The organism is Henriciella sp., from assembly GCF_029937755.1.
In the GTDB taxonomy this organism is placed as follows: domain Bacteria; phylum Pseudomonadota; class Alphaproteobacteria; order Caulobacterales; family Hyphomonadaceae; genus Henriciella.
The window spans coordinates 341,850-394,985 of record NZ_JAPYPG010000004.1; the positions used below are offsets into that span (position 1 = coordinate 341,850).

Annotated in this window: 60 protein-coding genes, 1 other RNA gene and 1 riboswitch (2 of these 62 running past the window's edge); of the genes, 27 read left to right on the forward strand and 34 right to left on the reverse strand. The window is 61.8% G+C overall.

Annotated elements, in window-relative coordinates:
• The 3 genes in view from ccmC to Q1K29_RS11425 are tightly spaced (at most 5 nt apart) and all read left to right on the forward strand, a layout consistent with a single transcriptional unit that may run on beyond the window.
• Window positions 1-61, forward strand: partial view of a heme ABC transporter permease CcmC gene (ccmC, locus tag Q1K29_RS11415; RefSeq protein ID WP_300394857.1) — the end only. Its footprint begins 671 nt before the window's first position; the window shows 61 of its 732 coding nt (coding positions 672-732); the start codon falls outside the window, past its left edge; the stop codon is at window positions 59-61.
• A 5-nt stretch (window positions 62-66) separates the two neighbouring features.
• A complete protein-coding gene (locus tag Q1K29_RS11420) occupies window positions 67-219 on the forward strand; it encodes a hypothetical protein (RefSeq protein ID WP_300394859.1) in 153 nt (50 codons plus the stop codon).
• Window positions 216-737, forward strand: coding sequence for a redoxin family protein (locus Q1K29_RS11425; protein WP_300394861.1), 522 nt, complete (start codon window positions 216-218; stop codon window positions 735-737). The genes Q1K29_RS11420 and Q1K29_RS11425 overlap by 4 nt, the downstream gene beginning before the upstream one ends.
• 3 nt (window positions 738-740) lie before the next feature.
• On the opposite strand, the gene Q1K29_RS11430 is transcribed toward Q1K29_RS11425, so the two are convergent.
• Entirely contained in the window at window positions 741-1,340 is a 600-nt protein-coding gene (locus Q1K29_RS11430) for a MarR family transcriptional regulator (protein WP_300394863.1), read from the reverse strand.
• A 114-nt stretch (window positions 1,341-1,454) separates the two neighbouring features.
• Here Q1K29_RS11430 and Q1K29_RS11435 point away from each other — a divergent pair, with 114 nt between their 5' ends.
• Window positions 1,455-2,018, forward strand: coding sequence for an NUDIX hydrolase (locus tag Q1K29_RS11435; RefSeq protein ID WP_366524200.1), 564 nt, complete (start codon window positions 1,455-1,457; stop codon window positions 2,016-2,018).
• Here the strand turns inward: Q1K29_RS11435 and Q1K29_RS11440 are convergent.
• From Q1K29_RS11440 to ssrS, 4 genes are all read right to left on the reverse strand, one after another.
• Complete coding sequence (locus Q1K29_RS11440; RefSeq protein WP_300394865.1) at window positions 1,981-2,703, reverse strand: septation protein IspZ; 723 nt, start codon at window positions 2,701-2,703, stop codon at window positions 1,981-1,983. The genes Q1K29_RS11435 and Q1K29_RS11440 overlap by 38 nt on opposite strands.
• 18 nt (window positions 2,704-2,721) lie before the next feature.
• Window positions 2,722-4,167 (reverse strand): polysaccharide biosynthesis C-terminal domain-containing protein, encoded by a 1,446-nt coding sequence (locus tag Q1K29_RS11445; RefSeq protein WP_300394867.1) that lies wholly within the window; start codon window positions 4,165-4,167, stop codon window positions 2,722-2,724.
• 39 nt (window positions 4,168-4,206) lie between these two features.
• Window positions 4,207-5,067: a DMT family transporter gene (locus Q1K29_RS11450; protein ID WP_300394869.1), complete on the reverse strand. Its 861-nt coding sequence runs from the start codon at window positions 5,065-5,067 to the stop codon at window positions 4,207-4,209.
• A gap of 61 nt (window positions 5,068-5,128) precedes the next feature.
• A non-coding RNA gene (gene ssrS, locus Q1K29_RS11455) (6S RNA) lies at window positions 5,129-5,285 on the reverse strand.
• Between the two features lie 186 nt (window positions 5,286-5,471).
• Between ssrS and Q1K29_RS11460 the strand changes: the two genes are divergently transcribed.
• Together Q1K29_RS11460 and Q1K29_RS11465 are read left to right on the forward strand one after the other, a co-directional pair.
• Window positions 5,472-5,876: a DUF4168 domain-containing protein gene (locus tag Q1K29_RS11460; RefSeq protein WP_300394871.1), complete on the forward strand. Its 405-nt coding sequence runs from the start codon at window positions 5,472-5,474 to the stop codon at window positions 5,874-5,876.
• A gap of 167 nt (window positions 5,877-6,043) precedes the next feature.
• Window positions 6,044-6,571 (forward strand): hypothetical protein, encoded by a 528-nt coding sequence (locus Q1K29_RS11465; RefSeq protein WP_300394873.1) that lies wholly within the window; start codon window positions 6,044-6,046, stop codon window positions 6,569-6,571.
• A gap of 65 nt (window positions 6,572-6,636) precedes the next feature.
• On the opposite strand, the gene Q1K29_RS11470 is transcribed toward Q1K29_RS11465, so the two are convergent.
• A complete protein-coding gene (locus tag Q1K29_RS11470; RefSeq protein ID WP_300394874.1) occupies window positions 6,637-7,029 on the reverse strand; it encodes an RcnB family protein in 393 nt (130 codons plus the stop codon).
• Window positions 7,030-7,212: 183 nt separating this feature from the next.
• Between Q1K29_RS11470 and Q1K29_RS11475 the strand changes: the two genes are divergently transcribed.
• Window positions 7,213-7,455 (forward strand): DUF465 domain-containing protein, encoded by a 243-nt coding sequence (locus Q1K29_RS11475; protein WP_300394876.1) that lies wholly within the window; start codon window positions 7,213-7,215, stop codon window positions 7,453-7,455.
• An 8-nt stretch (window positions 7,456-7,463) separates the two neighbouring features.
• Here Q1K29_RS11475 and Q1K29_RS11480 read toward each other — a convergent pair whose 3' ends face one another.
• Window positions 7,464-7,886, reverse strand: coding sequence for a VOC family protein (locus Q1K29_RS11480; protein ID WP_300394878.1), 423 nt, complete (start codon window positions 7,884-7,886; stop codon window positions 7,464-7,466).
• A 272-nt stretch (window positions 7,887-8,158) separates the two neighbouring features.
• Here Q1K29_RS11480 and Q1K29_RS11485 point away from each other — a divergent pair, with 272 nt between their 5' ends.
• Window positions 8,159-8,743, forward strand: a complete 585-nt coding sequence (locus Q1K29_RS11485; RefSeq protein ID WP_300394880.1) for a hypothetical protein — start codon at window positions 8,159-8,161, stop codon at window positions 8,741-8,743.
• Window positions 8,744-8,751: 8 nt separating this feature from the next.
• Here Q1K29_RS11485 and Q1K29_RS11490 read toward each other — a convergent pair whose 3' ends face one another.
• The gene (locus tag Q1K29_RS11490) at window positions 8,752-9,177 is read right to left on the reverse strand and encodes a hypothetical protein (RefSeq protein ID WP_300394881.1); all 426 of its coding nucleotides are present in this window, start codon (window positions 9,175-9,177) and stop codon (window positions 8,752-8,754) included.
• A gap of 109 nt (window positions 9,178-9,286) precedes the next feature.
• Window positions 9,287-9,508 carry a SlyX family protein gene (locus Q1K29_RS11495; RefSeq protein ID WP_300394883.1) on the reverse strand — a complete coding sequence of 74 codons (222 nt, stop codon included), beginning with the start codon at window positions 9,506-9,508 and terminating at the stop codon, window positions 9,287-9,289.
• Between the two features lie 241 nt (window positions 9,509-9,749).
• Here Q1K29_RS11495 and Q1K29_RS11500 point away from each other — a divergent pair, with 241 nt between their 5' ends.
• Window positions 9,750-10,256 (forward strand): hypothetical protein, encoded by a 507-nt coding sequence (locus Q1K29_RS11500; protein WP_300394885.1) that lies wholly within the window; start codon window positions 9,750-9,752, stop codon window positions 10,254-10,256.
• Window positions 10,249-10,803, forward strand: coding sequence for a hypothetical protein (locus Q1K29_RS11505; RefSeq protein ID WP_300394887.1), 555 nt, complete (start codon window positions 10,249-10,251; stop codon window positions 10,801-10,803). The genes Q1K29_RS11500 and Q1K29_RS11505 overlap by 8 nt, the downstream gene beginning before the upstream one ends.
• 177 nt (window positions 10,804-10,980) lie before the next feature.
• On the opposite strand, the gene Q1K29_RS11510 is transcribed toward Q1K29_RS11505, so the two are convergent.
• From Q1K29_RS11510 to Q1K29_RS11535, 6 genes are all read right to left on the reverse strand, one after another.
• Entirely contained in the window at window positions 10,981-11,310 is a 330-nt protein-coding gene (locus Q1K29_RS11510) for a hypothetical protein (RefSeq protein WP_300394889.1), read from the reverse strand.
• 125 nt (window positions 11,311-11,435) lie between these two features.
• Window positions 11,436-13,376 (reverse strand): phosphomethylpyrimidine synthase ThiC, encoded by a 1,941-nt coding sequence (thiC, locus tag Q1K29_RS11515; protein WP_300394891.1) that lies wholly within the window; start codon window positions 13,374-13,376, stop codon window positions 11,436-11,438.
• A gap of 35 nt (window positions 13,377-13,411) precedes the next feature.
• A riboswitch (TPP riboswitch) is annotated at window positions 13,412-13,524 on the reverse strand.
• Window positions 13,525-13,566: 42 nt separating this feature from the next.
• The gene (locus Q1K29_RS11520) at window positions 13,567-14,289 is read right to left on the reverse strand and encodes a hypothetical protein (protein ID WP_300394893.1); all 723 of its coding nucleotides are present in this window, start codon (window positions 14,287-14,289) and stop codon (window positions 13,567-13,569) included.
• A gap of 67 nt (window positions 14,290-14,356) precedes the next feature.
• Window positions 14,357-14,875, reverse strand: coding sequence for a pyridoxamine 5'-phosphate oxidase family protein (locus Q1K29_RS11525; RefSeq protein ID WP_300394895.1), 519 nt, complete (start codon window positions 14,873-14,875; stop codon window positions 14,357-14,359).
• Between the two features lie 98 nt (window positions 14,876-14,973).
• The gene (locus Q1K29_RS11530; RefSeq protein ID WP_300394897.1) at window positions 14,974-15,672 is read right to left on the reverse strand and encodes an amino acid racemase; all 699 of its coding nucleotides are present in this window, start codon (window positions 15,670-15,672) and stop codon (window positions 14,974-14,976) included.
• 53 nt (window positions 15,673-15,725) lie between these two features.
• Window positions 15,726-16,634: a hypothetical protein gene (locus Q1K29_RS11535; protein WP_300394899.1), complete on the reverse strand. Its 909-nt coding sequence runs from the start codon at window positions 16,632-16,634 to the stop codon at window positions 15,726-15,728.
• Between the two features lie 189 nt (window positions 16,635-16,823).
• On the opposite strand from Q1K29_RS11535, the gene Q1K29_RS11540 reads away from it, so the two are divergent.
• Window positions 16,824-17,627 carry a hypothetical protein gene (locus Q1K29_RS11540; protein WP_300394901.1) on the forward strand — a complete coding sequence of 268 codons (804 nt, stop codon included), beginning with the start codon at window positions 16,824-16,826 and terminating at the stop codon, window positions 17,625-17,627.
• A gap of 8 nt (window positions 17,628-17,635) precedes the next feature.
• Here the strand turns inward: Q1K29_RS11540 and Q1K29_RS11545 are convergent, their stop codons facing one another.
• A complete protein-coding gene (locus tag Q1K29_RS11545) occupies window positions 17,636-18,067 on the reverse strand; it encodes a DUF1801 domain-containing protein (RefSeq protein WP_300394903.1) in 432 nt (143 codons plus the stop codon).
• 62 nt (window positions 18,068-18,129) lie between these two features.
• On the opposite strand from Q1K29_RS11545, the gene Q1K29_RS11550 reads away from it, so the two are divergent.
• Window positions 18,130-18,891 carry an SDR family oxidoreductase gene (locus Q1K29_RS11550; protein WP_300394905.1) on the forward strand — a complete coding sequence of 254 codons (762 nt, stop codon included), beginning with the start codon at window positions 18,130-18,132 and terminating at the stop codon, window positions 18,889-18,891.
• 5 nt (window positions 18,892-18,896) lie between these two features.
• On the opposite strand, the gene Q1K29_RS11555 is transcribed toward Q1K29_RS11550, so the two are convergent.
• The 3 genes from Q1K29_RS11555 to Q1K29_RS11565 form a co-directional block, all read right to left on the reverse strand.
• Window positions 18,897-19,652, reverse strand: coding sequence for a dienelactone hydrolase family protein (locus Q1K29_RS11555; protein WP_300394907.1), 756 nt, complete (start codon window positions 19,650-19,652; stop codon window positions 18,897-18,899).
• Window positions 19,653-19,729: 77 nt separating this feature from the next.
• Window positions 19,730-20,278 (reverse strand): pseudouridine synthase, encoded by a 549-nt coding sequence (locus Q1K29_RS11560; protein WP_300394909.1) that lies wholly within the window; start codon window positions 20,276-20,278, stop codon window positions 19,730-19,732.
• 91 nt (window positions 20,279-20,369) lie between these two features.
• Window positions 20,370-20,774, reverse strand: a complete 405-nt coding sequence (locus Q1K29_RS11565; protein ID WP_300394911.1) for a hypothetical protein — start codon at window positions 20,772-20,774, stop codon at window positions 20,370-20,372.
• 174 nt (window positions 20,775-20,948) lie between these two features.
• Between Q1K29_RS11565 and Q1K29_RS11570 the strand changes: the two genes are divergently transcribed.
• The gene (locus Q1K29_RS11570; RefSeq protein WP_300394912.1) at window positions 20,949-21,341 is read left to right on the forward strand and encodes an MAPEG family protein; all 393 of its coding nucleotides are present in this window, start codon (window positions 20,949-20,951) and stop codon (window positions 21,339-21,341) included.
• Here the strand turns inward: Q1K29_RS11570 and Q1K29_RS11575 are convergent, their stop codons facing one another.
• Window positions 21,342-21,686, reverse strand: a complete 345-nt coding sequence (locus Q1K29_RS11575; protein ID WP_300394914.1) for an ArsC/Spx/MgsR family protein — start codon at window positions 21,684-21,686, stop codon at window positions 21,342-21,344. It abuts the gene before it with no gap.
• Between the two features lie 164 nt (window positions 21,687-21,850).
• On the opposite strand from Q1K29_RS11575, the gene Q1K29_RS11580 reads away from it, so the two are divergent.
• The gene (locus tag Q1K29_RS11580; protein WP_300394916.1) at window positions 21,851-22,063 is read left to right on the forward strand and encodes a hypothetical protein; all 213 of its coding nucleotides are present in this window, start codon (window positions 21,851-21,853) and stop codon (window positions 22,061-22,063) included.
• On the opposite strand, the gene Q1K29_RS11585 is transcribed toward Q1K29_RS11580, so the two are convergent.
• The 6 genes from Q1K29_RS11585 to Q1K29_RS11610 form a co-directional block, all read right to left on the reverse strand.
• A complete protein-coding gene (locus Q1K29_RS11585; RefSeq protein ID WP_300394918.1) occupies window positions 22,060-22,278 on the reverse strand; it encodes a helix-turn-helix transcriptional regulator in 219 nt (72 codons plus the stop codon). The genes Q1K29_RS11580 and Q1K29_RS11585 overlap by 4 nt on opposite strands.
• Window positions 22,271-22,705 carry a hypothetical protein gene (locus tag Q1K29_RS11590; protein ID WP_300394920.1) on the reverse strand — a complete coding sequence of 145 codons (435 nt, stop codon included), beginning with the start codon at window positions 22,703-22,705 and terminating at the stop codon, window positions 22,271-22,273. Before Q1K29_RS11590 ends, Q1K29_RS11585 begins: the two co-directional genes overlap by 8 nt.
• 84 nt (window positions 22,706-22,789) lie before the next feature.
• A complete protein-coding gene (locus Q1K29_RS11595) occupies window positions 22,790-23,026 on the reverse strand; it encodes a DUF2164 domain-containing protein (RefSeq protein WP_300394921.1) in 237 nt (78 codons plus the stop codon).
• A complete protein-coding gene (locus Q1K29_RS11600; RefSeq protein WP_300394923.1) occupies window positions 23,023-23,793 on the reverse strand; it encodes a phosphodiester glycosidase family protein in 771 nt (256 codons plus the stop codon). The genes Q1K29_RS11595 and Q1K29_RS11600 overlap by 4 nt, the downstream gene beginning before the upstream one ends.
• A gap of 122 nt (window positions 23,794-23,915) precedes the next feature.
• Window positions 23,916-25,790 carry an ABC-F family ATP-binding cassette domain-containing protein gene (locus tag Q1K29_RS11605; RefSeq protein WP_300394924.1) on the reverse strand — a complete coding sequence of 625 codons (1,875 nt, stop codon included), beginning with the start codon at window positions 25,788-25,790 and terminating at the stop codon, window positions 23,916-23,918.
• Window positions 25,791-25,832: 42 nt separating this feature from the next.
• Entirely contained in the window at window positions 25,833-26,708 is an 876-nt protein-coding gene (locus tag Q1K29_RS11610) for an acyl-CoA thioesterase II (RefSeq protein WP_300394926.1), read from the reverse strand.
• Window positions 26,709-26,841: 133 nt separating this feature from the next.
• Here Q1K29_RS11610 and Q1K29_RS11615 point away from each other — a divergent pair, with 133 nt between their 5' ends.
• Window positions 26,842-28,635 carry a long-chain-acyl-CoA synthetase gene (locus tag Q1K29_RS11615; RefSeq protein WP_300394928.1) on the forward strand — a complete coding sequence of 598 codons (1,794 nt, stop codon included), beginning with the start codon at window positions 26,842-26,844 and terminating at the stop codon, window positions 28,633-28,635.
• On the opposite strand, the gene Q1K29_RS11620 is transcribed toward Q1K29_RS11615, so the two are convergent.
• The gene (locus Q1K29_RS11620; RefSeq protein ID WP_300395028.1) at window positions 28,632-31,193 is read right to left on the reverse strand and encodes a ligase-associated DNA damage response DEXH box helicase; all 2,562 of its coding nucleotides are present in this window, start codon (window positions 31,191-31,193) and stop codon (window positions 28,632-28,634) included. The genes Q1K29_RS11615 and Q1K29_RS11620 overlap by 4 nt on opposite strands.
• 100 nt (window positions 31,194-31,293) lie before the next feature.
• Here Q1K29_RS11620 and Q1K29_RS11625 point away from each other — a divergent pair, with 100 nt between their 5' ends.
• Window positions 31,294-31,971 carry a hypothetical protein gene (locus Q1K29_RS11625; RefSeq protein WP_300394930.1) on the forward strand — a complete coding sequence of 226 codons (678 nt, stop codon included), beginning with the start codon at window positions 31,294-31,296 and terminating at the stop codon, window positions 31,969-31,971.
• Here Q1K29_RS11625 and Q1K29_RS11630 read toward each other — a convergent pair.
• Window positions 31,968-33,443, reverse strand: a complete 1,476-nt coding sequence (locus Q1K29_RS11630; RefSeq protein WP_300394932.1) for a serine hydrolase — start codon at window positions 33,441-33,443, stop codon at window positions 31,968-31,970. The genes Q1K29_RS11625 and Q1K29_RS11630 overlap by 4 nt on opposite strands.
• Before the next feature lie 121 nt (window positions 33,444-33,564).
• Here Q1K29_RS11630 and Q1K29_RS11635 point away from each other — a divergent pair, with 121 nt between their 5' ends.
• Window positions 33,565-34,596 (forward strand): ligase-associated DNA damage response exonuclease, encoded by a 1,032-nt coding sequence (locus Q1K29_RS11635; RefSeq protein WP_300394934.1) that lies wholly within the window; start codon window positions 33,565-33,567, stop codon window positions 34,594-34,596.
• A gap of 63 nt (window positions 34,597-34,659) precedes the next feature.
• Window positions 34,660-34,998, forward strand: coding sequence for a hypothetical protein (locus Q1K29_RS11640; RefSeq protein ID WP_300394936.1), 339 nt, complete (start codon window positions 34,660-34,662; stop codon window positions 34,996-34,998).
• A gap of 3 nt (window positions 34,999-35,001) precedes the next feature.
• Here the strand turns inward: Q1K29_RS11640 and Q1K29_RS11645 are convergent, their stop codons facing one another.
• A complete protein-coding gene (locus tag Q1K29_RS11645; RefSeq protein ID WP_300394938.1) occupies window positions 35,002-35,433 on the reverse strand; it encodes a PaaI family thioesterase in 432 nt (143 codons plus the stop codon).
• A gap of 23 nt (window positions 35,434-35,456) precedes the next feature.
• Between Q1K29_RS11645 and Q1K29_RS11650 the strand changes: the two genes are divergently transcribed.
• Window positions 35,457-37,097, forward strand: coding sequence for a cisplatin damage response ATP-dependent DNA ligase (locus Q1K29_RS11650; RefSeq protein WP_300394940.1), 1,641 nt, complete (start codon window positions 35,457-35,459; stop codon window positions 37,095-37,097).
• A 193-nt stretch (window positions 37,098-37,290) separates the two neighbouring features.
• Window positions 37,291-38,043, forward strand: coding sequence for a hypothetical protein (locus tag Q1K29_RS11655; protein WP_300394942.1), 753 nt, complete (start codon window positions 37,291-37,293; stop codon window positions 38,041-38,043).
• Window positions 38,044-38,059: 16 nt separating this feature from the next.
• On the opposite strand, the gene Q1K29_RS11660 is transcribed toward Q1K29_RS11655, so the two are convergent.
• The gene (locus Q1K29_RS11660; RefSeq protein WP_300394944.1) at window positions 38,060-41,617 is read right to left on the reverse strand and encodes a peptidoglycan-binding protein; all 3,558 of its coding nucleotides are present in this window, start codon (window positions 41,615-41,617) and stop codon (window positions 38,060-38,062) included.
• A gap of 246 nt (window positions 41,618-41,863) precedes the next feature.
• Between Q1K29_RS11660 and Q1K29_RS11665 the strand changes: the two genes are divergently transcribed.
• From Q1K29_RS11665 to Q1K29_RS11690, 6 genes are all read left to right on the forward strand, one after another.
• Entirely contained in the window at window positions 41,864-42,340 is a 477-nt protein-coding gene (locus Q1K29_RS11665) for a MerR family DNA-binding transcriptional regulator (protein WP_300394946.1), read from the forward strand.
• A gap of 91 nt (window positions 42,341-42,431) precedes the next feature.
• Window positions 42,432-44,213, forward strand: a complete 1,782-nt coding sequence (locus Q1K29_RS11670) for an acyl-CoA dehydrogenase C-terminal domain-containing protein (protein WP_300394948.1) — start codon at window positions 42,432-42,434, stop codon at window positions 44,211-44,213.
• Between the two features lie 161 nt (window positions 44,214-44,374).
• Entirely contained in the window at window positions 44,375-45,538 is a 1,164-nt protein-coding gene (locus Q1K29_RS11675) for an acyl-CoA dehydrogenase family protein (RefSeq protein WP_300394951.1), read from the forward strand.
• A gap of 31 nt (window positions 45,539-45,569) precedes the next feature.
• The gene (locus Q1K29_RS11680) at window positions 45,570-46,775 is read left to right on the forward strand and encodes an acetyl-CoA C-acetyltransferase (RefSeq protein ID WP_300394953.1); all 1,206 of its coding nucleotides are present in this window, start codon (window positions 45,570-45,572) and stop codon (window positions 46,773-46,775) included.
• 14 nt (window positions 46,776-46,789) lie between these two features.
• Window positions 46,790-49,021, forward strand: a complete 2,232-nt coding sequence (locus Q1K29_RS11685; RefSeq protein WP_300394956.1) for a 3-hydroxyacyl-CoA dehydrogenase NAD-binding domain-containing protein — start codon at window positions 46,790-46,792, stop codon at window positions 49,019-49,021.
• 160 nt (window positions 49,022-49,181) lie between these two features.
• A complete protein-coding gene (locus Q1K29_RS11690) occupies window positions 49,182-49,550 on the forward strand; it encodes a hypothetical protein (RefSeq protein ID WP_300394958.1) in 369 nt (122 codons plus the stop codon).
• Window positions 49,551-49,630: 80 nt separating this feature from the next.
• Here the strand turns inward: Q1K29_RS11690 and Q1K29_RS11695 are convergent, their stop codons facing one another.
• Window positions 49,631-50,290, reverse strand: a complete 660-nt coding sequence (locus Q1K29_RS11695) for an OmpA family protein (RefSeq protein ID WP_300394960.1) — start codon at window positions 50,288-50,290, stop codon at window positions 49,631-49,633.
• Between the two features lie 116 nt (window positions 50,291-50,406).
• Between Q1K29_RS11695 and Q1K29_RS11700 the strand changes: the two genes are divergently transcribed.
• Complete coding sequence (locus Q1K29_RS11700) at window positions 50,407-51,078, forward strand: SOS response-associated peptidase (RefSeq protein ID WP_300394962.1); 672 nt, start codon at window positions 50,407-50,409, stop codon at window positions 51,076-51,078.
• Window positions 51,079-51,217: 139 nt separating this feature from the next.
• Here Q1K29_RS11700 and Q1K29_RS11705 read toward each other — a convergent pair whose 3' ends face one another.
• The 3 genes in view from Q1K29_RS11705 to Q1K29_RS11715 are tightly spaced (at most 33 nt apart) and all read right to left on the reverse strand, a layout consistent with a single transcriptional unit that may run on beyond the window.
• The gene (locus Q1K29_RS11705; RefSeq protein ID WP_300394965.1) at window positions 51,218-52,267 is read right to left on the reverse strand and encodes an alpha/beta hydrolase; all 1,050 of its coding nucleotides are present in this window, start codon (window positions 52,265-52,267) and stop codon (window positions 51,218-51,220) included.
• 13 nt (window positions 52,268-52,280) lie between these two features.
• The gene (locus Q1K29_RS11710; protein WP_300394967.1) at window positions 52,281-52,910 is read right to left on the reverse strand and encodes a TetR/AcrR family transcriptional regulator; all 630 of its coding nucleotides are present in this window, start codon (window positions 52,908-52,910) and stop codon (window positions 52,281-52,283) included.
• Between the two features lie 33 nt (window positions 52,911-52,943).
• Window positions 52,944-53,136: the 3' end of a DUF6498-containing protein gene (locus Q1K29_RS11715; RefSeq protein WP_300394969.1), read on the reverse strand. It continues 509 nt past the right edge of the window; the window shows 193 of its 702 coding nt (coding positions 510-702); the start codon falls outside the window, past its right edge — the gene reads right to left on this strand; it ends in the stop codon at window positions 52,944-52,946.

Consider the following 53,136-nt stretch of genomic DNA (forward strand, 5'->3'; position numbering starts at 1 on the left):
CGCAGAAGTCTGGCAGCGGCGCGGCGATGTGATCATGGCCCGCAAGCTCGCAGGAGGCTGACCAGCATGCTCCCCCAATTCGAAGACAATGCAGCGTATATCTGGGCCATTGTGATAGTCGGGCTGACCGTGCCGGCCCTGCTCGGTCTCTACGCCGGGCTCAAGGCGCGATTTGCGAAGCGGCGGCTTGAACGTCTCCAGGCGAGCGAAAAACGATGAAGCGCTGGCAAGCCATCCTGCCCCTGGCGGCACTTGTCGGCCTTGGCATTCTCGGAGGCGTCCAGCTTATGCGCCCGGCGGAAGAAAGCTTCACCGCCAAGGCCGACCGTATCGCGCCGGATCGCAGCTTTCCGCTCCTCGATGACGCCAACCAGTCGATCAGTTTCGATCCGCCGCCGGACGACCAGCCCGTCATGGTCAACCTGTTTGCGAGCTGGTGTGCCCCTTGCCGAGCTGAACACGGCGACATCACGCGTCTCGCCGAAACACATCCGGGTCAGGTCTATGGTCTGGCCTACAAGGACGACCCGGAGGCCACGCGCGGATTTCTCGCCGAGCTTGGCAATCCGTTTGAGCAGATCGGGGTGGACCGCGATGGTCAGGGCGGGCTGGATTTCGGGCTGACCGGCGTGCCGGAAACCTTCGTGATCAGTCCTGAGGGTCGGATCATCCTGCACGTGCGCGGGCCGCTGGACGCAGAGCGCGCCAGACAGGTGAGCGCCGCGCTTGAAGGCTGACGCCTACTTCTTCTTTTTCTTCTTTTTCTTTTTCTTGTCCGACTTGGACTTGTCGGGCTTGTCCGTCTTCACGGCCTTGGTCGCCTTGGCCTTGGCTTTCTTCGCCTTCGGCTTTTTCGGGTCTTCACTTTCAGCCACCTCTTCAAGGATGGCGACCTCTTCTTCCGGCCCGCCAATCGAGGCGAGCGAGGCGAGGAAACCGATACGGCGATTGGCGCGGATCATGTCGAGCACCTGCTTGTCGGCCTCGGCAACCGCTGGCATGGCGGCTTCATAGGCCTTCCGGCCCTTCGCCAGCAGGGACACCGCCTTGGCGCGGCGGTCCTCGGTCGAGTCCACGCGTTTGATATAGCCTGCCCGCTCCATCCGCACGACCATGTCAGCGAGCGTAGAGCGGTCGATGCCGGTCTTGTCGACGAGCCGGGCCTGGCTCTGTCCCTCCTGAGCGGCCAGCGCCGCCAGCACGGCGAACTGGCGCAGGGTCAGCCCCTGATCTGCCAGAGCGCCGGACGAAAGATTGACCGCCGCCTGTTGCGCCCGATGCAGGAGATGGCTCGGCGATGCCGCCAGGTCAAATTCCGTCCCTGCTTGTTGCTCAGTCATCGCAGCCTTATCCTCGTTCGTATTCGACATAGTCTTCTAATCTAGTCCACATGTGAAAACAAACCGTGTGCGGATCAACACTTTTCCCCAATAAAGCGAGACAATTACAGCATCATGACAAAGACAATGTCAGAGAATTTCCAGTATCGCGTTCCGGAAGGCGATGATCGCGAACGCCGCGTCTGCCAGACTTGTGGCTTCATCGATTATGAGAACCCGCGAATTGTTGCGGGATCCGTTGTTGTCCGTGATGAGAAGATCCTGCTCTGCCGGCGAGCCATCGAACCACGCAAGGGCTTCTGGACGCTCCCGGCGGGATATATGGAACTCGGGGAGTCCATTGAGGAAGCCGCCATGCGCGAGGCTCGCGAGGAGGCTTGCGCAACAATCAAGATCGACCGGGTCCTCGCCCAGTATACGGTTCACCGGATCGGACAGGTCCAGATCATGTTCCGCGCAAGGCTTGCTTCGGATATCCGTCCGGGCCCGGAAAGCCTGGAAGTCGGGCTGTTCGACTGGAAGGACATCCCCTGGTCAGAGCTGGCCTTCCCAACAGTTGTCTGGGCGCTCACCCATTATGCCGAAAGCCGGCATGCCAATGGGTTTGCCCCGTTCGGAAATCCGGCCGGCACCGAAAAGGTTACGCGTCAGCCGCCGGTTCCTCCTCAAGGTGTTTGAGTGTGTAGGGAACGTTGGCTGCACCGAAGATAAAGGTGATGACCATGTTGCCCAGCTTCCAGTTCGCCCAGACATCCTCGGCATCCTTCGAGCCGAACGTCATGCCGAGGAAGTCATAGCTCCCCTCCGGTGCGATCAGCATACCGGCGAATTTCAGGGGCTGCTCGAAGCCCGGTGCGTAAGTGCGCCAGAGGTACTCGTTCCACAAAGCCATGGCGATGAAGAACAGGCCCCAGCGAATGGCGAGCTGCTTCCAGGCATGATCGGGAAGCGAAAAGACCGTTCGGAACATCACCCGCCAGACATTCTGCCCGACCGCCATGGACCCGAAGATGATCGCCGCCAGGAACAGGTTCTGGATGGTTGGCTTGATGTAGATGAAGGACTTTTCCTGTAGCAGGATGCCGAGCAGGCCAAAACCGCCGACAATGCACGAGGTGATGATAAGGAAAGGCGGAATGGGCTGGCGGTGACGCAGTTTGTTGCCGATTACGCCGATCGTCAGAACGATCAGACCACCCGTCGCCCAGTAAAGCGCGCTGTCCTTGTTGATCCAGGCATTGTCCAGATTGATGATCCGCAAGGCGTTGTAGATCAGCACAAAGCCGATCACGGGCACAAGGTCACCCCAGATCTGGTTCGCCTTGTCGGTGGCGGTATCGATACCGTGTTTTTGTTCTGTCATTAATCCTGCTTACGAAGCTTAGGCGGCTCTGGATGAGGTGAGCCTGTCTTGCATGAATGACCGCGCCCCGCCAGCATCGATGAGCCAGGCAACTGCACCATAAACCAACGCTCCTACGGCCGCCTTACAGGCGAGCTCCCCCCAGCTGCCAAAATCAGGCACGAGTGCAATGGCAGGCCACATTGCGAGCGAGGCAAGTGCGATCCTGACGAGATCACCAACGGGCATTGGCAAGGCCAGATAGCGTCGTCCACGCAAGCCGATAATAACAATGCCAAGCGCATAGCTGGCAATCGTCGCGACGACCGCGCCAATCAGGCCGAATATGGGAATAAGTATCAGGTTTGCGCCGATGTTCACGCCTGCCGGGATCATCATCAGCAGGGCCTGTTCGCCTGTTTTCTGTGCGAGCTGAAAAGCTTCAGTATAATAGTGGATCAACAGGCCGTTCATCAGTCCGGCAAAGGCGATCCACGGAATGATCCGGGTTGCGCCCGCACGCACATCCTCGCCGATCAGCGCTTCGGCGAGCGGCTGGGCAACAAGCGCCAGACCCGTCGCGGCCGGAAGCCCGATAAGCAACATGGTCGAAACAAGCCCCCTCGCCTCGTCACGCGCGGCCGCTTCACCCTTTTCTTCCCAGGCGGCCATAACCAGCGGTGCCCCGGCCATAGCGGCCCAGGCACAAAGAAGCAGGATCGTCTTGTCGGCAACGCCATATCCGGCGGCATAGGCCCCGACTGAGGCCTCGCCGAGAAAAATCGCGATCAGGAACCGGTCGGCCGCGGACAGAAGCAGGTCGAGAGAAAGCGCGGCAGCGATCGGCAGGCCGTAGGAGAGGTAGGCTCGCCGCCTCGCCGCATCTGCCTTGCCGCCCTTCGCGGCCCGCGCCAACCAGGGCACCTGGAAAACGCTCAGCAGGATACCGGCGCAGGCGAGTCCCATGAAAGGCGCGGCTCCACCGATATGAGTCCGCCAGGCAATAAGCGCGCCAATGGCAAATCCACCGAGGAGCTTGAACGAAAAGATCGCTGCATAGCGCCCGACCTGCTGATTGGCGCGGTGCGCTTCCAGGGTCGCCTGTAGCAGAGTGTTGAGTGGCAGCAGCACCGCAATCCACGGAAGGATGCGCAAATAGCGCGGCATGTGCCAGACGCTGATCGCGAGCATCGCCATGAGGAGGCCTGCCACGAACAGGGATCGGATAAGAAGCGAGCGCACGGTCGCGTAGTGGTCGGCGGTGTCGCCCTTCGCATTGGCGCGGGCGGTAAAGCGATAGGCCGCCGCCTCCCCCGGTGCCAGCGTCAGGGTATGGATCAGCGCCATCACAGAAAACATCAGTGCGTAGCGGCCATACTCATCGGCCCCAAGCAGGCGCGTGAAAACATAGACGCCCCCGAAAGAGGCGATCGCGCTTGCGAGGTTCGCAGGCAGATATCCAGCAAGATGGCGGGCGAGCTTCATGTCAGGCGGGGACGCTATCAGCGAACTCCGAAGGGAGAATTAAATATCGCCCTCGAGAAGCAAGAGTCCTGCCGCAAGCACGGCGGCTGCGGCGATCCGGCGTTTGCCGAACCCCTCCTTCAGGAAAACAGCGCCCAGAATGGCCCCGAAGACGACGGAGGTTTCACGGATGGCGGTCACGGTCGCGGCGTTGGTCATTGAGAAGGCCAGCAGGGCCGCGCCATAGGAAAAGACACTTGCCACGCCGCCAACCATTCCGCCGACAAGCTGCGGCCTGAGCCTCGCCCGCAGCTGGCCTCGGCGGGTCCAGACGGTCACCACGGTGGTGCCGATCCAGTCTAGCAGGAAGAGCCAGACGATGAACACGAAACGGTTCTCGGCCACACGCACACCATAGGCGTCCGTGACCGAATAAAGCCCGATCCCGGCCGAGGTCAGAACCGCCCAGACGAGCGCGACCTGGTTCAGCTTCCTGCTGGCAACATCTTCGCCCTGCGGCAGCGCGAAGACGAACAGCGCGGCCGTAGCGAGCGAAAGGCCAACCCAGCCCAGAAGGCCGGGAAACTCGTTCAGGGTAAAGACGGCAATGATCGCGGTCATCATCGGGGCGAGTCCCCGCATGACGGGGAAGACGAGCGATAGATCGCCCCTGTGCAGGGCCCGGATCATGAAGAACTGGTAGATCCAGTGCGCGCCAATCGCGATCGCAATCGGGGTCCAAAGACCCGGCTCCGGCATCGGGAGGATGGTCGCAAAAGGCAGAACGCAGGTGGCTGAGGTCAACGACAGCACCATGCGCGCGCTCAGCACGTCGCCACCACGTTTCACGGCGAAGTTCGCTGTCGCGACAGTGACCGCCGAGAACAGGCAGAGCAGGACGGGGAGAAGGCTTTCCGACATGAGCGGACATCCGCGTCTGCCAGCCGGCTCACAAAGTCAAGCAATGGAGGGGAAAGTGTGCACAAGGACCGCAGGCGCCGTATCGGCTCTCGTGTCCCGTCGACCTAGTAACTAGGTGGGTGCCAGTTGGGATAGGCCACGGCCAGTCCCAGCGCCAGCTCCCTTGACGGAACGTAAGGTCGGCGGACAGCTGGCTTCCTCGAACGCCGCAGCCCTTGTACAACTTCAACAGATAGTGCGCTTCAAAGGCGTTGGGTAGAGGGTTTCGGTTTTGTCACCTGCAGACCGAGTACTCCCGAAGTATTACCATGCAGTCACAACAGGAACAGGGCTGCATACAGGGGGTTTCGGTCGGGCGGTCTGGCTGGTTGGCTAGTCCGTGCAACTAACCGAAAGGAGACCCCATGGCTCTCACGACACTTCGTGCCAAGACGACCGCTGCCATCGCGGCTGCAGCCCTCGCCGGTGGCGGCATTGCGTTCGCTCAGTCTGCCCAGCCGCAGCAACAGCAGGGGGCGCAAACCCAGGCCCAGGCCGCTGCTCAGATTGATCCCGTGACCGAAGCGGAGATCGACCAGTTCGTCGCTGCGAACAATCAGGTTGCCACGATTGCACAATCAGCGAATGCGGAACTACAGCAGGCCGAGGACAAGGCTACCGCGCAGAAGATCCAGTCCGGCGCCCAACAGAAGATGGTTGCCGCCATCAAGGAAGAAGGTCTGACACCGACCCGCTTCACGCAAATTGTACAGCTTGCACGCGCAGATGAGGAACTCGCCAATAAGTTGCGCGCTAAGATGGAGGGTTAAGGCACCGCAAGCGCCAAATCCCTTTATTATTCTTCTCTCTCATCATCTGCCCTGCCGGCCCGCCCGGCAGGGTTTTTTCTTGCCCGGGCCTTGAAGCCGACAGATTTGCGTACGCTGATATCCAGATCGTGCGTTTATTGCGCGGCAGACAGAAAAAGAGGCTTCTCATGCGTATTCTGACTTTCCTTGCGGCCAGCGTCATCCTTGCCGCATGCGGTAGCGCTGACGACACGCAGAGCGATATTGCCGCTCCCGCGCCTCCAGCAACCGAGACGGGCCAAACGCCCTCCAGCACTGCGGCGCCTGGAGAGGATGGGGCGCCATCTGCGACCCTCGACCTTTCTGTTGGCACACATTGCTATTTCCGCGACGATGCATCGACGACGGAAGGCTTGGAAGTGACGGTCAGCGAGGCCGGAGACTTTTCCGGATCGAACTACGGCCTCATCCACCAGGAAGAGGAGGCCTATTATGCCAGCTTCGACATCACCCTGACCAATGGCCGCACAGGCGAGAGCGGTCTCGTCACATTTGACTCTGTGACCGAGGTGGATGGCGACACCCAGACCGGAACGATGACCTGGGAAATTACATCGCAGGGCGCTGCCCCCGACGGCTTTCTGGAAGAGCCTATGCAGCCAGCAGATTGCGATGGGCTTGCCGATCGCGTCTTCCCTGATCCCGGTGGAGAATAGCAATAAAAAGCGCCCGGATGTACGGTCCGGGCGCTTGTTGGGTGCGAGATAATTTTAGGCCGCAATCAGTTGGTCGACAGGAGCTGGGTGACCAGCTGCGTCGCCAGGCGAACCATCATCACGTCGCCGTCGACCTCGGCATAATAATAGCCGTCCGGCGGCGGTTGCAGGCCATAGCGGTCATAGTCTCGAACAACGCGGTAATCGTCATAATAGCGGCCATCATAGCGGATCGCGTCGCGGCGGCCGTCTTCATAACCTTCTTCATAGGCGCGCTGCTCGTCTCCGCCATCGCGCCATTGGTCGTAGCCATCGGCTTTCCAGCCGGGTCCGCACCAGCCTTTCTTGGCGTGTCCCGGCGGGCAATGGGGCGGGTCGGCGAAGGCCGGGGCGCCGGCGGAAACTGCAAAGGCGGCAGCGATGGTACCAAGGGTGGAGTATTTCAGGGTCCGTTTCATGGCTCATGTCCTTTCATGCATTCTGCACACGGAAGAAACGGCATCCATCAAACGCCGTTCCCACAACATTCCGTTATCTTGCGTTCAGCCGGCCAGCCCCGCCATTTACGTATTTTCCGCAATAGCCATCGGGCTCCCGCCTGCGCAGACTGGGTTCAAATCAATGCCAGTCAGGAGCCATCCATGTCGCACACGCCCCATGAACTCACCGAGGAATTTCCAGGCGCCGCCGAGCAGATTCACGCGCTGAAGGAGTCGAACCCACACTTTGCGCGAATTGCCGAACAGTATCACGAGGTCAACCGCGAAATTCACCGGATCGAGACCGATATTTCCCCCGCCAGCGACGAGCACCAGAACGAGCTGCGCAAGAAGCGGCTATACCTCAAGGACCAGATCAGCGCCATGCTGAGCACCACGGCCTGAACCCGAAGCTATTTCGCAAACAGCCGGCCCATATCCGCGAACGCCTTGATTTCGATGGCGTTTCCGGAGGGGTCGGTAAAGAACATGGTGGCCTGTTCGCCGGGCTCGCCCTTGAAGCGGATATAGGGCTCGATCAGGAAATCGACCTGGCCTTCCAGCCGGTCGGCCAGCGCCTGCCACGCCTCCATGCCGAGGACGAGCCCGAAATGGCGCACCGGCACACCCTTGCCATCGACGGCATTCTGGCCAGCCGGACGGCATTCGTCCGGGGCGAGGTGAGCGACGATCTGGTGGCCGTGAAAATCGAAGTCCACCCACTCCTCCGAGCTCCGGCCTTCGGGGCAGTTGAGCAATTTCCCGTAAAATTCGCGCGCTGCGGCGAGATCGTGGACGGGGAAGGCAAGATGGAAGGGCGAAATCGGCTGTGTCATGACGACACCTGATGTCGCGACGGGACGAAACGGTCAAGCCATGCCGGACCGATCGCTCTTCCGGCAGGCTCCGGCCCCATTCCGGAAACGTTCCAGAAACAGCCCGGTTTTAGCCCACCTGCGCTGTGCCCGCCTTTTCCACGATCCCATTCATCCCCCGGTCTGGCGTATTTTCAGCCGCAACAAGACAAACGTCATAAAAATACTTCTCGCCCCGCTTGATGTCCCCGCCCGCCCGGCTAAACCGGATGGTGAACACTTCGGAGAGCAAGATGATCGTAGTATTTCGCAACATCATAGCGGCCCTGATGCTTGCCATTACACTGATCCCGGCGGCCGTCGCCCAGGCGGGCGACCAGAATGCGGCGCGCGCCGACATGTCCGCCAAGGCGCGGACCTGCAAGGAAGCGGGCCCGAAAATCAACGGCGCGATGGACTGTTTCCGCACCTGCGCGAAGAATGCCCGCACCCTGCAGAACTCCCCCGGCCTTGCCGCGGATGCGGTGGCCGAGATGCACGCAGCGTGCAATGCGAAGTACGACGTCGCCCAGCAGGGCGAGGCGACGCCTCCACCCGTGGCGTCGGGCCCGACCATGGCTGAGCGCGCGGCGAGATTGCCGGAGATGGCCGCCTATTGCCGGAGAGCCGAAACCCGGATGGGCTGCCCGGTCGACCCGTCAGAGCCGAACGCACTGGAGCGCACACAGATGTGCAATCTCGCAGGCCCGTGCGGGCGAAACTGCGGCGATGAAGCGATGATCGCCCGATTGAAGACGGCCCCGTCGAGGCGCGATCTGCAAACGATCAATCGCTGCGAAGAAAACCATGGCGCGCTGAAAGCCTGGCTCGACGGGTAAGCCGCGGCCTAGTTCATCGCCGTGATCTGGCAGGGATGCTGGCCGGGATAATTGCCGTAGACATCGGTCATGTAGAAGCTCGTATCGCTCGTCATGGTGATCTCGAGCACCGTCTCGCGGTTGTAGACGTTCGGGTCGTAGAATTTGAGGAAATTGTTCTCGCCCGAGAGCTGCAGCGTGCCGAAACTGCCCGTCAGCACCCCGCCCCAGTAATAGGTGACCGAGCCGTCGGAGATGACGCCGGTAATGTCCGGATTGGGGCCCGGCCCGGTGGTGATGCCGGTCCCGCCAATCGCCTCATATTGCAGCGACATCTGCGCCGGCTGGCCATTCACCTGGCACGACGCCTGAAGCATCCCGGTCTTTGTCTGGGCGTGGGCGGGAAGCGAAAGCGCCGCGAGCGCGGCGGCGGAAAAGACAAGCCGTGTGAGCATCCTCTGTCTCCCTCAAGGCGCGGACGTTCGGGCGCGCCGCGATGGAGAGTATGCCACGGATGGATGAACGCGTCATGACGCGCCCGCGTGAGGCTCTAATAATGCGGCCCTAATAGTGAGGCGGGGGACGGTCCACGGGAGCCGCCTGGCCGGTAGTCTGTTCGGCCTCGGCCACGCGCTCGGCGAGGCGCGCCACCTCCCGCTCCAGCCGCTCGATCAGTTTCCACTGCGCCGTGATGGCGGCGTTCAGGTCCTCAATCGTCTGGTCCTGATGGACCACACGCATTTCAAGCTCGTCGAGGCGGGAGGCGGTGTCGGGTGTGTCTGACATGGCGCGAGGGATACACTCGGCGTTTGAGAGGGGCAAAGGAGTTTGTTTGTCTGAGGTGGACGAGTCCCGCCCGCGTGGTTCGACAGTTGAGTTGCCGGCAAAGCGTTGTCGCCTTTATCCACCAACTCGATCAAGCTATTGTAGGTACAGTGCTCGGCGCTAAGCTATATCCAAGTTTCTAGCCACTATTATGTGAAAATAGCCGACCCAACCTCAATCATCAAAGCTGAAATAAATAGACATGGATACCTCGGATATAATCGCTATTGGGGCGCTCCTTATCGCGATTGTTGCGGCGGGCATCTCGTTCTTCTCTTACAGAATTTCGCGTCGCGCCGAGTTGGGACAACGACCAAAACTTCGCCTCGAATATCTGGAAGGAGAGAAGTGGAGCGTTAGCCCAGAAGCGTACGAATACAAATTCAAAGTGACCGTAACTAACGAATGCGCCATGCCCATCGGATTGAAGGGGTGTGAATTGCGCATTCATTCAATATCACCCGATGGTAGAGAGGTGATATTTCCTATTCCAAACGAAGTTCGGAGGGGCAGCGAATATGTCGAGTTCCCGATGAGGCTTGCTGCACATGAGATCATTAGTGGGTGGGTTTTGATCCCTGTACCGGCGAAGATCGTGCGGCAATCTCAGCAAATCGCTTACGAGTTCATCCTATTGGATTCGCAAAACACAAACGAAAGCTTTGAGCCAAGACTCTTCATTGAGAAAGACAGCACGAAAAGTGGATAATCTTAAGTTTGATAAGAATAGAATTCTCCGTGTTACCAAGGTCGGACTGATTGCAAATCCGATTGTGGCCGACGGTTTCGCGATTGCCCACATTGATTTCGATACTCGCAACCACCCGGATATCGACGAATTTATTCTGCATCATCAAGATGCGTCACCTGGCGACGTGGTCACACAGTGGGGCTCACCAAAACCCGACGCGATAGTCCTAATGTGCGAATTTTCAAAGCCTGCGCAAACGACATTCGGACTGTGGTTTGACCTAATGGAACACGTCCTTTCAGTCGACCACATAATTCAATCGAAAATTGCCTATCTGCAACCTAGCGGCCTGGCGATGAGAGACCATATCGATTTGGAATCCGCAAAAATATTGGTTGAGATTGGCGGTTCGACCGACAAGCAAAAATGGGCTCGGAGAATGGACAAGTTAGTCCGACGACGGCTGCGAAAAAAAGGGGCCTCAAGAGGCGAAGCGAAGCAGGCTGCAAAGCGTATGATTGCTGATTTCCGCAAGTTCACTCAAGGTCTCCGACAAAAGGGATGAATTAGCGAACTGATTCGAACACTCACTCCCGCTCCACATAAATCTCCGCGCCCTGCGCCATGAATTCCGCGCTCTTGGCCTTCATCCCCTCTTCTGCCTCTTTCGCCTGACGCACGAGGTCGGCATTTCATTATCCGTCATGCCGACGGCGTTTTAGCGCGCGACGATTACCGGTTTCTAATCGACCTTTTCCCACCCGACCAACTTCTTGCGATAGGTAAGGTCGAGCTGATTTTCCCGAGTGTCGCTATAGTCGTGTTTGACCATGGTTAGACGGAACAATTTTATAGAAGCAGCGGGCCTTAGCAGCGTCAAATGACTGCGCGTTTTCTCGCCTGGGTCGATGTCGTCAACAGAAAGCAATTCTGACGACGTAGTGCCATCAGCATATTTCACTTTCACATCGATAGAGGCACCGTAAATTGGCTCTGATCCAGTGTTCTCAACCGTTAAAAACCAGCCAAGGCGAGGCGCCTTCCTGAATTTTACAATTTCGAAGTCAATCATGCGGCTCCCCCTAACCATGAGACGAACACTAGAAAATAGGCACCAGACAGGGGGCTGTCAGCCCCTTGGTCCGAATTGATAACTGGCGCTGATTTCACTGGAATCGAGCAGCCTCAGTGAAGCGCCTAATCCCGCTCCACATAAAGCTTGCGCCCCATCGCTTCATATTCCGCGCTCTTGGCTTTCATCCCCTCTTCCGCCTCTTTTGCCTGGCGTTCAAGGTCGGCTTTTTCATTATCCGTCATGCCCGATGCGTATTCCCGCACTTCGGCGGTGATCTTCATCGAGCAGAATTTCGGGCCGCACATGGAGCAGAAGTGGGCGACCTTGTGGGCTTCTTTGGGGAGGGTCTGGTCGTGGTACTGGCGGGCGGTTTCGGGGTCCAGCGAGAGGTTGAACTGGTCTTCCCAGCGGAACTCAAACCGGGCGCGGCTTAGTGCGTCGTCGCGGACCTGCGCGGCGGGGTGGCCCTTGGCGAGGTCTGCGGCGTGGGCGGCGAGCTTGTAGGTGATGACGCCGACCTTCACATCGTCGCGGTCCGGCAGGCCGAGATGCTCCTTCGGCGTGACGTAGCAGAGCATGGCCGTGCCGTACCAGCCGATCATCGCCGCGCCGATGCCGGAGGTGATGTGGTCATAGCCGGGTGCGATGTCGGTCGTCAGCGGCCCGAGCGTGTAGAAAGGCGCCTCGCCGCATTCGCGCAGCTGCTTGTCCATATTGATCTTGATCTTGTGCATCGGGACGTGGCCCGGCCCCTCGATCATCACCTGGCAGCCCTTGGCGTGGGCGATCTTGGTCAGCTCACCCAGCGTTTCCAGCTCTGCGAACTGGGCCGCATCATTGGCGTCCGCAATGGAACCGGGGCGGAGGCCATCGCCGAGGCTGAAGCTGACATCATAGGCGCGCATGATGTCGCAGATGTCCTCGAAATGGGTGTAGAGGAAGCTCTCCGTGTGGTGGGCGAGCATCCATTTCGCCATGATCGAGCCGCCGCGCGAGACGATGCCGGTGACGCGCTTGGCGGTGAGGTGGATATAGGCCAGCCGCACGCCCGCATGGATGGTGAAATAGTCGACGCCCTGCTCGCACTGCTCGATGAGGGTGTCGCGGTAGACCTCCCAGGTGAGGTCCTCGGCGACGCCGTTGACCTTCTCCAGCGCCTGGTAGATCGGCACTGTGCCGATGGGGACGGGGCTGTTGCGGATGATCCATTCGCGGGTGTTGTGGATGTTGCGGCCGGTCGACAGGTCCATGACATTGTCGGCGCCCCAGCGCGTCGCCCAGACCATCTTGTCGACTTCTTCTTCCACGGAGGATGTGACCGCCGAATTGCCGATATTGGCGTTGATCTTGACCAGGAAGTTGCGCCCGATGATCTGCGGCTCAAGCTCCGGATGGTTGATATTCGCCGGGATGATGGCGCGGCCCTTGGCGATTTCGTCGCGCACGAATTCCGGCGTGATGAAGGGCGGGATCTCGGCGCCGAAGCTTTCGCCCTCGGCGATCTTGTCTTCCGCGCCTTCAAGCACTTCCTGGCGGCCGAGATTCTCGCGCTCGGCGACGTAGATCATCTCCTTGGTGATGATGCCGGCGCGGGCGAATTCATACTGGGTGACGGGCTTGCGATTGGCCTCGACATCGGCGGCGGTGCGGTTCGGATTGTCTGCGATGGTGCCGGTCGGGTCGAAATCCATCGCCTTCAGGGGGCGATGATGGGTCGGGAATTGCCGGGCGAGATGCTTGCCGCTGACGCCGCCATTGTCTTCCGGGCGCACGTCGCGGCCCTCATATTCTTCCACCCCGCCACGCTCCAGCACCCACTCGGTGCGGTGACGCTCAAGCCCCTTCTCGACATCGATGGTCACGCTCGGGTCGGAGTACGGCCCGGAGGTGTCATAGACCGGCACCGGCGCTTCGTTTGCGGACGGGTGCAGGTCGATCAGCCGGCGCGGAACACTAAGGGACGGGTCGGCCTTGGGATGGGTGTAGACCTTGCGGGAGGCCGGCAGCGGGCCGGTGGTGACGGTCGGCGTTGCAAACTCGCTTTGCGGGGTGGGCTTGTTCATGAGGGGTCTCCAACAGTTTGAAGACCCGGGGCGTTTAGCGCTTCGGTTTCCGTTCCTACGCCGGCGCGACCCGGATCAGGTTCTAAGGGTGCCCGGGCGGCTTCAGCCCGGTCTCAGCGCTTGGCACGACGCGCCCCTCGGATAACAGCCAACCTAACGGAACTGGCCCCTACTGCATAGAGGTAACTACTTAGGCATTCGCCTCGAACCGCTCTGTGCTGACCTCGAACCAGACCGTGTCGGCATGCGCGAGACACGTGCCGTCAGGGCGGTAGAGCGCGGTACCAGCCACGTGCTTGCGGCCTTTCCCGCCCGTGCGCCAGGAGGCGATGATCAGCGGCTCCCCGACCGCTGGGCGCTCAAGAATGTTGGCGTTCATTTCGCCCAGCAGGGCGCGGTCGACATCCGGCAGGGAGAAGCCGCCCGGACAGTCGAGCGCGCTCCAGAGGATTTCAGGCCGGACCAGCCCGTCTTCGTCCGCAAAGGTTTCATGCGGCGTCCAGACCGTGGCGGCGGTGTCTTTACCATCAAGCTGCCCGCAGAAGATACGCAGGCCCTCGCCCGGTTCGCGGTTACGGCCGCAGACGAAACAGACCGACTGCTCGCCTGCCCCGAAGGCGCGGGGGCGTTCAGAGGCTTCCTTCGCGGCCTCGAAAGACGGGGCCGGGCGCGGGGCAATGGAGGTTTCCTCGGGCCGCGCGGTCATGATCAGCGTCTCGCCATCATGCAGCGTCGTGATGCCATTCTCGCGGCCAAGCGCCAGCGGCGTCTCCAGCGGGATCGGTGCGTTGATGCGGATGGTGTGGGGGCCATCGAGATAGGCGGCGAGCAGGCCGGCCGAATAGCCGCCATTGCCGTTGCCGGGCGGGCCGTTGAAGCTTCTGGGGATGGTGATGGTCTCGCGCGCGCCCATAGCCGGAACTCCTCTCTGGAGGGCTGGCGCTATCTACAATTGGTTATGATTGCAAGTTGACGCAGGCTCAGGCGAGCGGCTCGACCGGGATGAGCCATTTGTGCTGCATGCTTTCAAGGCTTTCGGCGATATCATTATCATAGACCGCAACCGTATCTGCATGCCCGAAGCCCTTGGCATAATCCAGCACCGAGATGACCGTCGGCGTAATACGGAAGAACAGGGCCTGCCCCATTTCCGGCAACTCCATCTTCATGATCTGGGGGAAGCGTTTGAGCATCAGACGGGCGATGTCATTGATCTCCTCGTCGCTCGTCATCGGGTCCGCATAACCGGCGAGTGAGAGCCCCCGAATATGGCTCCAGTCCTTGTAGGGCGGCGACATGGTGATCGAGACGCGGCGGTCGCGGCGCATATTCTTCGCCTTCTGGCTATCAGCGCCGACCCCGATAAAGATCTCCAGCCCATCATGGACAAAAGACACTGTGGTCACCTGCGGAAAACCGTCCTCGCGCAGTGTGGCGATGGCCAAATCCTGACAGTCATTCATGATCTCAAGGGCCTTGGCTTGTAGCGCGTCTTTCATCTGGCAGTCTCCCGGAGCAATTGGCCTGTGCGGGAGGGTGCCCGGGTCAGGAACGGCGCACCTTGATCGCTGTCAAATGCATCGCCCTGCACCAGCGCTCAGGCGCCTGCATTCATCCAGGCGTCCACCGCTTCGGCATGAATGTGCGTGGTCGAGAAGACCGGCATGTCGCAATCCTCCTGGGAGGTGATCATGCAGAGTTCGGTGCAGCCGAGAATGACCCCATCGGCGCCCTGATCGCCATAGCGCGCGATCATGTCAGACATGGCCTCGCGCGACGCCGGCGTCACCACGCCTTCCACCAGCTCATCAAAGATGATGCGGCCGACCATGTCGCGGTCGTCCTTGCCGGGTATGATCGGCGAACCGGGGAAACGCTGGGCGAGCGCCGGGGCGAAGAAATCGCCGCTCATCACCCACGGCGTACCGAGCAGGAGGGGCCGGGCGACGCCCTTTGCCATCATCGCGTCGCTGAGGCTGTCGAGCATGTGGATCACCGGCAGGCCGGTCGCTTCGGCGACGGCTTCTGCGGCGACATGGGTGGTGCCGGAGGTGATGGCGATCGCCTCTGCCCCGGCCGCCTTCAGCGCATTGGCGCCCTTCACGACCTCGGCCTTGAAGGCGTCCCAGTTTTCGTCGTGGTAGTGGCCGATCATCACGCCATAATCGAGCATGAAGAACGCGCACCGCGCCGAATGCTGGCCGCCATGGCGCTCACGGGCATGGCCGTTGAGAAGCTCGTAATAGATTTTCGTGGCTTCGGGGCTTACCCCGCCAATCAGACCGACAAGAGACATGGCTGCGGTGTCTAGGCATTACACTGAAGCTTGTGAAGGCGGACTGCCCAGCTTCAATCAGCGTCCGGACAGGCCACGACACTGGGACGCTTCATGGTTCCTTCCCAGGCCTTGAGCTTGCTGAGGTTCGCCGCTTCGGCCTCATCGGGGTCTGGACGGCTCCCGGCGCGGTATTTCTCGATGAGAGCGAGGCCCTTATCGGCGAGGCAGCTGGCGTCGCGATTCCGGTCAAGGTCGTCGAGCTTTTCCGCCATGTCCATCAGGGCCTGCATCTCCTGCAGGGCGAGCGGGCGGGCCTGCTTGCCGCACGCAAGACGCAGCGCCTCCAGACGGGCGAGTGGGGCCCCGTGATTGTAGCCATCGGCGTTCGTTTCCAGCGCCGAGACAATGCCTTCCGCCTCGCGCAGCGCGCGAAGCTGGTCACGACTTGAATACGGACAGGTCTCGATGCTCTTGCGAAGGCGCGAGCCAACCGTGTAATCTCGCGATCCGCCAACGAGCACCAGCATCAGATTGGTCTTGAGCATCTCGTCCACATCCGCACGCATGCCCTCGGTCGAGTAGGTTATAGGCTCGTACTGACCGACTTTCACGGTCACGTCTTCCTGCGCCGGAGCGTTGTCCTGGGCGATCACCGCCTCATAGGCCTCGACCAGCACACGGGGCGCCTGGTCAGACTGGGCCTTGCCGAGCCGCATGCCGATATCGGCCAGCATGCTTGCGGCAAGGCCGAGGGCGAAGCCATTGTCCGGGCACTGCGCCACAGCCGCTGTGGCGATCCCGTAGGGCTTGCCGAGATCGTCATACTGGCCTGAAGAGAGGCCAATCATGGTCGTGAGCAAAGCCTTCTCGGCACCCTCAGGGCAAGGTTTGGATTCCCCCGTCCCGGAACTATCCTGAGCGGCCACCGGATATGCGGCGATGGCCATGACCAGCACGGCCATGAAGATCTTGTGCAACATGAAAATCCCCTCGTTTGCGTCTCCCTCGAATACAGGCCTAGCGCAGGGAAGCCGGGGATTGCAAACTCCGGGACGGACCGGGAGGGGCAGCCGCCCGGATGGTTAAAGGAAAAGCGTCTTCCATTAACCTTCTGTCGACCTCCATGCGCCAGCCTGCCCTCTGGCGACCCGCGGAACTGGAGAACAAGCATGGCCATCGCAACCGCAGAAAGCACCGGCTCGAAAAGCCGGGCCCGGAGCAAATGGCGCCGCTTCAAGGTCGACCTCTGGCTGACCGACATGAACTTCACCGAGCTGGGCATCATGAAGCACACCCAGCATGAGGCCGCGTCCGACCAGTTCTCGCGTGACATGGAGATCATCGGCCAGATCAAGGATGATGGCGACCGCACCGGCATTCTCGCCTACCGGAAGGAAGCGTGGAAAGACGCAGAGGGCCTGCAGCGCCGGCTGATCATCAAGCAGTTCACCGACTCGATGAACTGGAAAGCCTCCATGGAATTCATGATGGGCCGGTCGGTGCAGCTGTCCATGGGTGCACGCGGCTTTCCCGTCTGTGCGTACACGGTCAACCTGGCGCGCCATGACCAGCTTATCCAGCTTGAGCGCTCCGCGCTGAAGTGGCCGTTCATGCCGGAGCATTTTTCCTTCTTCATCGAGACCAAGGACGGCCCGCGTTTCTATCGCCTCAGGCGCAATATCTTCGCGATCGGTGCGGACTATTCGCTTTACGACGACCGTGGACGGAAGATCGGCAATCTCGATCACCGGATCATCAATCTCGGCGGCTCATGGAAGGTGAAGATCCGCGAGGATGAGACCTATGGCACGCTGGAGACCGTCATCCAGCTGTTCTGCACCATGCTGCGCTACAATCATGACATGCGCGATCATGTGAAACGCACGGTCAAGGCAGTGCGCCGCGGCAAGGCCGGGCAGAGCCTCGATCATCACGAGACCAATCTTTACCACAATCCCCGCAAGTATCGCTGAGGGCTTGGCTAGCGGCGCTTGTAGGTCAGCGCCATGGCGATGCAGTGGGCGAGTTCGGCGTCCGGCAGGGGTGCGTTTACATCCAGCAGCAGCGCGCGCGTGCCCTCGAACCGGAACATCTCACCATAGCGCTCGCGCCAGCCATCCACGAGGCTCGTCTGGCAATGGACGAGCAGCTTGATGGTGTCCGGCTCAGCCGGCTTCCAGCCGAGACGCACCGGTGTCCCGGACGCGGCGGCATAGGAGGGCTCACCCCATTTCAGCGTCTCGGTGAGCGGTCCCACGCCGGGGGTCGCCTCGGCGGTCTGAAGGATCAGCGCGCGCAGGGCATACCATTTATGCCGCACCCGTTCCGGAACAGCATCGAACGCCTTGCGTACCTTTTGCGGAGGCTGCTCGGACGCGGCCGGCTTGTCTGGTCTGGTTCCCGTCAGCGGCATTGCCCTCACCTTTCATGGCCCGCTCGCCGCGAAGCCTAGCAGACAAATGGAGATTTTCAGACATGGCAGACCCGAAAACCGTCATCATCACCGGCGCCGGCTCCGGCATTGGCGCGGCGACCGCGAAGCGCTTTTCGGCCGATGGCTGGAATGTCGTCCTCAACGGGCGCACGCGAGATAAGCTTGAAGACGTGGCGAAAGACCTGGCCGGCGACCGCACGCTGGTCATCGACGGGGATGTCTCGAATGCCAATGATGTCAGCCATCTTGTCGCCGAGACGGTCTCCCGGTTTGGCGGGCTCGACTGCCTGGTCAACAATGCCGGCATTGCGAAGATGGGCGCGCCGGGCGACCTGTCGCAGGATGATTTCCAGCAGCTTCTCTCGATCAATGTGACCGGCATTTACAACACCACGACCGAGGCCCTGCCGCACCTGAAAGACGCAAAAGGCTCAATCGTGAACACCTCGTCTGTGTCCGGCCTCGGCGGGGACTGGAAGATGTTCGGCTACAACACGTCGAAGGGCGCTGTCTCCAACATGACGCGCGCCATGGCGCTCGACCTCGGCAAGTATGGCGTGCGGGTGAATGCTGTCGCGCCGAGTGTGACGCGCACGCAGATGTCGGAAGGCATCCGCGAGGACGACGAGAAGATGTCGATGGTGAAGAACCGCATCCCGATGAAGCGCGCCGCCGAACCGGAAGAGATTGCCAGCGTGATCGCCTTCCTCGCCGGGCCAGATGCCGGCTTCGTCAATGGCGCCATCCTGCCGGTCGATGGCGGGCTGACCGCGTCGAACGGCCAGCCGAACTTCGACGGCTAGTCTGATTAGTCCGTATCGCCCTCGAGATAGCGCTCGGTGAAGTCGAGGAAGGCGTCCCAGCTCTTTTCGTCGGCGAGTTCCTGATAGCGATCCGAGCCGAAAACCGTCCAGGCGTGCGGCGCGCCGGAATAGATCTGGACTTCATAAGTCGCCCCGGCTTCTTCCAGCATGTCAGCCGTCTCGGCCGCCAGCGTGTTCGGAATGCCGCTATCGGCCCCGCCATGCATGATCAGCACAGGCGCGCCGACGGCTTTGTAATCGGCCCCGTCCGGCGCATCGAGGCTGCCATGAAAGGTGGCGAAGCCAGCGATATTCTCATCCTCGCCGGAGCGGGCGAGTTCCAGCGTTGCGCCGCCGCCGAAGCAGTAGCCCATGACGATAGTCTGCGTTTCGCCGGAGACCTCTCGCGCCTTTTCCAGCCCGGCGAGGATTCGGGCGCGCATCATGTCCCGGTCATTATAGAGCTTGCCGACCTGTTCCTTGCGGGCCTCGGTAGTGTCCGGGCGGTTGTCCTTGCCATAGAGGTCGACCGCGAAGGCGTCATAGCCCTCATCGGCGAGCATTTCGGCACGTGTCTTTTCATAATCGTCGAGCCCGCCCCAGTCATGGATGATGAGGACAAGGCCTTTCGACTCGCGGGTGGCTTCAGCGAGATAGCCTTCATAGGCTTCGCCATCGACGTCATAGGTGACAGCCTCCCCGGCATGCGCCGAGAGGGCGAGGGCAGCGGTTGCGGTGAGCGATGTGATGAGGAAGCGCATGGGCGGGGTCCTTGTCCTGGTGGCGTGGGTTCGGGCTTTCCAAAGGTTAACCTAGCGCACGGCCCTGGCGTTCCAAATCAGGTTTCGATCTCCCGCCATTCGCCTGGCGCCAGCCCGTCCAGCGTCCAGTCGCCAATACCGGCCCGGATAAGTCTCAGGGTGGGATGGCCTATCGCCGCCGTCATGCGGCGGACCTGGCGGTTCTTGCCTTCTCGCAGGCCGATCTCGAGCCAGCAATCGGGCACGGATTTGCGGTAGCGGATGGGTGGATCGCGCTCCCAGAGGCCCGGCGGGCTCTCGATACGCTGAATCTTCGCAGGCCGTGTATGGCCATCCTTGAGATCAAGGCCTTTTCGAAACCCCTCCAGCGCCGCCTCTTCGGGAATGCCTTCGACCTGTGCCCAGTAGGTCTTTCCCATCTTGTGCTTCGGGTCGGCGATGCGCGCCTGCAGCCGGCCATCATCGGTGAGCAACAGCAGGCCCTCGCTGTCCTTGTCGAGGCGTCCGGCCGGATAGACCCCCGGCACATCGATAAAGGCAGACAGCGTCGGGCGGGCCGACCCTTCGGTGCCCTTGTCGGTGAATTGCGAAAGGACGCCGAACGGCTTGTTGAAGGCGATGAGCATGGCGGCCTTGTGCGCAACGGAAGACTTTCACGCAACAGAAAACCCGCCATGAGGCGGGCTCCCTGCACTCTACTGATCTCGAAAGGGGAGCTTACGAATTGTCGTAAGTTTCGAGATATTCGCTGAGTTCGATGTCGCCATCGGAGTCGGCGTCATAATCGGCAAACTGCTTGGTGTTATCACCATTGACGTTCTGCCAGTTGGCCCACTCGGCCTTTGTAATCAGGCCATCATTCTCTTCGTCGATGGCGAGGAAAACCTGGCTGGCTTTCAGCGCATTGACCTCGGACTCCATGGACGTCTTGGTCCAGTCCTGTTCGTCCATCTTCGCCGAAGCGTCATGTTTCATCGTGTCGCCGTCGTGCATCTCGGTAGCCGTCTCGTTCATTTTTTCGGCTTTCTCGGTGTCGCCGGACTTTTTCTCATGGTTGTCGGCGAGGGCCGGGGTGACGGCAAATGCGGTGGTTGCTGCGAGGGCTGTCATGATCCGTTTCATGGCATCTCCTTTCATGTGATTGCGTATACCCAACCAACGGGAAAGGGGCCTGCGGTGTTCCGAAAAGGACTCGGTTCGGTGCCCCGGAAACATGATGAGGCGGCCCGATAAGCGATTGCACCTCAGGGAAAACCGTTTCACTCTCGGCTGCAAACATGACGGGGAGGGAAACCCATGACAGCCATAGAAGCCGCCGGCCTTTACGCCGCACTGTGTCTCATCCTGATGCTGGCGCTGAAAATCAATGTCGGGCGTGTGCGTCAGGCTGAACGGGTGATGTTCGGCGACGGCGAGAAGGAACCGCTGCAACGGGCCCAGCGCGTGCAGGGCAATGCGGTGGAGGACGTACCGGTCACGCTTGTTGCCCTGGTCAGCCTTGCCCTGATCGGCGGGCCGGTCTGGCTGGTTCACAGCCTTGGCGCGACGCTCTTCCTCGGCCGCGTCTTGCACGCCATCGGGCTTGGCGGATCGAGCGGCGGCAGCTTCGGACGCATGTGGGGCACGCTGCTCAGCGCCATCGCCATGCTGGCAACAGCGCTGGCCTGTCTGTGGTTCGTGATCGTCTGATCAGAAGACGGCCTGCACGTCCTTCGTCCAGCCGACATAGACATCCGCGCCGGTTTCGATGACGGGACGCTTGATCAGCGTCGGGTTCTCGATCAGCAGCGCTTCGGCCTCGCCCTGCTCGACCTGCGACTTGTCATGCGTCGACAGGCTGCGCCAGGTGGTCGAACGCTTGTTGACGAGGGCGTCCGGACCGACAGCCTTCAGCCAGGCCGGGACCTTTTTCGCGAGATCGGTGTCGGCGCGGATATCGACGAGGGTGACCTGATGACCATCCTTGTCGAGCGCGTTCATGGCTTTCTTGCACGTGTCGCAATTCTTCAGTCCATAGAGGGTAAGACTCGCCATGCTGCCGCTCCTGTCGTATCCGTTGGGTGTTTCTGGCGGCGATATTGGGGGCTTCGCCGTGTTTGCCAAGATGCCAGCCGGAACGTGGACGCCGCTCGCGGGTTAACCAAGAGCAACGAAACCGGATGCGGAGGGTATCCGGCCAGACCAAGGGATGAATTTTCATGGGCAAATTTCTGTACGGACTTGTCGTCCTGTTCGCCGCTGTCTTCCTGGTGCTTCTCCTCTTCTTCCGCATCACGGACGGATCCTTCGCGGAAGCGGGTGCACGCATGGACCGGTTGCTTGGCGCAGCCGCTGAGGAAACTGGCGAAGCCACCAAGGAAATGGCGCGCGAAGCCGACGAGGCTGCCCGCGACCTGACCGACGGCGACTAGGCTTCGTCGCGTAGCGCAAACAGGTCCTCCACCCGGCAATCGAGCGCCCGCGCCAGTTTGAGCGCGAGGACGGTTGTCGGGACGAAGACCCCATTTTCGATCGTATTGATCGTCTTGCGGCTGACCGAGACACGCTTGGCCAGCTGCGCCTGTGTGAGGCCTGCCTGCTGGCGGTAGTCCTTCAGATGGCTGATCAGGTCCGGGTGGTCAGCCACCACGGCCCTCCAGCCATGCGAAGGTGAACATGGGGGTCACGATGCCCGTCACGAGAATGAAGGTTATCGCATCCTTCGCATTCAGCTCGGCGAACCATGTGGCAATAAACAGGGCTACGGTGACAAGGATCTGCACCGCATAGGCTATTGAGAAAGCGCTCTTGCGATTGGCCGCAACCAGTTCGTCCTCGAGTATGGCTTGAGACGCCGGATCGAGCTTTGCCCTCGTAAACGTCCAAACGAAAATGAGCATGCCGAGCAGCCATACAATGCCGGCAAGCGCACCAAGCAGGCTCACCCATGCATGGCCGTTTGCCGCATAGGCTTCAACAATTTCCATGTCGGTTACGACCCAGACGATAAACATTGCTCCCAACAGGATAAGCAGCCAGCGACGCCGGCCTGAAAGCCGTTCTGTATCTGTCATGAAATATCCTCTCGTGTAACCTTCACGTTACCACTTAGATGCAGCACCAAGTAACGTCAAGGTTACACGCCAGATTCCTGATGCTCAGTCCTCGTCGACATAGACCTCGCCATTGAGATCATCGAGCTTCGCCTGGAAATGAGCCCGGACGTCTTCGACCGCCTGGTTGTAGACGGTCGGGCCCAGTGTCTTGAGCATCCTGTCGAGAATTTCGCCGGCGCGAAAATCGCTCAGCGTCTCGTCGAATTCGGTGGAGAAGAGCGTCTGGAGATGGGCGACAAGGGCTTCGCGGCGTTCGTCGCTCAGGTCGATTGTCTTCATTCAACCACCCCCACAATCGGTCCCATGTCGAGCCCGGGCTCGTTACGTCCGATTGCGGGAGCATAGAGACGCGAGACCTGCCCGTCGAGGAACAGGGCGTCCGGTGCATCGAGCTTGTCGCGGAAAAGGGTCGCGAAGTCGTGGAAAGTGACCGGCACGTCGGAGATGGCGAACCAGACCGTCCGGCCATCGCGGCTGACCCCGACACCATTGCGGCGCTTGCGCGATGTGCCGTCGGCATTGATCGAGGGGTGGGTCTCGCCATCGATGACCAGCATCGGGCCGGACTGGGTGGCATAGTCGGGGTCGACCTCGTTTTCGAGATAGGCCTCCGACACGCTGACGCCGGCCCTCTCCTCATCGACCCAGAACACACCGTTCGGCTTCATATGGAAGTTTCCAGGGCCCTCATTGGTGTTGACCGTCGCGGTATCGCCATTGGCTGCGCGCAGATAGCCGACCGGGCGGCGGTCGTCATGGTACATGCCGCCATTCATCGCGAAGATCAGCTCGCCGCCCTCCTCCGCCATCGCGCCTGCCAGCGCATCGAATTGCAGGTATGGCGCGCCATCATCATCGGCATAAAACAGGCGGATATCGTCGCGGCGCGCATCGAAGCTGCACACGACATAAGGGTTCGACTTGAAGGTCAGCTCACGGCAGTGATCGCCCTCGGCGGTGCCGACATTCATGTTGCAGGCAGAAGCAGCGGCGATGAGCAGGCCGGCAATCCCGGTTCCCAGCCATCCTGATTTGCGAGTGAGCAAAATCTGCCGCCTTTCCAGTGGGCCTGGCCGCCCGTCCTTTGGTTAATCTACGTGCGTCCTTTTATCGATGAAAGGGTTCGCGTTGCCAATCAACTGCCTGAAAACTGTGGCGTTCCGAAGGCTCAGGCAGAGGCCTCAGCTTCGTAATCCTCGGTCGCCTCCAGCCAGGCCTGCTCGGCAATACCCAGCTCCGCGGCAAGCTTGTCCCGCTTTGTCCCGAGCGACTGAGCTTCGCCCGGATCGCGATCGTAAAGCGATGGGTCGGCCAGCTTCTCATCCAGGCTGGCGAGCTTCTTCTGCAACGCCTCCATCTCCCGTTCGGCCGACGAGATACGCTTGCGGATGTCGGCGGTGGCGCGACGGATTTCGGTGTCGGAGCGTTTCGGCGCAGCCGGTGGCGGAGGCGCCAGAGGGGCGCCGGTTTCGCGCGACTTGTCTGCCGCCAGCACCAGTGCGCGATAGTCCGACAGGTCACCCTCATAGGGCGCTGCCCGGCCCTGATGGACCAGCCAAAGCCGCTCGGCCGTCGCCTCGGCGAGGTAGACATCGTGCGTGATGAGGAGGACCGCACCCTGATAGGCGTTGAGCGCATGGATCAGCGCTTCGCGGCTATCGATGTCGAGGTGGCTGGTCGGCTCATCGAGGATGAGGATGTGCGGTTTCTTCAGCGCGGTCAGGCCGAGCAGCAGGCGCACCTTCTCTCCCCCCGACAGCTTCTCGACCTTGGTCTCCGCCTTGTCGCGATTGAAACCGATATTGGCGACGATGGAGCGCAACTGCCCCTCGGTCGCGTTCGGCCGCATCTTGCGGACATGGTCGATGGCATTCTGGCCGGCCGACAGCTCATCGAGCTGGTCCTGGCTGAAATAACCGATCTCGACCTTCGGCGCGGCGACACGGTTGCCCTCGAGCAGGTTCAGCCGCCCGGCGATCGCTTTCACCAGCGTCGACTTGCCCTGCCCGTTCGCGCCGACAATCGCGATGCGGTCATCATTATCGACACGGAGGTTCACACCCCGGAGCACAGGCTCGCCGGGGGCGTAGCCGAGATCGGCATTATCCAGCACGAAGAGCGGCGAGGCGAGCTCCTCCGGGTCCGGGAAGTCGAAGGGATGGGTGCGTTCTTCCAGCGGGATCACGACATCCTGCATCCGCTCCAGCATCTTGATGCGTGACTGGGCCTGGGTCGCCTTGGAGGCCTTGGCGCGGAAACGGTCGACAAAGCTCTGAAGGTGAGCGCGCTGCTTGTCCTGCTTGGCTTTCTGGGCCTGCGCCAGCGCAAGCTGTTCAGACCGCTTTCTCTGCCAGCTGTCATAATCGCCCGGATGCACGGTCAGGTTCAGGTGCTCCAGCGCGAGAATGTGCGTGACCGCATTGTTAAGCAGTTCGCGGTCGTGGCTAACCAGAAGGACGGTGTGCGGATAGCGCTTGATATAGCTCTCCAGCCAGGCCGCGCCTTCGAGGTCGAGATAGTTGGTCGGCTCGTCCAGCAGCAGCAGGTCCGGCTCGGCGAACAGCACGCCGGCCAGCGCCGCGCGCATCCGCCAGCCGCCGGAGAACTCCCTGCAGGCCCGGCCAAGGTCGGCCTGTGAGAAGCCAAGCCCCGTCAGGATGGACGCCGCGCGCGCTTCGCCCGACCAGGCATCGGTCGTCATCAGCCGCTCATGGATATCGGCAAGCTCATCCGGGTCGGTGACCGTCTCGGCAGCATGCATGAGGCCGGCGCGCTCGGTGTCCGCGGAGAGGGTCTCATCCAGCAGCGTGCGGTCGCTTGCCTCGACCTCCTGCGCGACCCAGCCGAGCTTGGCGGCCTTGCCGATGCGGATGGCGCCGTCCGGGTCTTCATCTGCCTCCCGGATGAGGCGCAGCAGCGTCGACTTGCCGGTGCCATTGCGGCCGATCAGGCCGACCTTCCAGCCAGCCGCCAGCGTCGCCGAGGCGCCATCCAGAAGCATCCGGCCCTGAATCCGGTAGGTGAGGTTGTCAATCGTGAGCATGATGGCGCCTGCTAAGGCCTCAGCGCGCTGGCATCAAGGCGCCTATTTCTTCTTCGTCAGTTTCCGCATCAGGCCTTCCTGGGCGGTGGAGGCGACCAGCTTGCCTTCGCGCGTGAAGATCGACCCGCGATTGAAGCTGCGGCCATTGCCGGCCTTCGGGCTGTCCATCGCATAGAGCAGCCACTGGTCGGCCCGGATCGGCGCATGGAACCAGATCGTGTGATCGAGGCTCGCTGTCATCAGCTTCGGGTTCATCCAGTGCAGGCCGTGCGGGCGAAGGCTCGATCCGAGCAGGTTCATGTCGCTTGCCCAGGCGATCATGCAGTGGTGCATGGCCGGCGGAACGTCGATCTCGCGCGTCGTGCGGAACCAGACCTGGTTAACATCCGATTTCGGCTTCGGATCGAAGGGATTGATGCCGGAGATTTCCTTCATCTCGAAGGGGCGTGGCCGGTCCCAGTGCTTGCGCATGTCTTCCGGGATGCGGTCCTTGAACATCTCGCGGAAGTCCTCGTGAGACTTCAGCTCTTCGGGCTGCTTTGTCTCAGGCATCTTGTGCTGGTGATCCCAGCCATCCTCGTGGACGTGGAAGGATGCCGACATGTTGAGGATCTGCTGGCCATGCTGGATCGCGACCACCCGGCGCGTGGTGAAGCTGCCGCCGTCGCGCGAGCGGTCGACCTCGAAGATGATCGGGCGTTTCGGGTCCCCCGGCCGGATGAAATAGGCATGCAGGGAATGGCAGGCCCGGTCCTCATCCACCGTGCGATAGGCCGCGGCCAGCGCCTGTGCGATGACCTGCCCGCCATAGACGCGCTCACGCTCGGCCTCGTTCTCAGGCGTGATCCCCCGGAAGAGATCGACCTCGAGTCGCTCAAGCTCAAGCAGGCTTAACAGTTCGGAAACGGCATCAGTCATTCTTGATCGGCTTTCCCATCCAGATCTTTACCAAGCGCGCTTAGCATCACGATCAGCAAGTTAAAACAGGCGCGCGGGATACTGGGCCGGCATAAGGCCCCGACTCGCGTTGCCACTGCAAGAGGCGATGGTGATGGAATTGCTTGATGCTGTGAAGCGGGAATGGACCGCGGTCAACACATTGGCGCGCGTGAAGTCCTGGCTCGATCCCGTGACCCAGGAAGCGGATGTGCTCACCCCCGACGATATCGAAACCTGCATCGATGCCAATCGCGACCGGGTCGCGATCCGTTTCGAGGGCAAGGCGATGACCTATGGCGAACTGGATATCCTCGCCAACCGGATCGCCTATTGGGGGCTCGGCCAGGGGCTCAATCGCGGCGACACCGTTGCACTGATGATGGAGAACCGGCCGGAATACATCGCTGCCTGGTACGGCCTTTCAAAGATCGGCGTCGTGACCGCCCTGGTGAATACCAGCCTTACCGGCAAGAGCCTCGCCCGCAGCGTCGAGATCGTGAATGCCCGGCTGATGATCAGCGGCGAGGAGCAGGCCAGGGCCATCAGCTCGCTGCCCAAGACCATGCGGTCCAGCCTGCCGGTCTGGAGCTTCAGCAAGACCGCCGCACCCGGACGCAACATGCGCTCGGCGCTGGCCTCCCAGGCCAGCAACCGTCCGGCAAAATCCTGCCGCTCGCGCCTGAAGAGCGATTCCAACTGCCTTTACATCTACACCTCCGGCACGACCGGCATGCCCAAGGCCGCGCGCATGTCGCATGCCCGCGTCCGCACCATGATGCGCACCTTCATCGCCCCGACAAAGGCGACCGGAAAGGACCGGATCTATGTGCCGCTGCCGCTCTATCACGCCACGGGTGGCCTGTGTGCGGTCGGCATCGCCCTGCAGACCGGTGGCGAAATCATCCTGCGCCGGCACTTCTCGGCCTCGGCCTTCTGGGACGATTGCCGCGAGAACAAGGTCACCATCTTTGCCTATATCGGCGAACTCTGCCGCTACCTCGTGAACCAGCCGGAACGCGAAAACGACAAGCAGCACTCGGTCCGCGCCGCTTTCGGCAACGGTCTTGGCGCCGACATCTGGGAAACGTTCAGCGACCGGTTCGGTGTACGCCGGATCATCGAGTTCTACGGCTCGACCGAGGGCAATGTGAAGTTTATGAACTATGACAGCAAGCCGGGCTCCTGCGGCCGCGTGCCACCGATCGCGCGCAAGCAGTATGCCCATGTCGCTTTCGTCAAGTTCGACGTCGAAACACAGAGCCCCGTTCGTGGCGAGGACGGCCATTGCATCCGCACCGCCGTCAACGAGGTCGGCGAGGCGATTGGCCGGGTCGGCACGGATTCGACCACGCGTTTCGAGGGCTACAAGGATGAGGACGCCTCGCAGCAGAAAATCCTGCGCGACGTGTTCGAAGACGGCGATGCCTGGTTCCGCACCGGCGACCTGATGCGCATGGACCAGCATGGCTATGTCTATTTCGTCGACCGGGTCGGCGACACCTTCCGCTGGAAGGGTGAGAACGTCTCGACCAATGAAGTTGCCGAAGCGCTCGCCCAGGTGCCCGGTGTCGAAACGGCGAATGTCTATGGCGTCGGCGTCCCCGGCACCGAGGGCAAGGCCGGCATGGCGTCGGTGACGGTGAACGGCTATCTCGACTACAAGGAGCTGTTCGACAGGCTTGCGAACAACCTCCCGAAACATGCCATCCCGGTCTTCATCCGCGAACAGCGCGAAGCCGATACGACGGGCACGCTCAAATACCGCAAGGTGGACCTCGCCAAGCAGGGCTTCGACCCGGACCGGATCGATGATCCGGTCTGGTACATGGACCCGGAGACCGGCGAATATACGCGCCTGACCCCGGACCAGTTCAAGAAGATCGCCAGCGGCGGCGGACGCTTCTAGCGGTCCATCGCCTCGCGGATGAGGTCGGATTCGGCTTCCTGCATGATGGCTTCGGCCGCGCTTTCGGAATTCACCGGTTCGCGGCCGACTTCCAGCATCACCGGCACGGCAAACGGGCTGATCTTCTCCAGCGCGCGATGGTCGATCTTGCCACGGATACGCGTGAGCATGTCGGAGAGACGGCGAATGTCGAGCAGGCCGGTGGCCGCGTCCTGGCGGGCGGCCTGCAGCAGGATATGGTCCGGCTCATGGCTGCGCAGCACGTCATAGATGAGGTCCGTCGAGAAAGTGACCTGACGGCCCGTCTTCTCCTTGCCGGGCAGGCGCCGGGCGATCATGCCGGAAATCTGCGCGCACTGGGCAAAGGTGCGCTTCATCAGCGGGCTCTCGTCGAGCCACGCTTCAAGGTCGTCGCCCAGCATGTCCGGATGGAAGAGCGCGTCCATGTCGATGCCGGACATGTCGTCCATCGCCCAGACCGCCATGGCGTATTCTGACGCCACGAAGCCCAACGGCTTTGCTCCAGCACGCTCAAGCCGCCGCGTCAGCAGCATGCCTAGCGTCTGGTGAGCGAGCCGGCCCTCGAAGGGATAAGTCACGAGATAGTGCCGGTTGGCCCGCGGAAAGGTCTCGACGAGGAGATGGTCAGGCGGCGGGATTTCCGACTTTTCGCGCTGGATCTCGAACCATTCGCGCACCTGGTCGGGCAGGCCGCTCCACTGGTCCGGATCATGGATCATGTGGCGCACGCGGTCTGCCAGGAATGTCGTGAGCGGGAATTTGCCGCCATTGTATGACGGGATGGCGGGCTTGTCGGCTTTCGCGCGCGTGACGAGAACGTCGAGCTCCGACACACCAAGGAAGCGAAGGATTTCGCCTGCGAAGAGAAATGTGTCGCCGGGCGTGAGGGTCGAGATAAAATATTCCTCGATCTCACCAAGCTTGCGGCCTGCGCGCATGGTGCGCTGTTCGCCCCTGACCTTCGAGACAGGCTGGCCGCCCGTCGGCTCCCCGCTCTTGCCGACAAAGCTCGTCAGACGGACATTCATCAGCTGCGCCTCGACGATGGCGCCGACATTCATGCGGTGCTGCTGGGCGTCACGCGGTGTGCGCACGCGCCAGAGCCCGTCACGCTTCACGATACGGTGGAAGCGGTCATAGGTGGTGAGTGCATAGCCCCCGGTAGCAACGAGATCGACGACGCGTTCATAGGTCTCCCAGTCGAGGTCTTCATAGGGCGCGGCCCGGCGGATCTCGTTATAGAGCGCTTCCAGGTCGAACCCCTCGCCGCAGGCCCGGCCCATGATGTGCTGCGCCAGCACGTCGAGCGCGCCGGTGCGCATCGGCTCGCCATCAATCTCGCCCGCCTCGACGGCAGCTTCCGCGGCCCGGCATTCGAGGATCTCGAACCGGTTGGTCGGTACGAGCAGTGCGCGGCTCGCCTCATCCATGCGGTGATTGGCCCGGCCGATGCGCTGGATCAGGCGGGCGGCACCCTTCGGCGCACCCATCTGGATGACAAGGTCGACCCCGCCCCAGTCGATGCCGAGGTCCAGCGTGGAGGTACAGACAACGCCTTTCAGCACACCCCTGGCCATCGCCGCCTCGACCTTGCGTCGCTGTTCGCGCGCGAGCGAGCCGTGGTGGAGCGCGATGGGCAGCGCGTCCTCATTCGCCCGCCACAGCTCCTGGAACAGCATTTCCGCCTGGCTGCGCGTATTGACGAAGACCAGCGTCATCTCGGCATCCCTGATCGCCTCATAAACCTCCGGCACGGCGAAGCGGCCGGAATGGCCCGACCATGGGATGCGCTCACGCGAGACCATGATGCCGATATCAGCGCTGATCCCGCCCTCGGCCCGGATCAGCCTTGTCTCGCGCCCCTCCCGCTTCGGCAGCCAGCCCGCCAGCTGGCCCGGATCGCGGACCGTTGCCGAAAGCCCGATGAAACGGCAGGCGGGTGCCCATTCCGCCAGCGCCGCGAGGCCGAGCGAAAGCAGGTCCCCGCGCTTCGACGCCGCGATGGCGTGAATTTCGTCGATGATCACGCATTTGAGGTCGGAGAAGAAATCGGCGGCATGGTCTGACGCGATGAACAGGGCGAGCTGTTCTGGCGTCGTCAGCAGGATGTCCGGCGGGTTGGCGCGCTGGCGCTGGCGCTTCGATTGCGGCGTGTCGCCGGTGCGCGTCTCGATACGGATGTTGAGGCCCATCTCCGATACAGGCGTGTTGAGGTTGCGCTCGACATCGGTCGCCAGCGCCTTCAGCGGAGAAATGTAGAGGGTATGCAGGGCCGGGCGTCGAGACCGAGCGGCGCCGCCGCCCACCTCCCCCGCAAGCGGGGGAGGTGAGTTGCCCTCTCCACTCAGTTCGATCAAACTCGCGAGGAAACCGGCCAGCGTCTTGCCGCCGCCTGTCGGGGCGATCAGCAGCGCGCTGTCTCCGGCGAGCGCCGTTTCTGTCAGGGCGAGCTGGTGCGACCGGGGCGTCCAGCCGCGCCCGGCGAACCAGTCGGCAAAGACCTGAGGCAGGAGACTGGAAGGCGGCTGGTCCGGCATGAGACTCAAGATAGGGCCGATCGCCAATTCCTGCATCTTGTTCACATGACTTTCAGGTCGGAGTCCGCTTGATAGGCAACACAGTCTCCGGGAGCCTCTCATGCGCCGCTATTTCCTGTTCGCATCCGCCTCAGCGCTTATTGCCCTGTCGGCCAGCGCCGATCCCCTGCTTGAGAAGGCGCGCGCGGCGACCGAAGCCGAGGGCCCGCTCTATGCCTATGAAATGGAATATTTCGATGGCGAGGTGCGCGCGACCGGCAAGATCGATCCGAGCCAGCCGGAAGGCCAGCGCATTACCGTCTACACGCCGGACGAAAGCGAACGCGACGAGGGTTTCCGCAAGGCCATCGAGAGCCTCGACGCCGACGTGACCGGCGATATTTTCTGCGATGACTTTGCCAGCCAGATTCCCGATAGCGCCCGCCGGACCGAAGAGACCGGCGATGAAGTCCACTATGCCTTCACCCCCGAAGCTGACGCAGACGCGGACGACATGGAACGCAAGATCATGAAGAAGATCGATGCCAGCGCCGTGGTCAGCAAGAGCGACGGCCAGATCCTCGCCTTCCGCATGTCACTGCCCAAGCCCTTCAAGCCGGCCCTGGTGGCGAAGATCAATACCTTCCAGCTCGATGCGAGCTGCGCGCGGGCCCCTGATGGGCGCACCTATCTCGAGGACATGCAGCTCGACATTTCGGGCTCGGCAATGATGCAAGCCTTCGACCAGACGACATCGCGCCGGATCACAAAGCTGCTCGAGCCGGTCACGACGCCCTAGTCGTTATATTCGGCTTCCGCTTCGGAGGCCTGCATCCGGGCTTCGATCCGGTCGGTATCGCCAAGATTGACGGCGGAGATCACGTCACGGGTGAAGGAGACGATGTCGAAGCGCTCGCCCTCTGCGGTGTCGAAACCACGCCGGACGATGACGAGATTGCGCGACGGGATGATGACCATGTACTGGCCGCGATTGCCGATCCCGGCGAAGGTGTCGCTCGGAATGCCATCGAAGCTGTCGAGCAGCCAGAAGCTGGCGCCATAGCCGAGAGAGTTTGGATCGGAACGGTCGGGCTGTGCCGGTCCGGGCGTCGAGACGAAATCTGCCCAGCCTTCCTTGAGGATACGCTCGCCGGCCCATTCGCCATCCTGGATGTAGAGCTGGCCGAGGCGGGCCATGTCGCGCGCCGTCATCCAGACCTGGCTTGAAGAGACAAAGTCGCCGCCCCAGTCGGTTTCGAGCGTGGTGTTGAGCGCGCCGATCTTCCACAGCACTTCCTCATAGGGGAAGCGCCAGTAGCGCTGATCGTCATCCAGTGCTTCGCGAAGGCCGCGCATGGCAGAGAGGGTGTCGTAATTGGCGTATTTGAAGCGCTCACCAGGGGTAACTTCCAGCGGATTGACGAGCGCCGTGTCGGTCACGCGTGCGCCGCCAAAATAGGTCCGGTCCGTACGGCTGCCCGTGACACCGGAATCCAGGCCGCTTGCCATCTGCAACACATTGCGCAGCGTGATCTCGCGGCGCGGATCACCGCCGGCGGTCCAGTTCTTCACGAGCGCCGGATAGTCGAGATCCATGATGCCGTTTTCGAGCGCGGCGCCGATAATGGTCGCGGTCAGCGACTTGGCGACCGACCAGGTGCGCTGCGGCGTGGTTGCATCGATGCCGCGTGCATAGCGTTCGGTCATCAGCTGGCCGTCCTTGACGATGACGACCGCGCTGGTACGCGTGCCGCGGCCATAGGTCTGGCCATCAAAGGCGAAGTTGACTGCCGGTTCGAGCCGCATCTGGTAGAAACTGGAGTCGATCAGCTGCACGTCCGAGCCGATGGCCGTGGACACGTCGCGCGCCTGGCGCTGCACCTCTCCGGCGAAACGGGGCAGCCAGTCAGCCGCGCTCGGATCGGCCCCGATGGGCAGCAGCGAGCAGCCAAAGCCGGAGCGCCAGGCCGCAATGCGCGGCGGTTCACCCGGAGCATAGCGCACGGCGACGGTGCGCTGGCGGTCACTGATGCGGGCCTCGGAGACCTCACGCATCGGATCGCGATAGTCGGTATAGATGCCGTCGAGTTCGTTATAGTCGATTTCGGATTTCGACTGATCGGCCGTGAAAGTGGCGGAACACGTGAAAAGCGCCTTGTACCCGGCGGCCAGCGCATTCTTCATGATCTCCGTATCGCCGCCTTCCTGAGCGGTGGCGAGCGAGGGGAAAGCAAGCGCGACAACGAGTGCGCTCAAGGCTGTCAGACGCATATATTGGCTCCATATCGTTCGCTGGCACGCCCTGCCAGCATAGAGGTTTGAGTGTCTCTCCCATGCTGAAAAGGCAGAAACATGGCAGTAAAATACTTCGCCCCTGCCCTATATGATTCGCATGATCCGTCCCGACCTGCTGCTCTGCCCGACACCAAAGGGCCTCTACTGCCCGCCGGGCGACTTCTATATCGATCCCGTACGCGGCGCCGTCGACCGGGCCGTGGTCACCCATGGCCATGCCGACCATGCCCGGGCCGGTCATGCGCATGTCCTCGCCACGCCGGAAACACTTGCCATCATGGCCTCGCGCTATGGTGAGGATTTCGCCGGATCCACGCAGGCGATCGAATATGGTGAGACCGTTGAGATCAATGGTGTCACGGTCTGGATGTCACCGGCCGGCCATGTCCTCGGCTCCGCACAGGTCGTTGTGGAATGGAAAGGGCTGCGCATGGTCTGCACGGGCGACTACAAGCGCCGCCGCGATCCGACCTGCCGCGCCTTCGAGCCGGTGCCGGACACCCATGTCTTCATCTCCGAGGCAACCTTCGGCCTGCCGGTCTTCCGCCATCCTGATACCGACGGTGAGATCGCCAAGCTGCTCGACAGCGTCCGCATGCTGCCGGAACGCACGCACCTTGTTGGCGTCTATGCCCTGGGTAAGGCGCAGCGGGTCATCAAGCTGCTGCGTGAGGCCGGCTATCACGACACGCTCTACATCCACGGGGCGCTGGAGAAGCTCTGCCAGCTTTACGAGGATCACGGCGTCGCGCTGGGGCCGCTTGAGACCGCCACGCTCGACACAAAGGAACGCGGCGCGCAGGAGCGGTTTCGCGGCAAGATCATCCTCGGACCACCATCCTCCTTTCACGACAAATGGGGGCGGCGCTTTCCCGATCCCCTGCCCTGCTTTGCCAGCGGCTGGATGGGGGTGCGCCAGCGGGCGAAGCAGTCAGGCGTCGAACTGCCGCTCATCATTTCCGACCATGCCGACTGGGACGAGCTGACCGACACGGTGCGTGAAGTCGATCCGGAAGAGCTCTGGATCACCCATGGCCGCGAGGATGCGCTGGTCCGCTGGGCGGAGCTGGAAGGCCGCAAGGCAAGGCCGCTGAGGCTGGTCGGCTATGAGGATGAAAACCTCGACTAGCCGGATTTGCCGTCAGCAGGTTTCGGGCGCATAGTCCCGCCTCCAGAGAAGTGAGGGGACGCCATGCGCGCCATTCTTTTTGCCGGGCTTTGCACAAGCCTGCTGGGCGCTTGCCACGGCGCCAATTGCGCAGGAGGCGAGCCTGACGTCTTCCAGGTCGAAATGCCGGAAATCTCGGCCATCAGCGCGCGCAGCATGGCGGTAGACGAGGTGTATTCCCGCCATCCGACCCGCGCCCTGATCGACTTCGCCAATGTCGAACAGACCGCAGCCGAGCCAGCCACATACCGGGTCCATGTCGAACTTACAGGCGCGCCTGAGCGCCGGGCGATCTATGACGTGGACGTGAGCGAGACCCCGGATGGCCGGCTGGAGGTCACGAATTTCGAAAAGGCGCAGTGAGGCTTATTTCAGGATCTTGAAACTTGCATTGGCCCGGGCGACCGGTTCGCCATCGGCCAGTACAAGGCAATCGGTGAAGCAGAGCGAGCCACCCGTCTTCACAAAGTGGGTATCCACCTCAAGCCAGCTACCGAGCTTTGCCGGCCCAAGATAGTCCGTCGTCAGGCTGACCGTGACGAGGCCTTTCACCGTATCGCGCCCCTCGGTGCGCAGCGCCGCGCCGGCACTGAGGCCCATTGCATTATCGGCCAGCGAGGCAATCAGGCCGCCATGGACAAGCCCGCGTGAATTGCAGTGAGCTTCCCGCAAACGCACGCCGATCATGACCTTTCGCGGGTCCTGTCGCGAGTAGAGCGGCTCCCACGGATCCGTAAATGGCGAGGTGCGGAAGTGACGCTCGAAGCCGGAGGGCACATCCGTGGCTGTCATTGTCATCGCGGCCTCCTATCTCTTTGCCGATGCAGGCCTTTTCCGACCTCCTCGAACGGCTGATCCTGACCCCGTCACGAAACGGGAAGATCGACCTTCTTGTAAATTACTTCACTAGTGAAGTAAATCCGGCCCGGGGATGGGGTCTCGCCGTGCTGACCGGCGAACTCGACATTCCCGGCGTGAAGGCGGGGACCATCCGCAAACTCGTGGAAGCGCGCACCGACCCGGAACTCTTCCGGATGTCGTATGATTATGTCGGCGACCTTGCCGAGACGGTCAGTCTCGTCTGGCCCGGGCAGCGCGGCGCGAACCGCGTGCCGCCGATTGAGGACGTGGTCGAGACACTGCTCGGCGCAACCCGGGCCGAGGGCGAACGCCTGGTGGCCGGGTGGCTCGACATGCTCGACCCGAAAGGCCGCTGGGCGCTTCTCAAGATGGTGACGGGCGGGCTCCGCATCGGCGTGTCGGCGCGGCTGACAAAGGTCGCGCTGGCGGAAATGGGCGGGGTGGAGCCCGGCGAGATCGAGGAAATCTGGCACGGGCTGGAGCCGCCCTATGAGAGCCTGTTCGACTGGCTCGACGGGAATGCCGAGAAACCATCGCCGGACATCGCCGCGCCCTTCCGGCCGGTCATGCTCGCCCATCCGCTGGTCACCAAGGACAAGCGCGACGACCCGGACGCCATCGATCCGGAGATGATCGACCCGGCCATCTTCGCAGCCGAATGGAAGTATGACGGCATCCGCGTCCAGGCGGTCTCGGAGCGCGGGACGCGGCGGATCTATACGCGCACCGGCGACGATATCTCTCACACCTTTCCCGATGTGCTGGCCGGCATGGACTTCGAGGCCGCAATCGACGGCGAGCTGCTGATCCGGGCGCCTGATGGCGGTGTCGCGCCGTTCAACGCACTGCAGCAGCGCCTTAACCGCAAGACGGTGACGAAGAAGCAGATGGAGGCGCGACCGGCCTTTATCCGGGCCTATGACCTCCTTGTCGAAGGTGAGGAAGATCTGCGCCAGCTTCCTTTCAGGGACCGGCGCAAGCGGCTGGAAGACTTCGTGGAGTCCGTGGAAAGCCACCGGATCGACCTCTCGCCGCTGGTGCCTGTCACCACGCTTGAAGCACTTGAGGAACACCGCAACACGCCTCCTGCGCCCGAGATCGAAGGCCTGATGCTGAAACGCTGGGACAGCGTCTATGAAGCGGGACGCCCGACAGGACCATGGTGGAAATGGAAGCGTGATCCGTTCCTGGTCGATGCCGTCCTGCTCTACGCTCAGCGCGGCCATGGGCGCCGCTCCAGTTTCTATTCCGACTTTACCTTCGGCGTGTGGCGCGAAGGGGAGAACGGACGCGAACTGACGCCGGTGGGCAAGGCCTATTTCGGCTTCACCGATGAGGAGCTGAAACAGCTCGACAAGTTCGTGCGCGAGAACACAATCGACCGGTTCGGGCCTGTGCGCGCGGTAACGGCGACAGAGGACAAGGGGCTGGTGCTCGAAGTCGCGTTCGAGGGGCTGCAGCGCTCGCCCCGCCACAAGTCCGGCCTCGCCATGCGCTTCCCGCGCATCAACCGCATCCGCTGGGACAAGCCGTCGGCCGAAGCTGACTGGCTGGCGACGCTGGAGAAGATGCTGCCCGACGATCCGCTGGCGGGGGACTGAATATCCTGCAGCCGATCCGGGACGATGAAGGCCAGGTAGCTCAGTAGACGCCTCCCTGCGGCTGGACCGCAGGGTCCATCGCCCGTGAGCTGTGGCAGGCTCAGCACTGAGGAGATGGGCACCGCGGTCAAGCTTTCAGACAATAAGCACGCATATGTTTGAGATCAGGCCTGCCCGGTTTAGGTGACAAGGCATGAAACCCGCCCAGCCCTATCTGCTCCTTCTCGTCGCTATCCTTCAATGGACCGCCCCTCTGCTGCCCTTTGCCGGCCTCGGGGAAACGATCGGGACGCAGGCCCGCGAAGGCGGCATTCCGCCTGAGCTGCCCCCTGGCATTTTCTTCTCGATCTGGAGCGTGATCTTCACGCTTTACCTTGCTTTCGCGCTGATGGCTGTCTTTCGCAGGGGGTATCTGGAAGATCATGTCGGCGCACCGCTGCTGCTTGCCGGGGCGGGCAATGTCATCTGGATGCTGGCAGCGCAGTTCATCGGTAATGAGTGGCTGAACTTCGTTCTCCTGATCCCGATTGTCTGGTTTGCCTGGGAGGCGACAAGACGCCTGCACCTTATGGGCGGTTGGGACGGCACCGGGCCAAGGCTCATCGGGGCCGCGCTGAGCGGTCTGCTGTCGGGCTGGGCTGTCGTTGCGATCTCGATCTCGGTGCCGAGACTGATGCGCACCATCCTGGACCTCGCGCCGACCGACCAGGTCTGGCTGTCGCTCTGGTCTGCGCTTGTCCCCGCCGCCATCCTCGCCTGGGTGTTTGCGACACGGGTAAGCCGCTCGCTCTGGTTCTTCGCGGGCCTTGGCTGGGGGCTGGCCGGGATCGCGATCAATAACTGGACGCGCACCGAGCTTCACTGGCTCGCCATCATGACGGTCGCGGTCGGGCTGTATGTGCTGTGGCGGCGGCTCGCTTACGGGGCACGGCCCGTCTTCGAATAGGCCAGCCTGGAACAGATCAGCCGGTCTGGGCGCCTGCAGCGACCATTTCGTTCAGGGTCGCGACGGTCTCCGGCGTGATCGATCCGGTGGCCTGCAGGTTTGCGTCCTGCTGGTAGCTTGTGATCGCCGCACGTGTTCCAGCGCCCATCACGCCATCGGCCGGCCCGGCTTCATAGCCAAGCGCGTTGAGGACCGTCTGCGTGGCGCGCACCTGCTCGGTTGATGCCCCTTGCCAGGCTTGCTGATCGAACTGGCCATTGGCGCGACCGGATTGTTCTGCCGCCGTCCAGGTCGCAGCCCGGCGCTGGGCCTGCTGGGCCGCATCGAGCGAGACCTTCGCGCGCAGCTCCTCGACCTTGTCGATTGCGCCTTCATCGCCCTGATTATGGGCGACTTCGTACCAGTAGAGCGCTTCGGTCGGGCTCGGTGAGATACCGAGACCGGCTTCATAGAGAACGGCGAGATTGTACTGGCTGTCGGTCAGGCCATAGTCGGCGGCCTTGCGGAACCATTCAACGGCGGCGGCATAGCTCTGCTGGCCGCCTTCGCCTTCGGCATAATAGACAGCGAGATCGTGCATCGCCTTGACGTTGCCGCCTTCAGCGGCGCGCTCGGTCCACTGGCGGGCGGCTGCGAGATCCTTCGGCACACCAAGGCCGCGCTCATGCAGCTTGGCGAGACGGTACTGGGCCGCCGGCTCACCGGCTTCGGCTGACTTGCGGACAAGGCTCGGCCCACTGGTATAGTCGCCAGCGTCAAGGCGCTGCTCACCAAGGATCAACTGAGCGGCGGAATTGCCTTCCGAAGCCGCCGTTTCGAGCGTCGGGGCCTTCGGGATTTCCGGCAGGCTTGCAAAGTCGACAGCCGGCGCAGCTGGTTCGGCTGCTTCCGGCTCAGGCGTAATGGCGGCCTCTTCCTCGAACAGGTCGTCCTCGACAGCCGCCTCGTCCTCGGGGCTCAGGCCAGCCAGTTCGGCGGTCGCCAGCGGATTGATCTCCGGAACCGTTTGAGGCTCGAGCTCTGCAACGGCAGCCTCTTCCGGCAACGCCGCCGAGGTCTGGTCAGCCGCTACCGGCTCGCTGGCAGGGATGACGGGGCGGCCGGGATCTTCCTGCAGGCCGCGGAGTGTAATGAACGTACCGGCCGCGGCCGTCGCCAGTGCCACGACAGAGACAGCGGCGACAAGCGGAATGCGGGACTTGCCGCGAGAGCCGCCATTGTTGCCAAAAGCGTGGCGTGAATGCGGATCGGCTGTGGCCGCCATGGCAGCCTTGCGGGCGCGGGACAGATAATCCATCGCCTCACGGTCTTCCTCAAGCGCACCCTGCTCTTCTGTTGCAGGCTCTTCTTCGGTGTCGGCGACGAGCTCGTCTTCCGTCTCATCGGCTTCGTCATCGAAGGCCTCCGACCCCGTCAGGACATCCTCGTCATCATCATCACCGAAAATATCGCTGTCGCGGGTTTCCTCGGCGGCGTCTTCCCAACCGCCCAGCTCTGCGAGCGGGTCCTCGTCCGCCTCGTCGGGCTCTTCCGGCAGGTCGGCCATGAATTCCGGTGAGGCCTCCGCCGTCTCGTCCTCTGTCAGGCCTTCTTCCTCGGTAAGGTCGTCCAGCTCGGAGATGTCCGGCACGCCAGCCTCGAAGGCGGCTTCATCGTCGGGTTCATCCTCTTCGGCGAGCAGCTCGTCATCGTCGATCTCGATCTCGAAGATGTCGTCGCCGGTGGCGTCCTCCGGCGCGCTCACATCGTTTTCGGCCTGGACCTCGATGGCGTCCTCTGCCGGCAGGTCTTCAGTGTCGAAACGCAGCGCGTTGGCCTCGTCTATCGCATCGCCGAAATGGTCATAGGCCGGCGGGGCAAAGTCAGGCTCTTCGTGGCGTTCTGTCTCGGCATGCGGCGGCGTCGTGAAATCTTCCAGCGCTTCCAGGCGCGTGGCCAGCGAGGCGATGGCCTTCTGGACCGGCGACATGGCGGAGGCCTGCTGCTGCTGCATCCGGTCGATCCGGTCGGACACGCCGGACAGCGCGTCGGAGAGGCGCATGCTCTGCTGCTTGCGGGCCGAATCCATCGACTCCTTCAGCTCGTTAAAGGCGCGCTCCTGACGGGCCTGCAGGCGCTGGGCGACGTTGGAAACCTGTTCACCAACCTGTTCGATGGCATTGGCGCTGCGTTGCTCGCTTTCCTCGACGCGGTCATCGAACCGGTCGGCAAGCGATTTCATCTGATCCGTGATCTTGTCGATCACCTCATCATTCTGCGCACCGAACTGGTCGAACCGGTCACTGACTTCCTGGGTCAGCTTGTCCATGTCGGCGCGCACGCCTTCGACGGCCTCGCCGGGATCGCGCGATTCAACTTCGCGCAGGCGCCGGTCAAGCGATGAGGAGATACGCCCAACCTGGCTGGTCATGCCCTCGAGCGCGCGACTGGAGCGTTCCTCGCTGGCGGACATGCGCTTCTGGAGACTATCGACAGACTCCTCGATGGCCTGCATCTGTTCCGGAGCCGCGGCCGAGGCTGCCTGCTCGATCTCGCGGGCGAGTTCCTCGCGGGCCGTTTCGATCGAACCGCGCAGCTCGGCAGCCAGGCCATCGAACCGGCTCTCGAACTGCGACCGGAGTTCAGCGGCCGCCTCCGGGGAGGCATGTTTGGCGATATCGTCAATGCGCTCATCAAGGCGGTTGAATGTCTGCTCAAGGCCCTGAAGCGCGGAATTCGTCGTCTCCTCGGCGCGGTGCAGGCGCTCCTGCATACGCGTCATGACCGACTCGATCGAGGTCAATGCGCCGGCAACGTCCCCTTCAACAGCGCCCATGCGCTCATTGAACTGGTCAATGCGCGACAGTTTCGAGGCGACATTGGTTTCGAGATCGGAGAGGCGGTCAGCCAGGTGTTTCGTCGTCCCCTCGGACCGCGCCTCAGCCTGCTGAAGCGACTTGCCGACCTGTTCTTCCATGCCGGAAACGCGTTTGCCGATGTCATCCAGCCCGGCTTCGAGCTTGCTGCGGACCTCGGCGGAGTCGGTCCGGTTGCGTGCGCTCTCTTCGTGGATGTGGCCGGCCAGCTGACCGAGCGCCTTTTCCAGAGACTTCAGCGACTCCAGGTTGCGCGCGCCTGTCTCGTCTTCCTCGAGCGCGCGGACCTTGTCCTGCAGCTGCTCATGCGTCGTGGTCAGGTCATCGATCAGCGTATCGACGTTCTCAGCCACCTGGTCAGATTTTGCATCGGTCTTGTTGAGCCGTGCAACGAGGCCGACGATGGACTGGTCGATACCGGTCAGGGCAAGCGTCGAGCGCGCCTCGACAGCCTCGAGGCGGGCAATGAGCTGATCGAACGTGCCGCGCCCCTCCTGCTGGCGGCGCTGGCCGTGCGGGTCATTGTCCTCCACCGGGCGCGGATAGCGCGGCGCGCGGAAATCGCGCACGGAGGGGGCCTCTTCTTCAGCAGTCTCTTCCAGCAGCATGCGGTTGATATATTCGCCGATGGTCAGCCCCTCTTCCCTGGCCGCCTCGCGCGCAGCTTCACGGGCTCTCTGGTCGATGCCCTTTACGCTCCAGGGGCCGTAATTACTCATGCTACCCGCTCCAAACGATTGCCGATCTGCTTGGTGCAGACGGCATATTTCGCCAGTTGATCATGTCCTGAATGGTAAGCTTCGTCTTAAAGCCCGGTTAAAAAGGTAAATTTACGGACATGAATTCTTCAGACTGCTGTCAGCCTTTTGAAAGTCCTCCGCGCGAAGCGTGGAAAAGCCCTTTACTTTGACGCAAACGGAAAGATGACGTTGACGTTCGCGTAAAGCCAGATATTATCCGGAATTATGCCTGATACAGCTTCTCTCTCCATTGCCGAGTCTCGCACCTACACGATCTCGGAACTCGCCCGCGAATTTGGCATCACGCCTCGCGCCCTGCGTTTCTATGAAGACAAGGACATGCTCCACCCGGCCCGGGACGGCATGACCCGCGTCTACTCTCATCGCGACCGCGCCCGCGTGACCATCATCGTCCGTATGAAGCGGCTCGGCCTGCCGCTCGCCGATATTCGCGAAATTCTCGACCTCTACGGCCTCGGCGACAATGAGCGCGCCCAGAAGCGCAAGACGCTCGAGAAATTCCGCAACCAGGTCGAGGAATTCGAAAACCAGCGCGAAGACATCGAGGTTGCCCTCGTCGAACTGCGCAAGGGGATCGAATGGCTCGAAAACGATCTCTCCAAGATCGGTCCGACCTCCGACCATGCAGAAAACGTTGCTGCTTATGATGCCGTCGCCCGCAAACAGCTCGACGACGCCTGAGCCTGCAATTTCCGCTCTATACCGGGGCTGACAGCGCGGCGTTTCACCTGCTAAGGGAAACGCCGCGAATTTCTATTCTGAGGGGTAATCCATGCCGCGTTATGATGCGCCCGTGCGCGAAATGCAGTTCATCTTCCATGATGTCCTGTCGCTGCAGAACTATTCAAATCTCGAGGGCTTTTCCGACGCGACCCCCGACATTGTCGACCAGATCCTCGAAGAGGGCGGAAAATTCGCCAAGGAAGTCCTGTTTCCGCTGAACCGCGTGGGCGACCAGCAAGGCTGCATCCGTCATGATGATGCCTCGGTAAAGACGCCGGACGGCTTTCCCGATGCCTACAAGCAGTTCATCGAGAATGGCTGGCCGCTTCTCTCCAAGCATGAAGATCATGGTGGCCAGGGCCTGCCGCACATGCTGGCGATTGCCCTGTCGGAGATGGTGTCTTCGGCGAACATGGCTTTCGGCATGTATCCGGGGCTGACCTCGGGCGCTTATGAAGCGCTGATGGCTGGCGGCTCCGATGAGCAGAAGGCGAAGTATGGGCCGAAAATGGCCTCCGGCGAGTGGGCCGGCACGATGAACCTCACCGAGCCGCAATGCGGGACCGATCTCGGCCTGATCAAGACGAAGGCCGTCCCGCAGGAGGATGGCTCCTACAAGATCACCGGCCAGAAAATCTGGATTTCCGGCGGCGAGCAGGACCTGACCGACAATATCGTTCACCTTGTCCTTGCCCGGATCGAGGGCGCGCCTGAAGGCATCAAGGGCATCTCGCTCTTCGTCGTGCCGAAATACATGGTCCAGGAAGATGGCTCCCTCGGCGAACGCAACGCAGTGGAATGCGGCGGCCTCGAGGAGAAGATGGGCATCCACGGCAACGCCACCTGCGTCATGAACTATGACGGCGCGACCGGCTGGCTTGTCGGCGAAGAGCACAAGGGCATGCGCACCATGTTCATCATGATGAACGAAGCGCGCCTCGGTGTCGGCCTTCAAGGCCTCGCCCAGGCCGAAGTTGCCTATCAGAACGCGGCCGATTTTGCCCGCGAGCGCCTGCAGAGCCGCTCGCTCACGGGCCCGAAAGCGCCGGAGAAGCCTGCTGATCCGATCATCGTGCACCCGGATGTCCGCCGCCTGCTGCTGGACAGCAAGGCCTTCATCGAGGGCGCGCGCATGTTCACCTACTGGACGGCGCTGCATGGCGACCTCCTGCACAAGTCACCCGACGAGAAAGTGCGCGAAAAGGCGGGCGACTACATGGCGCTGATGACGCCGGTGGTGAAAGCCTTCCTGACCGATCGCGGCCTGAAGGCCTGCAATGACGCGCTGCAGCTGCATGGCGGCACGGGCTTCACGACGGAACAGGGCGTCGAGCAATATGTCCGCGATGTTCGCATCACCCTGATCTATGAAGGCACGAATGGCATCCAGGCGCTTGACCTGGTCGGACGCAAGCTCGCGGCCAATGGCGGGCGCGCGATCTTCACCTTCTTCGCGGAGATGGACGACTTTATCGGCGCCAATGAGGACAATGAGGATCTCAAACCCTTCATCGACGGCCTGAAGGACGCCAAGGCGCAGCTGCAGGACGGCACCAACTGGCTGATGCAGAACGGCATGAGCGACTTCAACAATGCCGGCGCCGCCTCGACCGACTATCTCAACCTCTTCGGCCTGACGGCACTGGCCTATATGTGGGCGATGATGGCCAAGACGGCGGTGGAAAAACGCGGCCAGGACCCGTACTATGACGACAAGCTCGTTACGGGGCGCTATTTCGTGAGCCGGATCCTGCCGGAAACGACCGCGCACCTCGCCAAGCTCAAGACGGGCGCAGACCCGCTCATGGCGCTCGACGCCGAGCGCTTCTAGGGCCACGAAACACAGGACGGCCGGCCCTTTCCCGGCCGTCCCTCGAATAGCTGCAACATGACGTTGCGTGAGGACTCGCGCCACCAGAAGCCGAGCTTTATATGTTGACGTGAACGTAAACGACAACCTGTCGACGGATCACGCCAAGGGAGATGACCAGAATGCAGAACGTGCTCGACGTACCAGCCGCCAAGTGGCGCCAGGATGAAGAGATATCGATCTTTTCCGACGCGGTAGGGCAGTTCTTCGATCGGGAATGTAAGCCGCATGTCGAAGGCTGGCGCAAGCAGGGCTATGTGCCCCGCGACATGTGGAAGAAGGCGGGCGAGGCCGGTCTTCTCTGCGCCTCCATGCCGGAAGAATATGGCGGCGCGGGCGGTGACTTCCGCCACGAGGCGGTCATCATCGAACAGCAGCAGTGGAAGGGCATCGACGGCTTCGGCATCACGCTGCACAACGGCATCATTGCCCCCTACATCGAGGCGTTCGGGTCCGAGGAGCAGAAGAAGAACTGGCTGCCCAGGCTCGCCTCCGGTGACCTTGTCGCGGCCATCGCCATGACAGAGCCGGGCACCGGCTCCGATCTGCAGGCGGTGAAGACCACCGCCAAGAAGGACGGCAACCACTACGTCATCAACGGCCAGAAGACCTTCATCTCCAACGGCCAGACAGCCAACTTCATCGTCGTCGTGACCAAGACCGACCCGACTAAGGGCTCGAAAGGCATTTCGCTGATCTGCGTCGAGACCGACGAGGTCGAAGGCTTCGAACGCGGCCGTAATCTTGAAAAGATCGGGCAGAAAGCCGCGGATACGTCCGAGCTGTTCTTCAATGAAGTCCGCGTGCCGACCTCGAACCTGCTTGGCTCTGAAGAAGGCCAGGGCTTTATCCAGCTGATGCAGAAACTGCCGCAGGAGCGTCACATCATCGGGCTACAGGGTGTGGCCATGATCGAGCGCGCGATTGCCGAAACGGTCGAGTACGTCAAACAGCGCAAGGCCTTTGGCGGCACGATCTGGGATTTCCAGAACACCCAGTTCAAGCTCGCCGAATGCAAGACAGAAGCAACCGTTGCCAAGGTCTTCGCCGACCACTGCACCGAGCTGCTCATCCAGGGCAAGCTCGATGCGGCGACCGCGTCGATGTCGAAATACTGGATCAGCGATCTGCAGTGCAAGATCATCGACGAGTGCCTGCAGCTGCATGGCGGCTACGGCTATATGGACGAATACCCGATCGGCCAGATGTATGCCGACGCCCGCGTCCAGCGCATCTATGGCGGCGCGAATGAAGTCATGAAGATGCTCATCGCCCGCACAATGTAAATTCGAGAATTCCCCAGAAGGAGCCCCTGAAATGACTGAAGCCTATATTTACGACGCCGTGCGCACGCCGCGCGGCAAGGGCAAGAGCAGCGGGTCGCTGCACGAGATCACGTCCCTTTCGCTGGCCACGCAGGCCCTGCAGGCCGTGCGCGACCGCAACGAACTCGACACCAAACATGTCGATGATGTCGTCCTCGGCTGCGTCTCGCCGGTTGGCGAACAGGGCGCAGACATTGCCCGTATCGCCGTGCTGAACGCCGACTATGCCGAAACCACCGCCGGCGTTCAGGTCGACCGGTTCTGCGCGTCCGGCCTTGAGGCCTGCAACATGGCCGCTTCCAAGGTGATGACGGGCGAAGCCGACATGGCGATCGGCGGCGGCGTCGAAAGCATGTCGCGTGTTCCGATGGGCGCGGCCGGCGGCGCGTGGTCGGCTGACCCGCAGGTCGCCATCAAGACCTATTTCGCACCGCAAGGCATCGGGGCCGACACGATCGCCACCAAGTGGGGCTTCTCACGCGATGATGTCGACGCCTATGCCGTCGAGAGCCAGCAGCGTGCGGCCAAGGCCTGGAAAGAAAAGCGCTTCGAAAAATCCATCGTCCCGGTCAAGGACCAGATGGGTGCGGTCATCCTCGATCATGACGAGCACATGCGCCCGGATGCGAGCATGCAGTCGCTCGCCTCGCTGAACCCGTCCTTCGCAGGGATGGGCGGCATGGGCTTCGACGAGGTCATCAAACAGCGCTATCCGGAACTGGAAAGCATCGATCACGTCCACCATGCCGGGAACTCCTCAGGCATCGTGGATGGCGCGTCCGCTGTCCTCTTCGGCTCGAAGGAAATGGGTGAGCGCATGGGCCTCAAGCCGCGCGCCCGCATCAAGGCGATGGCCTCCATCGGCTCGGAACCGGGCATCATGCTGACCGGCCCGACAGCGGTGAGCCGCAAGGCGCTGATGAAGGCCGGCATGGATGTCGGCGATATCGACCTCTACGAGCTGAACGAAGCGTTCGCTTCGGTGCCGATGCTGATGATGCACCTTCTGGGCATCCCGCACGAGAAAATGAACGTGAATGGCGGCGCCATCGCCTTCGGTCACCCGCTCGGCGCAACCGGCGGCATGCTGCTCGGCACCATGGTCGACGAACTGGAGCGCTCCGACAAGGAAACCGCGCTCGTCACACTTTGCGTCGGCGCCGGCATGGGCACCGCCACGATTATCGAACGCGTTTAAGAGGTAGACTGAAGATGGAACTCGAAACCTTCAAATTCGACATTGACGGCGATGGCATTGCGCACGCTGTGTTCGACGTGCCGGGCCGCAGCATGAACACGCTGACCGGCAAGGCCGTCGCCGACATCGTGGCGATCGCCAAGGAAGTCGCCGGAAACGACAAGATCAAGGGTCTCGTCGTCTCCTCCGGCAAGCCGTCCGGTTTCTGCGCTGGCGCAGACCTCGGCGAGATGGGCAATCGCGCCGGATCGGCCGACAACAGTGCCAAGAGCGAAGACGAAAAACTCAAGGAGCGCTTCGAAGGCGGCTTCACGCTGAACAAGACGCTCCGCGAGCTTGAAACCTGCGGCAAGCCGGTGGCCTGCGCCCTGAACGGTCTCGCGCTTGGTGGCGGCCTCGAAGTCGCACTTGCCTGCCACTATCGCGTCGCAGCCGACGACAACCCGAAACAGCAATTCGGCCTGCCGGAAGCCAAGATCGGTCTCCTGCCGGGCGCCGGCGGCACGCAACGCCTGCCGCGTCTCGTTGGTGTACAGGCCGCGCTTCCGCTGATCCTCCAGGGCACCAGCTTCGACGCGAAGAAGGGCCACGAGATGGGCGTGATCAACGAACTCGCGCCGGGCGCAGAAGTCGTCGAGAAAGCCAAGGCCTGGGTGAAAGCCAATCCCGAAGCCAAGGCGCCGTGGGACGAAAAAGGCTTCAAGGTCCCGGGCGGTGTGGTTCACAAGAGCCCGGGCGCCGGCCAGGTCGCAACCATGTCCAACATGATGCTGGCGGCCAAGACCTACGGCAATTATCCGGCCCAGAAGAACATCCTGTCCTGCGTCTATGAAGGCATCCAGGTGCCGATCGATGCGGGTCTGCGCATCGAGACACGCTACTTCCTGAACACGCAGGCGCGCCCGGAAGCGAAAGCGATGATCCGCTCGCTCTTCCTGTCGACGCAGGCGCTCTCGAAGGGTGGCAACCGCCCCGAGGGTTATCCGAAGACGGAGTTCAAGAAGATCGCCGTCATCGGCGCCGGCCTGATGGGCGCAGGCATCGCCTATGTCCAGGCCAAGGCCGGTATTCCGACCGTGCTCGTCGACGTCTCCAAGGAAAACGCCGAGAAGGGCAAGGATTATTCCCGCCGTCTCGTCGAGAAGGACATCTCCCGTGGCAAGTCCACCAAGGAGAAGGGTGACAAGCTCCTCGATCTGATCACGACGACGGATGATTATAACGACGTCAAAGGCGCTGACCTCGTCGTCGAGGCCGTCTTCGAGAATGAAGAGCTGAAAGCCAAGATCACCCAGCAGGCCGAAGAGGTCCTCGGCGAGGATGCCGTGTTCGGCTCGAACACCTCCACACTTCCGATCACCGGCCTCGCAAAGGCGTCGAAGCGTCCGGAGAACTTCATCGGGATTCACTTCTTCTCGCCGGTGGAACGGATGGGTCTCGTCGAGATCATCTCGGGCGAAAAGACCTCCGAAGCCACGCTTGCCAAGGCGGTCGACTATGTCCTCGCCATCCGCAAGACGCCGATCGCGGTCAATGACTCGCGCGGTTTCTATACCTCGCGCTGCTTCGGCACCTACACCCGCGAAGGCATGGAAATGCTCGCCGAGGGCATCAAGCCGGCCATCATCGAGAATGTCGGGCGCCAGTCCGGTATGCCGATGGGCCCGCTGGAAGTGTCCGACTCCGTTGGTCTCGATACCGCTCTGAAGGTCACCCGCGCCACGGCGGAAGCCATGGGCGTCGACATCCAGAGCGATGATCGCACGCAATTCCTCGGCTGGCTGGTCGAGGATCAGGGCCGTGTCGGTCGCAAGGCCGGCAAGGGCTTCTACGACTATAATGAGAAGGGCAAGCCGGAACGGCTCTGGCCGGATCTCAACTCGCGCCTGGAAGTGAAGGTCGAGGAGTGTCCGCCGGATCTGAAGAAGCACCTGACCAACCGCTTCCTGGTGCGCCAGGCCATCGAGGTCGCCCGCTGCTTCGAGGAAGGCGTCATCACCGATGCCCGCGACGCCGACATCGGCTCCATCCTCGCCTGGGGCTTTGCGCCCTATACCGGCGGCTGCTGCTCCTATGTCGACCTGATCTGGGGCATCAAACCCTTCGTCGAAGAGGCCGAGAAGATGGAAGAGAAGTATGGCGAGCGCTTCAAGGTGCCTCAGCTTCTCAAGGACATGGCGGCCAAGGGCGAAGGCTTCTACGACCGCTTCCCGCCAGCTGACGCGAAACAGCCTGTGGCCGCCTAGGCACGACACAAGGTTTCAAACCATGAGAAAGCCGGGCAGCCTTGCCCGGCTTTTTTTATCAGCCAGACCTCTGGATCATGCCGGCACTTTACGTAATCTCCCCTATCGTACGTGCCCCCTGCCTCATTGATATGGTGAGGCAAATGATCGGAGATAAATAATGAGCTTCAAGAAAGTAGTGCTGCGCCTTGCCCGCAATCCCGGCTTTCCGTCCGGCGATGCGGAACGGGGCTATGTCGTGACGGCGCCCCTCAACGAAGACGGCGGGATCAATCTGGAGGAATGGCGCGCCAAACGCGAAAAGGCGACGGTTATCCGTTTCGATCCGGACCCGGATGAACGCGCCGATGGCTGGCTGACCCATCGCGGCAGTCACTGGTTCTTTCACTACGATGAAGATCATGAAGGCCCCGACGAGCCGACCTACCGGCTTGGCGAACACAAATTCGCTGTCGGTGAGTATGTGACGGTCAACAGCCATGAAGGCGATCCGCTGACCTACCAGGTCACCAGCGTCACGGACGCCTGAGGCCAACGCCGCCCTCCAACAGAAAAAAGGCCACAGGAACCATGTTCCCGTGGCCTTCTTTTTTCAGCTTTGCCTCAGGCCTAGTAGTTGTTGGCCTGGCCTTCCGTGACCGGGTTCAGCAGAATTTCGACCCGGCGGTTGGCGGCGCGGCCGGCTGCGGTGTCGTTGCTGGCAACCGGCTGGCGCTCACCCATGCCATAGGCATTGATGCGAACCGGCTGGACGCCCTGGCCCTGCAGGTAGTTGGCAACCGAATTTGCGCGGCGCTCGGACAGCTGCTGGTTGTAGTCGTCCGGACCATCGGCAGACGCGTGGCCAACGATATCGACAGCCGTACGCGGATATTCGACCAGCGTCTGGGCCACTTCATTCAGCGGACCGTAGAATTCCGGCTTCAGCTGCGCACTATCGAGCGAGAAGGTCACGCTGGACGGCATGGTGAGGGCGATCTGGTCGCCCTGGCGCTCGACCTGGATGTCGGTCCCGGCCGTACGCGCGCGCAGCTCCCGTTCCTGTTTGTCCATATATGTGCCGACCGCAGCACCCGCGAGGGCGCCGACAGCCGCGCCAATCGCGGCATTGCGGCCATCATCGCCGCCGGCAAGCGTGCCAAGGGCTGCGCCGGCAAGTGCGCCGCCGCCTGCGCCATAGGCTTGTCTTTCGGAAACGCCCATGCCGCTCTGGCAGGCCGTCGTAAAGGTCATGGCAGCCACGGCTGCGCCGATCATTATCTTCTTCATCTCGGAGATACTCCTCTTATTCAGCTCTGTTCTCGAGCAGTGTCACTCAGAACGTCCCTGCTTTCCTAACGTTCCGAGGCGTTTTCGTGACTGAACAATTTGTTTAACAAGAATTCATGTGCGGACGTTTCTTCAGACACGGTGTGACCTGGTCCGATTTCCAGGCCTGGCTCAACCTCATCCCCCCGGATGAGGTCGACCCGCCCGAGGCGACCTATAATGCCGCGCCCGGCTCCTATCAGCCGATCATTCGCCTGACCCGCGAAGGCCCGGCCGAGCTGGCACCGGCGATGTGGGGGCTTGTGCCCTCCTGGTGGAACAAGCCTCTCAAGGAGAAGACTTTCTCCACCTTCAATGCGAAATCAGAGACGGTGGCCCACAAGCCTGTCTTCCGGGGCGCCTTCCGTCACCATCGCTGCCTGGTCCCGGCGAGCGGCTATTATGAATGGACGGGCCGTGCTGGCGCGAAGACCCCATTTGCCGTGGGCCTGCGTAACCGGCGTCATTTCTGTTTTGCGGGCCTTTATGACGTGGCTCATATCGACGGCTCGGAACTGCACAGCTTCACCATCCTCACCACGACACCGAATGATGCGACCGCCGGGATCCACTACCGCATGCCGGTCATCCTGCATCCATCGGATTTCGATCGCTGGCTCGATACCGGCTATCGCAAGGTGGACGACCTGTTCGCCCCTTTTCCCGCGGAAGACACGCATGTCTGGCCTGTCGGGCCTGATGTCGGGAATGTCCGCAACAATCATTCAGGTCTGATTGATGAAACCTGACATCGACTGTGGCGTTAGTTTCATATTAATGACACTCAAGTGTCATAATTGAAACTGTCAGGCGGACCTCATGCGTATCATCTTCTTCTGTTTTGTCGGATTGCTCGCACTCGCGGCCTATGCCGCCTGAGGCCACGCTCTAATCATCCTCAATCTCAAAGCCTGCATAGGTCTCCGCGACCATGTCGGCGATTTCCTCACACGCTTCGCGCGCACGCTTGACCACGCCCGTGAAGGCCGTGAAGCCGTGGGCGAGGCTGTCATAGCATTTATACGTCACATCGACCTCTGAGCGTCTCAACAGCTCGGCATAGGCTGCCCCGTCATCGACAAGCGGGTCGAAGCCGGCGGTCACGATGATCGCGGGCGGAAGATCCTCTAGGCGTGTCTCGCGCGCCGGAGAAAGGCGCACATCGGCGCGGTCCTGCCCGTCCGGCAGGTACTGGTCCATGAACCAGCGCATCGTGTCAGCCGATAGCGGATAGGCTTCGCCGAAAGCGGTGTAGGACGGAAACTCGTTTTCCAGCTCGGTCGCCGGATAGATGAGCAGCTGCAGCATCGGCAGCGGCTTGCGCTCGCGCTTCATCTCCTGGGTCACGATGGCGGAGAAATTGCCGCCCATACTGTCGCCGCCAATCGTGGCGACACCAGCGGGGGCCCCAAGGGTCTCGGCTTTGCGCAAGGCCCACTCATAGGCGTCGATACAGTCCTGCAGCCCGGCCGGGAACTTGTGCTCAGGGGCCAGCCGGTAATCGACGGACACGATCGGGCAGCGCACGCGCTTGGCCAGGATCGAACAGAAGACATGCGATGTCTCCAGATCGCCAATCACCCCGCCCCCGAAATGCAGGTAGACCATGACCGGTGCCTTCGGATCCTGATTGTCAGGCCGGTAGATCCGCACCGGAATCTGGTGACGCCCGCTGGAGGGGATGGTGTCGTCAGTGGCGGTAACACCCGGTTCTGGCTGTTCAGCGAACATGGCGAGCCCCATGGCCGAGGCGGCGCGCGCCTCCTGCGGCGAGAGCGACGACATGGGCGGCTGTTGCTGCGCGCCATGTGCAATGAATTGGAATTGCGGATCGAGAACGCGGCCGTTGATCTCGACCGGCTTGCCGCCTGACAACTTCACCAGAAGATTGCCCGGCAGCTTCAACAGCAGTTTCGCAATGGTAACCTGAAGACTCATCGAATTACTTCCGTCAGTTTGGCTGTCTTGCGAGGCCCGTAACGCCGTCGAGCAGCAGGGTGGTCGCAAACCGGGCGGCGTTTTCAACATCGACCGGACGCCGCTGGAGCATATGATCCCCAAGCTCACGTGCAATCCCTATCGCGGCGGCAGTGAGATATTCAGAATCCTCGAGCGAGATATTGGCGGTCTGAGCCACCTGTTCGAGGTCCATCCGGATCTCATCGAAGATGGCATGCATTTCGGGTGTATCCACCCGCACACCGATCAGCGCCATATGCGGCGCCCCGCTGCTGATGGCGTCCTCGTTTTCAGTCTGCAGGAAGGTGAAGTAGGCCCCGTAGGCCGCCTGGATGTATTCCTCGAAGGACTGGGCTTTCTCACGCACCATCTGAAGCATCGGGCGGAAGCGGCGTGCGCTTTCATTGGCGATGGCCTCGAAGACTTCTTCCTTGGACCGGAAATAATTGTAGAAGGTGCCTGCGGCGAGGTCGGTCTCGCGGATGATATCGCGCACGGTGGTCGCATCGAAGCCAATGCGGGCAAACACCTGGCGGGCAGCCGCCAGGATCGCCTGCCGGTTTGCCGCCTTGGTCTGCGCCCTCTTTCCGTCAGGCCCACTGACCTTCGCAATCGACGTCATATGCTTTCCCCGCGCCTGTTGAATACCCAGCAATCAAATTGGTGACGCTTCGTCAACTTTATTCAATGATTCGCGCTGCGGTTGTATATGGCGCAGGTGAGACTGATAGACGCCCCACAACGCCCTCAACAGGATTAGTCCGAGCACCCCGATCATCGGCTGGCCGAAGGCGACCATCAGCCCGAAGCCTGCAAACAGTGCAAAATGCAGCAGGATGATGCGGCCA

Excerpts from the sequence above, each read along its gene's own strand:
- Q1K29_RS11525 (WP_300394895.1), bottom strand. The coding sequence starts at position 14,875 with ATGAAAGACGCGCTACAAGCCAAGGCCCTTGAGATCATGAATGACTGT.
- Q1K29_RS11490 (WP_300394881.1), bottom strand. The coding sequence starts at position 9,177 with ATGCTCACACGGCTTGTCTTTTCCGCCGCCGCGCTCGCGGCGCTTTCG.
- Q1K29_RS11640 (WP_300394936.1), top strand. The coding sequence starts at position 34,660 with ATGCGCGCCATTCTTTTTGCCGGGCTTTGCACAAGCCTGCTGGGCGCT.
- Q1K29_RS11670 (WP_300394948.1), top strand. The coding sequence starts at position 42,432 with ATGCCGCGTTATGATGCGCCCGTGCGCGAAATGCAGTTCATCTTCCAT.
- Q1K29_RS11700 (WP_300394962.1), top strand. The coding sequence starts at position 50,407 with ATGTGCGGACGTTTCTTCAGACACGGTGTGACCTGGTCCGATTTCCAG.
- Q1K29_RS11710 (WP_300394967.1), bottom strand. The coding sequence starts at position 52,910 with ATGACGTCGATTGCGAAGGTCAGTGGGCCTGACGGAAAGAGGGCGCAG.
- Q1K29_RS11645 (WP_300394938.1), bottom strand. The coding sequence starts at position 35,433 with ATGACAATGACAGCCACGGATGTGCCCTCCGGCTTCGAGCGTCACTTC.
- Q1K29_RS11435 (WP_366524200.1), top strand. The coding sequence starts at position 1,455 with ATGACAAAGACAATGTCAGAGAATTTCCAGTATCGCGTTCCGGAAGGC.
- Q1K29_RS11625 (WP_300394930.1), top strand. The coding sequence starts at position 31,294 with ATGCGCCGCTATTTCCTGTTCGCATCCGCCTCAGCGCTTATTGCCCTG.
- Q1K29_RS11495 (WP_300394883.1), bottom strand. The coding sequence starts at position 9,508 with ATGTCAGACACACCCGACACCGCCTCCCGCCTCGACGAGCTTGAAATG.
- Q1K29_RS11445 (WP_300394867.1), bottom strand. The coding sequence starts at position 4,167 with ATGAAGCTCGCCCGCCATCTTGCTGGATATCTGCCTGCGAACCTCGCA.
- Q1K29_RS11630 (WP_300394932.1), bottom strand. The coding sequence starts at position 33,443 with ATGCGTCTGACAGCCTTGAGCGCACTCGTTGTCGCGCTTGCTTTCCCC.
- thiC (WP_300394891.1), bottom strand. The coding sequence starts at position 13,376 with ATGAACAAGCCCACCCCGCAAAGCGAGTTTGCAACGCCGACCGTCACC.
- Q1K29_RS11440 (WP_300394865.1), bottom strand. The coding sequence starts at position 2,703 with ATGACAGAACAAAAACACGGTATCGATACCGCCACCGACAAGGCGAAC.
- Q1K29_RS11570 (WP_300394912.1), top strand. The coding sequence starts at position 20,949 with ATGACAGCCATAGAAGCCGCCGGCCTTTACGCCGCACTGTGTCTCATC.
- Q1K29_RS11510 (WP_300394889.1), bottom strand. The coding sequence starts at position 11,310 with ATGATTGACTTCGAAATTGTAAAATTCAGGAAGGCGCCTCGCCTTGGC.
- Q1K29_RS11665 (WP_300394946.1), top strand. The coding sequence starts at position 41,864 with ATGCCTGATACAGCTTCTCTCTCCATTGCCGAGTCTCGCACCTACACG.
- Q1K29_RS11545 (WP_300394903.1), bottom strand. The coding sequence starts at position 18,067 with ATGCCGCTGACGGGAACCAGACCAGACAAGCCGGCCGCGTCCGAGCAG.
- Q1K29_RS11620 (WP_300395028.1), bottom strand. The coding sequence starts at position 31,193 with ATGCCGGACCAGCCGCCTTCCAGTCTCCTGCCTCAGGTCTTTGCCGAC.
- Q1K29_RS11430 (WP_300394863.1), bottom strand. The coding sequence starts at position 1,340 with ATGACTGAGCAACAAGCAGGGACGGAATTTGACCTGGCGGCATCGCCG.
- Q1K29_RS11555 (WP_300394907.1), bottom strand. The coding sequence starts at position 19,652 with ATGCGCTTCCTCATCACATCGCTCACCGCAACCGCTGCCCTCGCCCTC.
- Q1K29_RS11580 (WP_300394916.1), top strand. The coding sequence starts at position 21,851 with ATGGGCAAATTTCTGTACGGACTTGTCGTCCTGTTCGCCGCTGTCTTC.
- Q1K29_RS11565 (WP_300394911.1), bottom strand. The coding sequence starts at position 20,774 with ATGAAACGGATCATGACAGCCCTCGCAGCAACCACCGCATTTGCCGTC.
- Q1K29_RS11605 (WP_300394924.1), bottom strand. The coding sequence starts at position 25,790 with ATGCTCACGATTGACAACCTCACCTACCGGATTCAGGGCCGGATGCTT.
- Q1K29_RS11485 (WP_300394880.1), top strand. The coding sequence starts at position 8,159 with ATGATCGTAGTATTTCGCAACATCATAGCGGCCCTGATGCTTGCCATT.
- Q1K29_RS11540 (WP_300394901.1), top strand. The coding sequence starts at position 16,824 with ATGGCCATCGCAACCGCAGAAAGCACCGGCTCGAAAAGCCGGGCCCGG.
- Q1K29_RS11610 (WP_300394926.1), bottom strand. The coding sequence starts at position 26,708 with ATGACTGATGCCGTTTCCGAACTGTTAAGCCTGCTTGAGCTTGAGCGA.
- Q1K29_RS11560 (WP_300394909.1), bottom strand. The coding sequence starts at position 20,278 with ATGCTCATCGCCTTCAACAAGCCGTTCGGCGTCCTTTCGCAATTCACC.
- Q1K29_RS11475 (WP_300394876.1), top strand. The coding sequence starts at position 7,213 with ATGTCGCACACGCCCCATGAACTCACCGAGGAATTTCCAGGCGCCGCC.
- Q1K29_RS11655 (WP_300394942.1), top strand. The coding sequence starts at position 37,291 with ATGAAACCCGCCCAGCCCTATCTGCTCCTTCTCGTCGCTATCCTTCAA.
- Q1K29_RS11685 (WP_300394956.1), top strand. The coding sequence starts at position 46,790 with ATGGAACTCGAAACCTTCAAATTCGACATTGACGGCGATGGCATTGCG.
- Q1K29_RS11420 (WP_300394859.1), top strand. The coding sequence starts at position 67 with ATGCTCCCCCAATTCGAAGACAATGCAGCGTATATCTGGGCCATTGTG.
- Q1K29_RS11575 (WP_300394914.1), bottom strand. The coding sequence starts at position 21,686 with ATGGCGAGTCTTACCCTCTATGGACTGAAGAATTGCGACACGTGCAAG.
- Q1K29_RS11695 (WP_300394960.1), bottom strand. The coding sequence starts at position 50,290 with ATGAAGAAGATAATGATCGGCGCAGCCGTGGCTGCCATGACCTTTACG.
- Q1K29_RS11590 (WP_300394920.1), bottom strand. The coding sequence starts at position 22,705 with ATGACAGATACAGAACGGCTTTCAGGCCGGCGTCGCTGGCTGCTTATC.
- Q1K29_RS11470 (WP_300394874.1), bottom strand. The coding sequence starts at position 7,029 with ATGAAACGGACCCTGAAATACTCCACCCTTGGTACCATCGCTGCCGCC.
- Q1K29_RS11635 (WP_300394934.1), top strand. The coding sequence starts at position 33,565 with ATGATCCGTCCCGACCTGCTGCTCTGCCCGACACCAAAGGGCCTCTAC.
- Q1K29_RS11520 (WP_300394893.1), bottom strand. The coding sequence starts at position 14,289 with ATGGGCGCGCGCGAGACCATCACCATCCCCAGAAGCTTCAACGGCCCG.
- Q1K29_RS11680 (WP_300394953.1), top strand. The coding sequence starts at position 45,570 with ATGACTGAAGCCTATATTTACGACGCCGTGCGCACGCCGCGCGGCAAG.
- Q1K29_RS11660 (WP_300394944.1), bottom strand. The coding sequence starts at position 41,617 with ATGAGTAATTACGGCCCCTGGAGCGTAAAGGGCATCGACCAGAGAGCC.
- Q1K29_RS11460 (WP_300394871.1), top strand. The coding sequence starts at position 5,472 with ATGGCTCTCACGACACTTCGTGCCAAGACGACCGCTGCCATCGCGGCT.
- Q1K29_RS11550 (WP_300394905.1), top strand. The coding sequence starts at position 18,130 with ATGGCAGACCCGAAAACCGTCATCATCACCGGCGCCGGCTCCGGCATT.
- Q1K29_RS11530 (WP_300394897.1), bottom strand. The coding sequence starts at position 15,672 with ATGTCTCTTGTCGGTCTGATTGGCGGGGTAAGCCCCGAAGCCACGAAA.
- Q1K29_RS11450 (WP_300394869.1), bottom strand. The coding sequence starts at position 5,067 with ATGTCGGAAAGCCTTCTCCCCGTCCTGCTCTGCCTGTTCTCGGCGGTC.
- Q1K29_RS11690 (WP_300394958.1), top strand. The coding sequence starts at position 49,182 with ATGAGCTTCAAGAAAGTAGTGCTGCGCCTTGCCCGCAATCCCGGCTTT.
- Q1K29_RS11500 (WP_300394885.1), top strand. The coding sequence starts at position 9,750 with ATGGATACCTCGGATATAATCGCTATTGGGGCGCTCCTTATCGCGATT.
- Q1K29_RS11650 (WP_300394940.1), top strand. The coding sequence starts at position 35,457 with ATGCAGGCCTTTTCCGACCTCCTCGAACGGCTGATCCTGACCCCGTCA.
- Q1K29_RS11480 (WP_300394878.1), bottom strand. The coding sequence starts at position 7,886 with ATGACACAGCCGATTTCGCCCTTCCATCTTGCCTTCCCCGTCCACGAT.
- Q1K29_RS11425 (WP_300394861.1), top strand. The coding sequence starts at position 216 with ATGAAGCGCTGGCAAGCCATCCTGCCCCTGGCGGCACTTGTCGGCCTT.
- Q1K29_RS11675 (WP_300394951.1), top strand. The coding sequence starts at position 44,375 with ATGCAGAACGTGCTCGACGTACCAGCCGCCAAGTGGCGCCAGGATGAA.
- Q1K29_RS11535 (WP_300394899.1), bottom strand. The coding sequence starts at position 16,634 with ATGTTGCACAAGATCTTCATGGCCGTGCTGGTCATGGCCATCGCCGCA.
- Q1K29_RS11595 (WP_300394921.1), bottom strand. The coding sequence starts at position 23,026 with ATGAAGACAATCGACCTGAGCGACGAACGCCGCGAAGCCCTTGTCGCC.
- Q1K29_RS11615 (WP_300394928.1), top strand. The coding sequence starts at position 26,842 with ATGGAATTGCTTGATGCTGTGAAGCGGGAATGGACCGCGGTCAACACA.
- Q1K29_RS11465 (WP_300394873.1), top strand. The coding sequence starts at position 6,044 with ATGCGTATTCTGACTTTCCTTGCGGCCAGCGTCATCCTTGCCGCATGC.
- Q1K29_RS11705 (WP_300394965.1), bottom strand. The coding sequence starts at position 52,267 with ATGAGTCTTCAGGTTACCATTGCGAAACTGCTGTTGAAGCTGCCGGGC.